At 67.4% G+C, this 56903-nt stretch carries 54 protein-coding genes and 1 tRNA gene (2 of these 55 running past the window's edge); 34 read left to right on the top strand and 21 right to left on the bottom strand.

What is annotated here, in order from left to right; all coding sequences use genetic code 11:
- Window positions 1–552: the 5' portion of a class I SAM-dependent methyltransferase gene (locus FOE78_RS11685; RefSeq protein WP_143986440.1), read on the bottom strand. It extends 132 nt beyond the left edge of the window; the window shows 552 of its 684 coding nt (coding positions 1–552); it begins with the start codon at window positions 550–552; the stop codon falls past the left edge of the window.
- A gap of 245 nt (window positions 553–797) precedes the next feature.
- Here FOE78_RS11685 and FOE78_RS11690 point away from each other — a divergent pair, with 245 nt between their 5' ends.
- From FOE78_RS11690 to FOE78_RS11705, 4 genes are all read left to right on the top strand, one after another.
- Entirely contained in the window at window positions 798–1418 is a 621-nt protein-coding gene (locus FOE78_RS11690) for an LURP-one-related/scramblase family protein (RefSeq protein ID WP_228265799.1), read from the top strand.
- Between the two features lie 10 nt (window positions 1419–1428).
- A complete protein-coding gene (locus FOE78_RS11695) occupies window positions 1429–2229 on the top strand; it encodes a hypothetical protein (RefSeq protein WP_143986441.1) in 801 nt (266 codons plus the stop codon).
- Window positions 2230–2308: 79 nt separating this feature from the next.
- Window positions 2309–2548, top strand: a complete 240-nt coding sequence (locus FOE78_RS11700; RefSeq protein ID WP_143986442.1) for a FitA-like ribbon-helix-helix domain-containing protein — start codon at window positions 2309–2311, stop codon at window positions 2546–2548.
- Complete coding sequence (locus tag FOE78_RS11705; protein ID WP_143986443.1) at window positions 2545–2949, top strand: type II toxin-antitoxin system VapC family toxin; 405 nt, start codon at window positions 2545–2547, stop codon at window positions 2947–2949. Before FOE78_RS11700 ends, FOE78_RS11705 begins: the two co-directional genes overlap by 4 nt.
- A gap of 23 nt (window positions 2950–2972) precedes the next feature.
- On the opposite strand, the gene FOE78_RS11710 is transcribed toward FOE78_RS11705, so the two are convergent.
- Genes FOE78_RS11710 through FOE78_RS11720 form a run of 3 tightly spaced genes read right to left on the bottom strand, consistent with a single transcriptional unit; the run spans window position 2973 to window position 6693 of the window.
- Complete coding sequence (locus tag FOE78_RS11710; RefSeq protein WP_143986444.1) at window positions 2973–3923, bottom strand: formylglycine-generating enzyme family protein; 951 nt, start codon at window positions 3921–3923, stop codon at window positions 2973–2975.
- 2 nt (window positions 3924–3925) lie between these two features.
- Window positions 3926–5197 (bottom strand): class I SAM-dependent methyltransferase, encoded by a 1272-nt coding sequence (locus FOE78_RS11715; RefSeq protein WP_143986445.1) that lies wholly within the window; start codon window positions 5195–5197, stop codon window positions 3926–3928.
- Window positions 5194–6693 (bottom strand): arylsulfatase, encoded by a 1500-nt coding sequence (locus tag FOE78_RS11720; protein WP_143986446.1) that lies wholly within the window; start codon window positions 6691–6693, stop codon window positions 5194–5196. Before FOE78_RS11720 ends, FOE78_RS11715 begins: the two co-directional genes overlap by 4 nt.
- A gap of 219 nt (window positions 6694–6912) precedes the next feature.
- Between FOE78_RS11720 and FOE78_RS11725 the strand changes: the two genes are divergently transcribed.
- The 4 genes from FOE78_RS11725 to FOE78_RS11740 all read left to right on the top strand — a co-directional run bounded on the left by FOE78_RS11725 (window position 6913) and on the right by FOE78_RS11740 (window position 11707).
- A complete protein-coding gene (locus FOE78_RS11725) occupies window positions 6913–8529 on the top strand; it encodes an ABC transporter transmembrane domain-containing protein (protein WP_228265800.1) in 1617 nt (538 codons plus the stop codon).
- A complete protein-coding gene (locus tag FOE78_RS11730; RefSeq protein WP_143986447.1) occupies window positions 8526–10346 on the top strand; it encodes an ABC transporter ATP-binding protein in 1821 nt (606 codons plus the stop codon). Before FOE78_RS11725 ends, FOE78_RS11730 begins: the two co-directional genes overlap by 4 nt.
- A 152-nt stretch (window positions 10347–10498) precedes the next feature.
- Window positions 10499–11044: a hypothetical protein gene (locus FOE78_RS11735; RefSeq protein WP_143986448.1), complete on the top strand. Its 546-nt coding sequence runs from the start codon at window positions 10499–10501 to the stop codon at window positions 11042–11044.
- A 6-nt stretch (window positions 11045–11050) separates the two neighbouring features.
- A complete protein-coding gene (locus FOE78_RS11740; protein WP_143986449.1) occupies window positions 11051–11707 on the top strand; it encodes an RES family NAD+ phosphorylase in 657 nt (218 codons plus the stop codon).
- 161 nt (window positions 11708–11868) lie between these two features.
- Here the strand turns inward: FOE78_RS11740 and FOE78_RS11745 are convergent.
- A tRNA-Met gene (locus tag FOE78_RS11745) sits at window positions 11869–11942 on the bottom strand.
- A gap of 144 nt (window positions 11943–12086) precedes the next feature.
- On the opposite strand from FOE78_RS11745, the gene FOE78_RS11750 reads away from it, so the two are divergent.
- The 3 genes from FOE78_RS11750 to serA all read left to right on the top strand — a co-directional run bounded on the left by FOE78_RS11750 (window position 12087) and on the right by serA (window position 15382).
- A complete protein-coding gene (locus tag FOE78_RS11750) occupies window positions 12087–12878 on the top strand; it encodes a ThuA domain-containing protein (protein WP_228265801.1) in 792 nt (263 codons plus the stop codon).
- A gap of 4 nt (window positions 12879–12882) precedes the next feature.
- On the top strand, window positions 12883–14010 hold the full coding sequence (locus tag FOE78_RS11755) for a Gfo/Idh/MocA family protein (RefSeq protein ID WP_143986451.1): 1128 nt from the start codon (window positions 12883–12885) through the stop codon (window positions 14008–14010).
- A gap of 160 nt (window positions 14011–14170) precedes the next feature.
- Window positions 14171–15382 carry a phosphoglycerate dehydrogenase gene (serA, locus tag FOE78_RS11760; RefSeq protein WP_143986452.1) on the top strand — a complete coding sequence of 404 codons (1212 nt, stop codon included), beginning with the start codon at window positions 14171–14173 and terminating at the stop codon, window positions 15380–15382.
- 23 nt (window positions 15383–15405) lie between these two features.
- Here serA and FOE78_RS11765 read toward each other — a convergent pair whose 3' ends face one another.
- A complete protein-coding gene (locus FOE78_RS11765) occupies window positions 15406–16557 on the bottom strand; it encodes an FAD-dependent oxidoreductase (protein WP_143986453.1) in 1152 nt (383 codons plus the stop codon).
- Between the two features lie 54 nt (window positions 16558–16611).
- Between FOE78_RS11765 and FOE78_RS23610 the strand changes: the two genes are divergently transcribed.
- The 9 genes from FOE78_RS23610 to FOE78_RS11810 all read left to right on the top strand — a co-directional run bounded on the left by FOE78_RS23610 (window position 16612) and on the right by FOE78_RS11810 (window position 25743).
- Window positions 16612–17049, top strand: coding sequence for a MarR family winged helix-turn-helix transcriptional regulator (locus tag FOE78_RS23610; protein WP_168207488.1), 438 nt, complete (start codon window positions 16612–16614; stop codon window positions 17047–17049).
- Between the two features lie 75 nt (window positions 17050–17124).
- Window positions 17125–21096, top strand: a complete 3972-nt coding sequence (hrpA, locus tag FOE78_RS11775) for an ATP-dependent RNA helicase HrpA (RefSeq protein WP_143986454.1) — start codon at window positions 17125–17127, stop codon at window positions 21094–21096.
- A 50-nt stretch (window positions 21097–21146) separates the two neighbouring features.
- Window positions 21147–22121, top strand: a complete 975-nt coding sequence (locus FOE78_RS11780; RefSeq protein ID WP_143986455.1) for a PAC2 family protein — start codon at window positions 21147–21149, stop codon at window positions 22119–22121.
- A gap of 241 nt (window positions 22122–22362) precedes the next feature.
- Window positions 22363–22572, top strand: coding sequence for an antitoxin MazE-like protein (locus FOE78_RS11785; protein ID WP_143986456.1), 210 nt, complete (start codon window positions 22363–22365; stop codon window positions 22570–22572).
- Window positions 22569–22895 (top strand): type II toxin-antitoxin system PemK/MazF family toxin, encoded by a 327-nt coding sequence (locus FOE78_RS11790; RefSeq protein ID WP_143986457.1) that lies wholly within the window; start codon window positions 22569–22571, stop codon window positions 22893–22895. The genes FOE78_RS11785 and FOE78_RS11790 overlap by 4 nt, the downstream gene beginning before the upstream one ends.
- Window positions 22896–23250: 355 nt before the next feature.
- Window positions 23251–24123, top strand: a complete 873-nt coding sequence (locus FOE78_RS11795) for an acyl-CoA thioesterase (RefSeq protein ID WP_143986458.1) — start codon at window positions 23251–23253, stop codon at window positions 24121–24123.
- Between the two features lie 41 nt (window positions 24124–24164).
- Window positions 24165–24434 (top strand): ANTAR domain-containing protein, encoded by a 270-nt coding sequence (locus FOE78_RS23860; protein ID WP_210414539.1) that lies wholly within the window; start codon window positions 24165–24167, stop codon window positions 24432–24434.
- A gap of 22 nt (window positions 24435–24456) precedes the next feature.
- Window positions 24457–25194 carry a GAF and ANTAR domain-containing protein gene (locus tag FOE78_RS11805; RefSeq protein ID WP_143986459.1) on the top strand — a complete coding sequence of 246 codons (738 nt, stop codon included), beginning with the start codon at window positions 24457–24459 and terminating at the stop codon, window positions 25192–25194.
- Between the two features lie 210 nt (window positions 25195–25404).
- Window positions 25405–25743, top strand: a complete 339-nt coding sequence (locus FOE78_RS11810; RefSeq protein WP_168207489.1) for a sensor histidine kinase — start codon at window positions 25405–25407, stop codon at window positions 25741–25743.
- A 21-nt stretch (window positions 25744–25764) separates the two neighbouring features.
- On the opposite strand, the gene FOE78_RS11815 is transcribed toward FOE78_RS11810, so the two are convergent.
- The 4 genes from FOE78_RS11815 to FOE78_RS11830 form a co-directional block, all read right to left on the bottom strand.
- Window positions 25765–27477, bottom strand: coding sequence for a sensor histidine kinase (locus tag FOE78_RS11815; protein ID WP_143986461.1), 1713 nt, complete (start codon window positions 27475–27477; stop codon window positions 25765–25767).
- A complete protein-coding gene (locus tag FOE78_RS11820; RefSeq protein WP_143986462.1) occupies window positions 27474–28475 on the bottom strand; it encodes a nitroreductase family protein in 1002 nt (333 codons plus the stop codon). The genes FOE78_RS11815 and FOE78_RS11820 overlap by 4 nt, the downstream gene beginning before the upstream one ends.
- A complete protein-coding gene (locus tag FOE78_RS11825; protein ID WP_143986463.1) occupies window positions 28472–29062 on the bottom strand; it encodes a universal stress protein in 591 nt (196 codons plus the stop codon). Before FOE78_RS11825 ends, FOE78_RS11820 begins: the two co-directional genes overlap by 4 nt.
- Before the next feature lie 132 nt (window positions 29063–29194).
- On the bottom strand, window positions 29195–29434 hold the full coding sequence (locus FOE78_RS11830) for a nickel-binding protein (protein WP_228265802.1): 240 nt from the start codon (window positions 29432–29434) through the stop codon (window positions 29195–29197).
- Window positions 29435–29568: 134 nt separating this feature from the next.
- On the opposite strand from FOE78_RS11830, the gene FOE78_RS11835 reads away from it, so the two are divergent.
- A complete protein-coding gene (locus FOE78_RS11835) occupies window positions 29569–30489 on the top strand; it encodes an AraC family transcriptional regulator (RefSeq protein WP_266094971.1) in 921 nt (306 codons plus the stop codon).
- A 211-nt stretch (window positions 30490–30700) separates the two neighbouring features.
- On the opposite strand, the gene FOE78_RS11840 is transcribed toward FOE78_RS11835, so the two are convergent.
- The gene (locus FOE78_RS11840) at window positions 30701–31627 is read right to left on the bottom strand and encodes a sigma-70 family RNA polymerase sigma factor (protein WP_407662655.1); all 927 of its coding nucleotides are present in this window, start codon (window positions 31625–31627) and stop codon (window positions 30701–30703) included.
- Window positions 31628–31778: 151 nt separating this feature from the next.
- The gene (locus FOE78_RS11845; protein ID WP_168207490.1) at window positions 31779–32492 is read right to left on the bottom strand and encodes a TetR/AcrR family transcriptional regulator; all 714 of its coding nucleotides are present in this window, start codon (window positions 32490–32492) and stop codon (window positions 31779–31781) included.
- A 125-nt stretch (window positions 32493–32617) separates the two neighbouring features.
- Here FOE78_RS11845 and FOE78_RS11850 point away from each other — a divergent pair, with 125 nt between their 5' ends.
- A complete protein-coding gene (locus tag FOE78_RS11850) occupies window positions 32618–34351 on the top strand; it encodes an FAD-dependent monooxygenase (protein WP_143986468.1) in 1734 nt (577 codons plus the stop codon).
- Window positions 34352–34355: 4 nt separating this feature from the next.
- Here the strand turns inward: FOE78_RS11850 and FOE78_RS11855 are convergent, their stop codons facing one another.
- Window positions 34356–34934, bottom strand: a complete 579-nt coding sequence (locus tag FOE78_RS11855; RefSeq protein ID WP_143986469.1) for a TetR/AcrR family transcriptional regulator — start codon at window positions 34932–34934, stop codon at window positions 34356–34358.
- A 98-nt stretch (window positions 34935–35032) separates the two neighbouring features.
- Between FOE78_RS11855 and FOE78_RS11860 the strand changes: the two genes are divergently transcribed.
- Entirely contained in the window at window positions 35033–35914 is an 882-nt protein-coding gene (locus tag FOE78_RS11860) for an SDR family oxidoreductase (RefSeq protein ID WP_143986470.1), read from the top strand.
- A gap of 58 nt (window positions 35915–35972) precedes the next feature.
- On the opposite strand, the gene FOE78_RS11865 is transcribed toward FOE78_RS11860, so the two are convergent.
- The 3 genes from FOE78_RS11865 to FOE78_RS11875 all read right to left on the bottom strand — a co-directional run bounded on the left by FOE78_RS11865 (window position 35973) and on the right by FOE78_RS11875 (window position 39653).
- Window positions 35973–38141, bottom strand: a complete 2169-nt coding sequence (locus tag FOE78_RS11865) for a S9 family peptidase (RefSeq protein ID WP_143986471.1) — start codon at window positions 38139–38141, stop codon at window positions 35973–35975.
- A 73-nt stretch (window positions 38142–38214) separates the two neighbouring features.
- Window positions 38215–39036: a thioesterase family protein gene (locus FOE78_RS11870; protein ID WP_210414543.1), complete on the bottom strand. Its 822-nt coding sequence runs from the start codon at window positions 39034–39036 to the stop codon at window positions 38215–38217.
- Window positions 39037–39104: 68 nt separating this feature from the next.
- Window positions 39105–39653, bottom strand: coding sequence for a hypothetical protein (locus tag FOE78_RS11875; RefSeq protein ID WP_143986472.1), 549 nt, complete (start codon window positions 39651–39653; stop codon window positions 39105–39107).
- 49 nt (window positions 39654–39702) lie between these two features.
- Here FOE78_RS11875 and FOE78_RS11880 point away from each other — a divergent pair, with 49 nt between their 5' ends.
- The 3 genes from FOE78_RS11880 to FOE78_RS11890 all read left to right on the top strand — a co-directional run bounded on the left by FOE78_RS11880 (window position 39703) and on the right by FOE78_RS11890 (window position 43174).
- Window positions 39703–41172, top strand: a complete 1470-nt coding sequence (locus FOE78_RS11880; RefSeq protein WP_143986473.1) for a glutamate--cysteine ligase — start codon at window positions 39703–39705, stop codon at window positions 41170–41172.
- A complete protein-coding gene (locus tag FOE78_RS11885; RefSeq protein ID WP_143986474.1) occupies window positions 41169–41570 on the top strand; it encodes a universal stress protein in 402 nt (133 codons plus the stop codon). Before FOE78_RS11880 ends, FOE78_RS11885 begins: the two co-directional genes overlap by 4 nt.
- Window positions 41571–41728: 158 nt before the next feature.
- Complete coding sequence (locus FOE78_RS11890; RefSeq protein WP_143986475.1) at window positions 41729–43174, top strand: RNA polymerase sigma factor; 1446 nt, start codon at window positions 41729–41731, stop codon at window positions 43172–43174.
- A gap of 257 nt (window positions 43175–43431) precedes the next feature.
- Here FOE78_RS11890 and FOE78_RS11895 read toward each other — a convergent pair whose 3' ends face one another.
- Window positions 43432–43629, bottom strand: a complete 198-nt coding sequence (locus FOE78_RS11895; RefSeq protein WP_143986476.1) for a DUF7455 domain-containing protein — start codon at window positions 43627–43629, stop codon at window positions 43432–43434.
- A 321-nt stretch (window positions 43630–43950) separates the two neighbouring features.
- On the opposite strand from FOE78_RS11895, the gene FOE78_RS11900 reads away from it, so the two are divergent.
- The 3 genes from FOE78_RS11900 (at window position 43951) to FOE78_RS11910 (ending at window position 48089) form a co-directional block, all read left to right on the top strand.
- Window positions 43951–46050, top strand: coding sequence for a DNA gyrase/topoisomerase IV subunit B (locus tag FOE78_RS11900; protein WP_228265803.1), 2100 nt, complete (start codon window positions 43951–43953; stop codon window positions 46048–46050).
- A 97-nt stretch (window positions 46051–46147) separates the two neighbouring features.
- Window positions 46148–46954, top strand: a complete 807-nt coding sequence (locus FOE78_RS11905; protein WP_143986478.1) for a phytanoyl-CoA dioxygenase family protein — start codon at window positions 46148–46150, stop codon at window positions 46952–46954.
- A 46-nt stretch (window positions 46955–47000) separates the two neighbouring features.
- Entirely contained in the window at window positions 47001–48089 is a 1089-nt protein-coding gene (locus FOE78_RS11910) for an NAD(P)-binding domain-containing protein (RefSeq protein WP_143986479.1), read from the top strand.
- A gap of 96 nt (window positions 48090–48185) precedes the next feature.
- Here FOE78_RS11910 and pcaDC read toward each other — a convergent pair whose 3' ends face one another.
- The 4 genes from pcaDC to pcaH are packed head-to-tail and all read right to left on the bottom strand — an operon-like array spanning window position 48186 to window position 51940.
- Window positions 48186–49379 carry a bifunctional 3-oxoadipate enol-lactonase/4-carboxymuconolactone decarboxylase PcaDC gene (gene pcaDC / locus FOE78_RS11915; protein WP_143986480.1) on the bottom strand — a complete coding sequence of 398 codons (1194 nt, stop codon included), beginning with the start codon at window positions 49377–49379 and terminating at the stop codon, window positions 48186–48188.
- Window positions 49379–50605 (bottom strand): lyase family protein, encoded by a 1227-nt coding sequence (locus FOE78_RS11920; RefSeq protein WP_210414545.1) that lies wholly within the window; start codon window positions 50603–50605, stop codon window positions 49379–49381. The genes pcaDC and FOE78_RS11920 overlap by 1 nt, the downstream gene beginning before the upstream one ends.
- Window positions 50592–51167: a protocatechuate 3,4-dioxygenase subunit alpha gene (gene pcaG, locus FOE78_RS11925; RefSeq protein ID WP_228265804.1), complete on the bottom strand. Its 576-nt coding sequence runs from the start codon at window positions 51165–51167 to the stop codon at window positions 50592–50594. Before pcaG ends, FOE78_RS11920 begins: the two co-directional genes overlap by 14 nt.
- The gene (gene pcaH, locus FOE78_RS11930; RefSeq protein ID WP_228265805.1) at window positions 51164–51940 is read right to left on the bottom strand and encodes a protocatechuate 3,4-dioxygenase subunit beta; all 777 of its coding nucleotides are present in this window, start codon (window positions 51938–51940) and stop codon (window positions 51164–51166) included. Before pcaH ends, pcaG begins: the two co-directional genes overlap by 4 nt.
- 84 nt (window positions 51941–52024) lie before the next feature.
- Here pcaH and FOE78_RS11935 point away from each other — a divergent pair, with 84 nt between their 5' ends.
- The 5 genes from FOE78_RS11935 to FOE78_RS11955 form a co-directional block, all read left to right on the top strand.
- Window positions 52025–53221 carry a 4-hydroxybenzoate 3-monooxygenase gene (locus tag FOE78_RS11935; RefSeq protein WP_210414547.1) on the top strand — a complete coding sequence of 399 codons (1197 nt, stop codon included), beginning with the start codon at window positions 52025–52027 and terminating at the stop codon, window positions 53219–53221.
- Window positions 53222–53244: 23 nt separating this feature from the next.
- A complete protein-coding gene (locus FOE78_RS11940; protein WP_143986482.1) occupies window positions 53245–54024 on the top strand; it encodes an inositol monophosphatase family protein in 780 nt (259 codons plus the stop codon).
- A gap of 229 nt (window positions 54025–54253) precedes the next feature.
- Window positions 54254–55288, top strand: a complete 1035-nt coding sequence (locus FOE78_RS11945) for an ABC transporter permease (RefSeq protein WP_210414550.1) — start codon at window positions 54254–54256, stop codon at window positions 55286–55288.
- A gap of 1 nt (window position 55289) precedes the next feature.
- On the top strand, window positions 55290–56198 hold the full coding sequence (locus tag FOE78_RS11950) for an ABC transporter permease (RefSeq protein WP_143986484.1): 909 nt from the start codon (window positions 55290–55292) through the stop codon (window positions 56196–56198).
- A 15-nt stretch (window positions 56199–56213) separates the two neighbouring features.
- Window positions 56214–56903, top strand: partial view of an ABC transporter ATP-binding protein gene (locus tag FOE78_RS11955; protein WP_143986485.1) — the 5' portion only. Its footprint extends 363 nt past the window's final position; the window shows 690 of its 1053 coding nt (coding positions 1–690); its start codon is at window positions 56214–56216; its stop codon lies off the right edge, out of view.

Here is a 56903-nt window from a genome sequence, read left to right on the forward strand (position 1 = left end):
GTGGCCTCGTACGCCGGACTCGTTGGTGCTCCACCAGCCTTCGGCGGCGTAGCCGCGATCGGGCGGCCAACTGGACAGGTTGGTGGGATCGCCCGGGTCGCCGGGGAAGCACGGGTGCAGCAGGGTGATCAGGAACCAACCGCCCGGCTTGATCACCGTCGCCGCAGTGCACAGCGCGGCATCAAGATCATCGATGTCCATCAGGGCCATGTTGCAGACGACGCCGTCGAACGGTTCGCCCTCCCACCAGGTGGTGTCGGTCGCGTCGCCGCGGAGGTAGTTGATCTTGGTCGGTCGTTCCTGATCGAGCCGGATCGCCTGCCGGACAAAGGATTCTGACAGTTCGACACCGGTGACCTCGGCCCCCTGATCGGCCATGATCCGGCTCAGCTGGCCCCAGCCGCAAGCAAGATCAAGTACCCGCCGGCCCGCCAGCTCCGGCGGCAGATACGCCGCCGCCGTGGAACGCCAGTCCTTGGTGTACTGCAGGTACCAGTCGGCATGGGACTCGTAGCGCGAATGCGTGGTTGGCTTCGACGTCGTCGGCTGCATGATCACCAGACTGGTGAACCGTCCCGCTCGATTCAACCCGTTTGGAGCCGAGGAACCCCTCACGCGCACCCACGGCGCAGCCGCGCAAGTACGAACCTACGCGGGAGCGCCGCAGATGCGCGGGAATCGACGGTGCGGGAGGACCTATCCGTTGGCGCGACTCTTCCGACGCTCCAGTCACCCTGTTCGGGCGAAGAGGGCGCGAGTCGGCGGCCGTAGCGTGGCAGCCGACGAGAGGAGAAATCGTGGGACTTTTAGGGAGACGTGCGGCCGCGCCGGGGCCGCGGCGACGTCCGCTGGCGGCTGCGGCCGCGACCGGTGCCGTAGTCGGGGTGGCCGGTGCGCGCGGCGCCGCCGCGCGGCAGGCGGTGGCCGGCGGATCGCGCTACCAGATGCGGCAGCGGATGTTCTCGATCGGCGACGACTTCGTGATCACCAACGATCAGGGGCAACCGGCGTTCAAGGTCGACGGCAAGATGCTGCGGGTCCGGTCGACACTGTTCTTCGAGGACGTGCGGGGTCGGCAGCTCTACAAGATCCAGGAGCGGATGCTGCGCGTCCGCGACACCATGAACATCGAACGGGCCGACGGCGGTGTCGCCGCGAAGGTGCACAACGCCTTGATCACGCCGCTGCGTGATCGCTGGCAGATCGACATTCCCGGCGGCCAGGACCTGTCCACCCAGGGCAACATTGTCAACCACGAATACCGGGTCCAGCAGGGTGGCGCCGTGGTGGCGACCGTGTCCAAGCGCTGGTTCCGGATCCGCGATTCGTACGGGGTCGAGGTCGCGCCGGGGCAGGATGACGCGTTGCTGCTGGCGATCACCGTGGTGATCGACATGATGGCCCACCAGGGACGATGAGGGGGAGACGATGAAGTTCGAAGATGTCGGACCGTTGCAGGTCCTAGTGGTCGGCTTCGACTCCGACGCCGAATTCTCCGGTGCGATCGTCGAGGAGTTGGAGCGGCTGATCACGAGCGGCACCATCCGGGTGATCGACCTCCGCTTCCTGACCCGCGTTGACGACGACACGATCACCGAAGTTGATCTTGATTCGTTGGACGACGAGGAACGGGCCGGGTTCGGTCAGGTGATCGACTCGCTGCGTGAGATCGGCGGCCGGGAAGGCGCCCAGGTAGGCGATTCGGCGAGCTTCGGCCCGGCCGACATCGACCGGTTCGTGTCCGAGATCGAGGTCGGCCAGTCGGTCGGCATCCTGCTATTCGAGCACACCTGGGCAACCCAGTTGAAGTCGGCCATTCGCGACGTCGGCGGCACCATGATCGCTCAGGGGTTGCTGACACCGGAGGCGGCACTGATGGTGGGCGAGGAGGTCGCGGCCATCGCCGAGGCCGAGGCGACCATCGAGCTGGCCGCGGCGGTTTCCGGCGCCGCGATGCTGGACGCTGCCGCCGCAATTGCCGATGCCGAGGACATCAAGGCTGCGGCTGCGATCGACGCGATCCGGGCGTTGATCGCTTCCGAAGTGATCTCCGACATCGCCGCCACGGACGCGCTGGAGTCGCTGGTCGACGCCGAGTTGATCAGCGCCGAGGCGGTCAGTGCGGCCGCCGAGGAGGTGCTGGCCAAGGCCGAGGAAACAGAACAGGCACTGGACGCCCTGGCCGCAGCCGCCGAGGCGGATGCGCAGACCGAGGACGCGAAAGCCTGACGGGCGCGGCCGGCGGGCGTCGAACAAGCCTGCCGGCCAGCCACTCGCGATGCATGCATTGTGAAGGTAAAATGCCTGCATGGTGAATCTGCAGATTCGAGACGTTCCCGAAGACGTTCGCGATGCGCTGGCGGCGCGTGCTCGTGAGAATGCACAGTCGCTGAACATGTTTCTGCGGGATGTCGTCCTGCGGGAGGCGGCGTTCGCCCGGAACCGAATCCTGATCGACAAGGTGACGACTGACCGACGATCGTCCGGTGTGACCACCGAGGATGTGATGCGCGCGCTCGACGCCGGCCGTCGACGCGACGGCGCATGATCACGCCGGACGCCGCAGCGACGGTGCTGCTTCTGCATGGTGACCCGGACGCCGATCCGAGAGCTGCGAGCGCCGTCGAGATCATGAGGGACGATCCGGCGTGGATTGTGCCTGAGCACTGGCGAATCGAAGTCTTGTCGGCGACCCGTGGTCTATTTCTTGGCGGCCAGATTGGCCTGGCAGACGCGGAGGCGACGGTGCAATGGCTACGGGACGTAACTGTAGAGACGGCTCCGACCGTTCCACACCTCCAACGGGTGTGGGAGTTGCATGCAAACCTTTCGGCGTACGACGCTGGTTATGTCGCTGTCGCTGAGCTGCATGGCGTGACCCTGGTGACGGCTGACGTACGGATTCAGCGAGCCGGCGTGGCGCGCTGCCCGATCCGACTGGTCGGCTGATCGGTTCCTCGGCCGCCCACGCATCACGCCGAGTCGCTTGGGAGACTCCACGCACAGCGGAAGCCGATGTGGGTCATCCCGGTGTCGATCATCTGCGGACGCCGGGCGGCGGGTCGGTAACGCAGGCAGTAGCTGTCGGCGCACAGATGCGAGCCGCCCTTGATCACCTTGCGCGGAATCTTGAACTGCGGCTGGGCTGGGTCGTAGCTGCCGGCGATGTCGCCGCCGCGCGGATTCTGCGGCGCACAGCACGGATGGTCGACCTCGTCCGGGTGGCGTTCGGTCCACCAGTCGGCGGTCCACTCCCACACGTTGCCGGCCATGTCGTAGAGCCCGAATCCGTTGGCAGGAAAGGATCCGACCGGTGCCGTACGTTCGAAGCCGGACTCGCCGGTGGACCGCCACGGGAAGTCCGGACCGTCCCAGGTGTTGGCCATGATCTGGCCTGCGGGCCGTGGTTCGTCGCCCCAGGTGAACGCGGTGCCGTCCAGGCCGCCGCGGGCGGCGAACTCCCACTCCGCCTCGGTCGGCAGCCGGGCACCGACCCAATCGGCGTACGCAGTCGCATCCGCAAGCGCGATATGCACCACCGGATGATCGGCCCGGTCCTCGATCGACGACCGGCGACCCTCGGGTTTCGACCAGCGCGCTCCCGGCGTCCAGGCCCACCACTGACTGAGATGCCGCAGGTCGACCGGTCCGGAGGTCGGGGTGAACACCATCGACCCGGGCACCAGATTCTCCCGCGGCGCGCCCGGGTAGTCGGCCGGATCCAGGGGCCGTTCGGCCACCGTACGGTAGCCGGTCGCCTGGACGAACGCCGCGAACTGCCGGTTCGTCACCTGCCGGCGGTCGATGCCGAAGGCACCCACCTTGACCAGATGCACCGGCGCCTCCTCCGGATAATGATCATCCGAGCCCATCCGGAACTCACCGCCGGCCAGCTCCACCACGTCATGATCATTTGCGGTCATGATCAACTTCTGTCGCCCTTCTGCTCGGACGCACCACAGGTGTCCAGCACGATCAGATCATGCCGGAACAACCGTTCGACGAAACCGAGGGCCTGCGGGCCGAGATCGGCCACGGTTCGGCTGCCGTCGATCCGGCGGAACATGATCAACTCCTGCGCGTTGACGAACGAGACCAGATCCGTCTCGGTATGCGCCCGGTTCAGCAGCGCTCCCGCCGCACCGGGGGGCAGCCGCTCGGTGACAGCAATCGCCGTCGGCACCCTGATCGGCCGCCACGAGCCGGCCGCGGGATCGGCGAAGTCGGGCTGCTGCGGCCCGGAATCCGTTGTGGCCCCGGAATCTGTTGCAGCGTAGGCGATCGCGGTGTGCCGGGTGATGGTGCCGCGGAACAGCTCCAGGGCTGCGTACTGCTCGGCGACCGGCAGCTTCGCGATCCGCGCGGAGTGCGGTGTCTCACTGATCGACCCGCAGTCGGGCAGGTAGGGAGCTTGGCGCTGCCAGCGTCCGAACCGCAATCCCGCATCGGTGATCAACTCCAGCAGTTGGGGCACGGTGTAGGAGCGATCGCGCGGGTTCAGCAGCGCATCGGCCAGCGCGTCGTCGTCGGCGAAGTCCCGCGACTGGTGCAGCAGTCGGCTGATCGGATGCCCGCTGCCGATCTCGCGCAGGGTTGCGACCAGCTCGTCAAGATCGACTTGGTCGGTGCCGATGCCGAGCCGCAGGCAATAGTCCTGGATCAGATAGACGCCGGCCCGGCCGTAGGTCGCGTACACCATCAGGGTGAGCGCACCGCCGGGCGCCAGTATGGATTGCAAGCTGCGCAGGCCGATCAGCGGATCGGCCAGGTGATGCAGCACGCCGGTACAGACGATGTGATCGAACTGCCGATCGAGCCCGGCGACCTCCTCGATCGGCAGCCGGTGCAACTCCAGGTTGGCCAAGCGATGCCGTTCGATCAGTTGGCGGTGCTGCTCGATGCCGGTGCTGCTGACGTCGATGCCGACCACGTCGGCGTCGGGATGGGTGATCGCGTGCCGGGCCGCCTGGGAGGTGCCGCAGCCGGCGACCAGGATCCGAAGCCTTGAATCCCCGGACCGGTCGGCGTACGGCCGCCCGGGCCACACGAGGTGGTGGGCGGCCCTGCGTTGTTGCGGCTTCGGTGTCGCTACGGCATCGAGATCGTCCGGCGGGGGATAGGGGCGACGATCATAGAACTGTTCGATCACGTCCTGACCGCGGTCGTCCTCGTTGGTTGGCCGTAGCGCGCTTGTCATGCGCTTCCGACGCCCGCCTTCAGCTTCGCCATCACCTTGTCCACGCTGAACGACGCCGGCTCCTGACGCGGTGGGAACTCCGTCAGGGACTGCAGCATCTCGGCGACGTAGGCCTGCGCCGGTACCAGCAGGAAGACGTGATCGAGCATCCAATCGAAGTAGGCGTTCGAGGTCTCGTCTGCCCGTTCATACGGATCGGTGCGCAGATTGAAGATCTTCGGCACCCGGAGTTCGACGTACGGCTCGATCCAGATGTCCAACGTTCCTCGAGAACGTTGCTCGAGGAAGACGAACTTCCAGTTGTCGAAGCGCAACGCGGTCAGATCGCCATCGTCGGACACGTAGAAGAAGTAGTTGCGCGGACTTTGCTCGGCGCGACCGGTGATGTAGTCGAGCTGGTTGAACCCGTCCAGGTGAACCTTGTACTCGGTTCCGTTCAGCTCATGGCCGGACCTCAACTGCTCGGCGATGTCGGGATTGCCGGCCGCGGCGAGCAGCGTGACGAACCAGTCGTTGTGGCTGACGATCCCGTTCAGCACCGTGCCGGCCTCGATGTGTCCCGGCCAACGGACCACGCACGGCACCCGGTAGGCGCCCTCCCAGTTGGAGTTCTTCTCGTTGCGGAACGGGGTCATCCCGGCGTCGGGCCAGGAGTTCATGTGCGGCCCGTTGTCGGTGGAGTACATCACGATCGTGTTGTCCGCGATGCCCAGCCGGTCGAGTTCGTCCAGCACCTGCCCGACGATCTCGTCGTGGTAGAGCATCGTGTCGTGGTAGGGCGACTGCCAGCGCCCGGCCCGGCCCAGATCCTGCTCCCGGGTGTGGGTGCGGAAGTGCATGTGGGTGGTGTTGAACCAGGTGAAGAACGGCTTGTCCGCCTCGACCTGGCGCTGGATGAAGTCGATCGCCGCGTCGCGGAACTCCTCGTCGCAGGTCTCCATCCGTTTCTTGGTCAACGGTCCGGTGTTCTCGATCCGCTGGCTGCCGTCCGCACTGGCCCAGGACTTGATCACACCGCGTGGTCCGAACCGATCCTTGAAGTTCGGGAAGTCCTGCTCGGTCGGATAGTCCGGCAACTCCGGTTCCTCTTCGGCATTGAGGTGGTAGAGATTGCCGAAGAATTCGTCGAAGCCGTGGGCCGTCGGCAAGTGCTCGTCCCGGTCGCCGAAATGGTTCTTGCCGAACTGGCCGGTCGCGTACCCCTGTGCCTTCAGAGCGGTGGCGATGGTCGGATCCTCGGCCTGGTAACCGATCGGCGCGCCCGGCATGCCGACCTTGGTCAGCCCGGTCCGGTACGGGTTCTGGCCGCTGATGAACGCGGCCCGGCCGGCGGTGCAGCTCTGCTCGCCGTAGTAGTCGGTGAACCGTACGCCCTCGTCGGCAATCCGGTCGATGTTCGGGGTGCGGTATCCCATCAGCCCGTCGCTGTAGCAGCTCAGGTTGCTGATGCCGATGTCGTCGCCCCAGATGATCAAGATGTTCGGTTGGTCGGCCACGCTGTCTCCATCTCTCGGTGGTTCACTCTGGCGGTTCGCTCGTTGGTGCTCACCCGCCGCGGCGGTCCTTCGCGTCCACCATTGGCCCCCGACACGTCGTACGCCTCACCCAAAGGGGGTGATGGACCGAGAATCAGCAGGGCTCCGTCGGCGTCGCCGGTCTCAGCGACGCAGTCCGGTGAGTGAGTGACGACTCACTCACCGGTAACATCCGGCTCCGTGCCGGATGCTGCCCAGACTCTCGTACCGGAGAGTGTCGTCGACTACGCGGCGTTGCCCGGTCCGGGCGGACGAAAGTCCAAGATGCCGGTGCTGGACGCGAAGGCGTGGACGCTCAAGGTGGCGCTCTCGCAGCGTCCGTGGAGCTTTGTCGCTTCGCTTGCCATGGCGGCGTCCTTCGTCTGCAACGGCCTGACCCCGGTGGTGGTCGGCAACGCCGTGGACGAGGCCATCGCCAACTCCTCGCTCGGCCGGCTGGGCTACTGGATCGTCGTGCTGGCCGGGCTGTTCCTGGTCGCCGTCGGGGTGAACTGGGTGGCCCGCTTCATGCTGATCCGCAGCCAGCAACTGGTCAGCCACGACCTGCGCACCATGGTCACCGACCGGATCCAGGACCCGCGCGGATTCGCCGGCCGGGAACGTACCGCCGGTGGGCTGCTGTCGATCGCCTCCTCCGACACCACGCGGGTGGGAGAGATCGTGATGATGACGGTGATGCCGGTCGCCGAGGCGGCTTCCATCACGTACGGCGCGATCATGATGTTCACCATCAACCCCTGGCTCAGCCTGGCGACCGTCGTCGGCGGACCGTTGCTGGTGATCGTGGCGCTGCGGGTGGGCAGGCCGCTGCAACGCCGGTCGGTCGCCCGGCAGCAGGCCATCGCCCAGGCCGCTGCCACCGCCGCGGATGTGGTGCAAGGACTGCGGATCCTCAAGGGGCTCGGCGCGATCGTCACCGTACGCGGCCGGTACGACGCCGTCTCCCAGACCGCGTACACCAAGACGGTCGAGGCCAACGCGGCCGAGGCCCGGCTGAACGGGGTCACCGAGGCCACCGGCGCCATCTTCGTCTCCGGCCTCGGCATCGGCGCGGGCGTGCTCGCCCTGAACGGCGCGGTGACGATCGGACAGCTGATCACCGTCGTCGGCCTGACCCAGTTCCTGATCACCCCGATGACGATGTTCGGCCGGAACCTGGCCTCCCGCTGGGCCTCGGCGGAGGCGTCCGGGCAGCGGATCCGTGAGGTCCTCGGCGCCGGCTTCGAACGCAGCACCGAGGTGGACGCCACCCGCACCAGCCAGTTCATCGGCGCGCTGCCCACCGGACTCACCGTGGTCCGCGGCGTCGATCACGAGCTGATCTCCCGGCTCGAGTCGCTGCCGCGCAGCCGGGTGATCGTCGCGCCGCACGCCGCCGATCTATTCGACGGAAGCGTTGCCGACAACGTGTTTCCCGATCGTGGCGTTGCTGAGCAGGCACTCCGGGTCGCCTGCTGTGACGACATCCCGGAGGGCCCCGACAAGCGGGTCGGCGAGGGCGGTCGGATGCTGTCCGGCGGGCAGCGCCAGCGGGTCGCGCTGGCCCGCGCGGTCGCGTTCGATCCCGAGGTCCTGGTGCTTCAGGATCCGACCACCGCGGTGGACTCGGTGACCGAGCAGAACATCGCCGACCGGCTGGCCGGCCACCGGGCCGACAAGATCACCCTGGTCTTCAGTGAGGCGCCCGCCTGGACCGCGGTGGCGGCCAACCATCTCCATGTGGCCGATCTGCTGGCGGTTGCGGACAGGTTTCTGGACCAGACCGGCGAAGAGCGTCCCGCCGTGGAGGTCCGATGAGTGCGGCGGTCACGGGCACACCCGCCTCCGGCGCGGCCCAGACCGCAGTCCGTTTCCCGCTGGCCAGCCTGAAGCAGGTCCGGCGCGAAGTCGTACGACAGCTGGGCCGGGTACACAACGCGAAACGGTGGTTCGTGCTGGCCGTGGTGCTGCTCAGCCTGGGCTCGTACGCGACCGTGCTGGCACCGCAGTTGCTGGGGCAGATCGTCGACCTGGTCTCCGGCGAGGGCAGTGGCCGGCCGATGTGGCTGATCGGTGCCGAGCTGGTCTTCGTGGCCGTCGCCGGCGCTGTGATGAGCGCGGCCGGCTATTACCTGGTGGCCCGGCTGTCCGAACGGGTGATCGCCACCCTCCGCCAGGACATGGTCGGAACCGCGCTGGGGCTGCCCACCCATCAGGTCGAGGACGCCGGAACCGGCGACCTGGTCAGCCGGTCCACCGACGACGTCGCTGAGCTGTCCGCGGCCGTCACCGAGACGCTGCCGACCCTGTCCACGTCGCTGTTCTCGATCGTCGTCACCGTGATCGCGCTGTTCACGTTGAACTGGCACTTCCTGATCATCCCGGTCGTGGTCGCCCCGGTGTACTACCTGGCCGCGCGGATCTACCTGGCCAGGGCGCCGAAGCGGTACGCCGCGGAGCGGGCCGCGATGGCCGAACGGGCCCGTCGAGTGCTCGAAGCCATCCGCGGTCGCGCGACGGTGCGGGCGTTCTCGATGGAGGACCGGATGCACGTCGAGATCGGGGACGCGTCCTGGAGCGTCGTCCGCAAGGGCATCCGGGCTCGTACCACGATGCTGGTGCTCAACACCTGGATGCTCGCCATCGAATTCCTGATGCTCAGCCTCGCGTTGGCGGTCGGCTACTACCTGGTGTCGGCCGACGCCCTGACGGTCGGCGCGGTGACCGGGGCGGTGCTGATGATCATCCGGCTGCGCGGGCCGATGAACACGTTCATGCGGGTGCTCGACGTCGTCCAGTCCGGGTACGCGTCGCTGGCCCGGATCGTGGGGGTGGTGTCCGACCCGCCGATCCCGGTGCCCGACAGCGGCGTCGACGCGCCGCGTGGCCGGGTGGAGCTGCGCAACGTCAGCTTCAGCTACGGCGGCGGTTGGGCCGTACGCAACGTCAACCTCACCATCGATCCGGGGCAGACCGTCGCCATCGTCGGCGCCTCCGGTGCCGGCAAGACCACAGTGGCGGCGTTGCTGGCGGGTCTGCGGGTGCCGGACGAGGGCGAGGTGCTCGTCGACGGCTTCCCGGTCTCCCAACTCTCCGATCGCGAACGCATCGCCCGGCTCGCCACCGTCAGCCAGGAGGTGCATGTCTTCTCCGGTACGTTGCGGCAGGACCTGACCCTGGCCAAACCCGACGCCACCGACGACGAACTTCACTCGGCGCTCGACCGGGTGCACGCGCACTCCTGGTTCGATCGGCTCCCGTCGGGTCTGGACACCGTCGTCGGCGCCCGCGGTCTGCAGCTGGAGCCGGTCGCCGCGCAGCAGCTGGCACTGGCCCGGATCCTGCTCCTGGACCCGGCCATCGTGGTGATGGACGAGGCCACCGCCGAGGCGGGCTCGGCCGGTGCGGGTGCGTTGGAGGACGCCGCCGACGAGGTCACCCACGGCCGATCCGCGCTGGTGGTCGCGCACCGCCTCGACCAGGCATCCCAGGCCGACAACATCCTGGTGATGGACGGCGGTGAAGTGGTCGAACGCGGCACCCACGACCAGCTGCTCGCCGCCGGCGGCATCTACCAACGCCTGTGGTCGGCCTGGAGCGCCGGCCGCCGTGAACTCGACGCCGACCCGGTCTGACGCGGGAGGGAGCGCTAACGAGCGCGGTCCATGAGTTGCGATGGGCGCTTGGCGACAAGCGTCTCCCAAGCCCTCAGCCGCAGGCTTGACTGGCTTTACTTGACTGGCTTTACTTGGTGAGGGACCTGTCGGTGGGGAGGGTGATCCGAAGCATGGTTGAGGTTCGGGAGCGTGGTGAACGCAGGATTTCCCGCGACGAGTACCGGGATCGCATCCTGCGCGCGGTGGATGACCGCGTCGCCTCGTTGATCTTGATGTCCGAGCGGACCGCGACTCCTGCGCCGTCAGCGGAGGAGGTCATCCGAGAGATCTTGGATCTTCCGGCGCTTGCGGCGGCACCGAGCGAGCTCGGCGAGGAGGTCGGCCCCTTCTATGACACTTCAGGGGTCACAAAACTGTTGCATGTCACCAAGCAGGCGGTCGGCGACCGTATCCGCAACGGCACGATCCTGGCGCTGACCACGTCGGATCGGAAGACAGTGTTTCCGGTGTTTCAGTTCGACGGCGGCAAAGTCAGCCCGCGGCTGGGCCCGGCTATCAGGGCGTTGAGCGGCCTGCCGCGCTGGTCGGTCGCGTTGTGGTTCGTGACGTCCAGCGACGATCTTGGCGAGAGGACTCCGCTGGAGTGGTCGAACGCTGGCTTTTCGGTCGACGAGCTGACGCTTGCGGCACAACGTGCCGCCCGGGACTGGAGATAGGCCGACGTGGCCCGCGCAGACCTGGCTCAGCAATTGCCTCCAGCCCGGACGGCACTCAACGGATTGCCCACCGGCACGGTTTCTCGGAAGCGAGGTTGGTTGCGGGAGCATCAGTTCCGCAGCGGTGCAGACGGTGGATGCTGGTACTTCGCCACCGTGCCCCCGGACCCGACGCTGCCGTCGGGTCGTTTCGATCTGCCGACGCCGCACGGGACCTGCTATTTCGCGGACACGCAGCGCGCCGCCGCCATGGAGCGGGTTGGCGTTTGGACGACGAAGCACAAGCCGGTGCCGCAGGACTTCGTCGACGGACGGGCGATCAGCACCGTCGATCCGGGTGCCCTCCCCGAGCGGGCGGTCAACCTGGGGTCGCCACGCGCCACCGGGTTCGGTGTTACGGGCGAATTGTTCACGATGTCGGACTATCAGGTTCCTCAGGCCTGGGCGCTCGCCGTGTACGGTCTCGGCCACGCAGGAATCCTGTATCCACCGCGATTCACTCCTGGCGGCCGTGCGCTCGCCGTCTTCGGTCGCGCGGGAGTTCCAGCGACGCCGATTGCAGTAGTTCGACAGCTGCCCCTCGCCGATGTCCTGCACCGCAATCACATCCGGATTGCTCGGATTCCGCACTCGACGAGCCTGACGATGGTCAACCCTCCATAAGCGTGGACGGCAATACGAAAGCGCTGCCCGACGCCGGTCGCCCGCCACCTGCGGGCGGTTTTCTGAGCTTGCGCGCGTACTTTGTGCGTACCTGGCCGGTTCGGGCGGGACAACAGAATGGCCCTGACCGGGCGTAACGCCTGGCCAGGGCCACCTTTTCGTAGCGGGGGCAGGATTTGAACCTGCGACCTCTGGGTTATGAGCCCAGCGAGCTACCGAGCTGCTCCACCCCGCGTCGACTCCGAGAAAGTTACACGACGTCCTTCGATCGTTCAAATCGGGGCCGATCGAGCACCGGACGGACGGATCTTCGTCCGAATGGCGAAATCCCGGCGAGCCTGGGCCCGGCGATCGTCGGACGGTGGTCGGATGGGTCGTTGTGAACCAACCGATCCGCGTCACCGTATGGGGCGAGAACTTCCATGAAACATCCGAACGAGACCGGGACGCGATGGCCAAGCGCTACCCGGACGGCATGCACGGCGCCATCGCTGCCGGCCTGGAGAAGGAGCTCGGCGATGCCGTCGAGGTCCGGACTGCGACCCGCGATCAGCCGGAGCACGGCCTCACAGACGAGGTGCTGAACACCACCGACGTCCTCACCTGGTGGGGACATGCCCGGCACGACGAGATCGACGACGCCATCGTCGACAAGGTGCACCAGCGGGTGCTCGGCGGGATGGGCATCCTGATCCTGCACTCGGCGCACTTCTCCAAGATCTTCAAGAAGCTGATGGGCACCAGCTGCTCGCTGTCCTGGCGCAGCGACGACGACGCCGAGTTGGTCTGGACCGTCTCACCCGACCACCCGATCGCCGAGGGCGTACCGAGTCCGATCGTGATCGACCAGCAGGAGATGTACGGCGAATACTTCGACATCCCGCAGCCCGACGAGTTGATCTTCATCTCGTCCTTCAGCGGCGGCGAGGTGTTCCGCTCCGGCTGCACCTGGAAGCGCGGCAAGGGCAAGGTCTTCTACTTCTCGCCCGGTGATCAGGACTTCCCGGTCTACCACCATCCCGACATCCAACGGGTGCTCGCCAACGGTGTCCGTTGGGCCGCGCCTGTGCAGAGCTCGTCGCTCGCCGCACCGGCGGTGCGAAACATGGTTGCGCGCCAGTTCACCGGTGCCAAGATCAACCCCGAGGCGGACAAGAGCGGGGAGGTCTGAGTCGATGAGCAGGAATCTTCGAGCCGGTGTGATCGGGCTCGGCTGGGCCGGGCAGCAACACCTGGACGGCTACCAGCGGGCGGCCGGAGTTGATCTTGTCGGGCTGGCCGGGATGGAGCCCGAGCCGCTGCAGCGGCTGGCCGACGAGTACGGCATCGAGCACCGCTACGCCGACTGGGCCGACCTGGTCAAGGACGCCGACCTCGACGTGGTCAGCGTCTGTACGCCGCCGTCGCTGCACGCGCCGATCACCGTCGCCGCGCTTGAGGCCGGCATCAACGTGCTGAGCGAGAAGCCGATGGCGCTGGACGCGGCCTCGGCCCGGACCATGGTGGACGCGGCCAAGGCGAACGGCAAGATCCTCGACATCTCCTTCAACCATCGCCGCAAGGCCGAGGTCACCGCCGCCAAGGATCTGATCGACAAGGGCCTGCTCGGCGACATCTACTACGCCAAGGCCGGCTGGATGCGGCACAACGGCATCCCCGGCGGCGTCGGCAACTGGTTCAGCCGCAAGGCCACCTCCGGCGGCGGTCCGCTGATGGACATCGGCGTACACATGCTGGACATGGCGCTGCACCTGATGGGCGAGCCGTCGGTGCAGACCGTGACCGCCTCCACGTACGCCGCCTTCGGTCCGCGTGGTCGCGGTCGCGGCCAGTACGGGGCCGGTGCGCACGGTGCCGCCGAGCCGGTCGACTTCGAGGTCGAGGACCTGGCCACCGCGTTCGTCCGGATGGACAACGGCGCCACCCTGCTGCTGGAGAGCAGCTGGGCCCAAGGCGTCGGCCACGACGACATGTACGTGACCTTGTTCGGCACCGAAGGCGGCGCCGAACTGACCTGGAATCCGCCGGCCCCCCAGCTCCGGGCCTGGACCACGATCGACGGCGTCGACGCCTCGCTCAATCCGCAGTTGGGGTTGAGCGGCGGTCACGCCGAGGCGGTCGCCGACTTCGTGGCTGCCGTCCGGGACCACAACCTGGACGGGCATCAGGGCGAGGAGGCGCTGACTCGGTCGCTGATCGTGGACGCCACTTACCACTCGGCGGCCGAGTCGACCGAGATCCGGCTCAGCCCGGCACCACCGCAGCCGGCCGGCCAGGACGCGGTCGTCCGTACCGCCGGTTGAGTCGGCTGACTGATCCGGGGACTGCTGGCTGAGATCCGCATCGGGTGCGCTGCACCGGCTCCGTAGGATGGGGCCGGTGCAGCGCAGCTGAACCGACCGGTCACCGATCGGCCGAGGTACGGATCAGGCAGATGGATCAGGCAGGAGCACAAACACCGCGATGAAAGCCTTGTTGCTGGAGAACATCCATCCCGACGCCGAGCAGTTGTTGCTCGATCGCGGCTTCGAGGTCGAGACCCGCAAGGGCGCGCTGGACGGCGAGGACCTGATCGAGGCGGTCGCCGACGTCAACCTGCTCGGCATCCGCTCCAAGACCCAGGTCACTGCCGAGGTGCTGGCGCAGGCGCCCAACCTGCTGGCCGTCGGCGCCTTCTGCATCGGCACCAACCAGATCGATCTCGGTGCGGCGGCCGAGCGCGGCATCGCCGTCTTCAACGCGCCGTTCTCCAACACCCGCAGCGTGGTCGAGCTGGCGATCGCCGAGATCATCGCGATGGCCCGGCATCTGACCGACAAGAACGCCGCGCTGCACAACGGCGTCTGGGACAAGTCGGCCAAGGGTGCACACGAGGTCCGCGGCCGCACTCTCGGCATCGTCGGTTACGGCAACATCGGCAGCCAGCTGTCCGTGGTGGCCGAGGCGCTGGGCATGCAGGTCTACTTCTACGACATCGCCGACAAGTTGGCGCTGGGCAACGCCCGCCGCTGCGGCAGCCTGGACGAGTTGCTGCAGACCGCGGAGACGGTCAGTCTGCACGTCGACGGCCGCGCCGGGAATGCGGGCATGTTCGGTGCCGAGCAGTTCGCCGCGATGCGTCCGCGCAGCCTGTTCCTGAACCTCTGCCGCGGCTTCGTTGTTGATCATGAAGCGTTGCGGGAGAACCTGCTCAGCGGCCACATCGCGGGCGCCGCGGTGGACGTCTTCCCGGAGGAGCCGAAGGTCGCCGGTGACCCGTTCGTGTCTTCCCTGCAAGGGATTCCGAACGTGATCTTGACTCCGCACGTCGGCGGTTCCACCGAGGAGGCGCAGACCGACATCGGTCAGTACGTGGCCGGCAAGCTCCGCGATTACGTCGCCGACGCGAACACCACGATGAGCGTCAACCTGCCCCAGGTGCAGGTGCACGAGCGGACCGCCCGGGCCCGGATCGTACACATCCACCAGAACGTCCCCGGCGTGCTTGCCACGGCCAACGGCGTGCTCGCCGATTACGGTGCCAACATCGAGGGACAGACCCTGAGCACCCGCGGCAACCTCGGCGTGGTCGTCACCGACGTCGGCTCCGACCTCTCCGATGAGCTGACCGATAAACTCCGCCAACTCCCGGAAACCGTCTCGCTGCGAGTGATCACCGCCGACTCGGCGTCCTGACCGCTCGCTGATGGCGGCGCCGATCAGGAGAATCGGCGTTCGGACTGTTCGACGGCGTCGAATCCGTCCTTGATCATCTGTCGTTCGTAACGGCTCACCGCGGTGATCAGGTCCCGCTCTCCGGTCGCCACCGCGGCCAGCTGCTCGGCCAGTGCGGCCGCATCGGCCAGCGCCACCGCGGCGCCGATTCCGGCCGGGATCATCGGATGCGCGGCATCGCCGATGACGGTGACCGGGCAACTCGGCCAGGGCGCGTCCGGACGCCGGGACGTCCGGACGGTGGTGGTCTGCACCGATCCGGTCTCGGATGCGCGGACGATCCGTCTCAGACTCGGCTGCCACCGTCCGACCTGATCGGCGGTGAAGTCCTGCAGGGCGGTTGACGTCCACGGATCCGGGATCGCCTCGGCAGGCAGCGAGAAGACCCACATCAGATAGTCGTGATCGGCACTGAGCTGCAGGCCTGGCCAGAGCCGCGCCGCGGTCGTTCGGGGCGGGTTCGCGAACCGGTGCGCCGCCAACGGCATCGCCCTCCCGTCCGGCCCGATCACGGTGCTGAAGCCGTCCAGCGCGGCCCATGGGATGTCCGGCAGCGTCTGGTTCGTCAACGGCGTCCGGCCGAAGATGTTGACCTGGCCGATGTCGATCACCTCCAGGTCCGGCAGCAACTGCTGCCGCAGCCGGGAGCCTGAACCGTCGGCTCCGACCAGAAGATCCGCGGTCAACGCGCTGCCGTTGTCGAGATCGACACGGACCGTGCCGTCGTCGGCGATCCGGAAGCCTTCGAAGCCAACCCCGTACTCGATCTTGTCCTCCAGCCCCGCCAGCAGAATCTCCCGCAGCGTTTGGCGGTCGACCGTGAGATGACGGCCCTCGGACTCGAGATCGGCGGGCTGTGGGACCACCAGCTCATTGATCACCTCGAGGTCGGTGTTCAGCACCCGGACGCCACCGCCGAGCGTGCCGGAGGTCAGGACGGCCAACTCGTGCAACCGGGCCGGCAGGCAGGCCCCCAGCGCCAGCTCGCCTTGCGGATCGAGGTGGATGCGGTAGCCGGTCCGCAGGTGGTCGACCGGTGGTCGTCTTTCGACGAGTGTCACGTCGTGTCCGTGACGTTGCACGCCCTGGGCCAGCAATGGTCCGGCCAGCCCGGCTCCGATGATGACAATACGCATGTGTGCAAACTATCTGTGCGCAGACAATCTGTCATCAGGGAGTACCCTGGTCGGGTGACCTCTGAACAGCAGACGGCCATCGAGCTGCGGCTCGGTGGCCTGTTCTATCTCGCGCACCGGGCGGCCAGGGCGACGACGAACCAGAGCCTGAAGGAGCTGGCGATCGACCTTCGCCATCTTGCGGTGCTCTCCGAGCTCGCGGACAGCGGGCCACTGAGTCAGCGCGAGTTGGTGGATCGGACCCAGATGGACAAGTCGTCGTTGGTGTACGTCCTGGACGAGCTGGAGCGGCAGGGCCTGGCCGAGCGGCGGCGCAACGAGCGGGATCGGCGCAGCCACGCGGTTCAGCTGACGGCCAAGGGCCGCCGGTCGCTGGTCCGGGCCAACGCGGCAGCGGAGCGCGCGATGAGCGAGCTACTCGTCGGTCTGAGCGATCGTGACAAGGGCCAACTCGACCGCCTGCTGACCAAGTTGATCTCCAGCCAGAAGTGATCTGCCGCCGGGCGCGTCGGTTCCTCGGATATCTGCTGGGACCGATTGTGCCGGGCCAACTAGACTCCTGCCGTTATGCCCGAAACCGCCGTCTCGACCGGATCCGCTCAAGCGTCGGATCCGACCAACCCGGCGGTTCCTGCGTTCGAGTTCGATCCGGCCCTGCCGATCTCGGCACGGGTCGACGGGATCGAGGCGGCGATCCGTGATCACCAGGTCGTGGTGGTGGCCGGCGAGACCGGCTCGGGCAAGACCACCCAGCTGCCGAAGATCTGTCTGAAGCTCGGCCGCCGCTCGATCGGCCACACCCAGCCGCGGCGGATCGCGGCTCGGACCGTCGCCGAACGGATCGCCGAGGAGATCGGGGTCGAGCTCGGCGATCTGATCGGCTATCAGGTCCGCTTCACCCGCAAGGCGTCCCGCAACACCCGGGTCAAGGTGATGACCGACGGCGTACTGCTGGCCGAGATCGGTCATGATCGTGATCTTCGTCGCTACGACACGATCATCATCGACGAGGCGCATGAACGCAGCCTGAACATCGACTTCCTGCTCGGTTATCTGAAGCAGTTGCTGCCACGCCGTCCCGAGTTGAAGGTGATCATCACCTCGGCCACCATCGACACCGTACGGTTCGCCGAGCATTTCGCCGATGATCATGGAAACCCGGCCCCGATCGTCGAGGTCTCCGGTCGCACCTTTCCGGTCGAGATGCGCTATCGACCGCTGGTCGGCAACGCCGGCGAGGGAGCCGGTGATCAACAGAGCGAGGATCTTGATCAGGTCGACGGGATCTGCCGCGCGGTCAAGGAACTGACCACCGAGGGTGACGGCGACATCCTGGTCTTCCTTTCCGGGGAACGCGAGATCCGCGATGCCGCGGATGCCCTTCGACAAGCTCAGGGATCTGATCTTCGACGTGAGCTGCGGTTCACCGAAGTGATCCCGCTGTACGCACGGCTGTCGGCGGCCGAACAACACAAGGTGTTCACCGCGCATACCGGGCGCCGGATCGTACTGGCCACCAACGTCGCCGAGACGTCGCTGACCGTGCCGGGCATCCGGTACGTGATCGACACCGGCACCGCGCGAATCTCCCGCTACTCGGCCCGGACCAAGGTGCAACGGCTGCCGATCGAACCGATCTCGCAGGCCTCGGCCAACCAGCGAGCCGGACGATGCGGGCGACTCGGTCCGGGCATCTGCATCCGGCTGTACTCCGAGGATGACTTCGCCGGCCGGCCCGAATTCACCGAGCCGGAGATCCTGCGGACCAACCTGGCCGCGGTGATCCTGCAGATGGCCGCCGCCGATCTCGGTGACATCGCCTCGTTCCCGTTCGTCGAACCGCCCGATTCCGCGCAGATCACCGACGGCCTGCGGCTGCTGGAGGAACTCGGCGCGATCGGTGCCCGTACACACCGGACGAATCGCCCGGATCGATCGAGATCGGATCAACCGAAGACGCAGCAACCGAACTCACCCCGGCTGACCAAGGTCGGCCGCCGACTGGCCGGCATCCCGATCGATCCGCGAATGGCCCGGATGCTGCTGGCCGGCGAGGAACAGGGCTGCCTGCGGGAGATGTTGATCATCGTCTCCGGCCTGTCGGTGCAGGATCCGCGGGAGCGTCCGGCCGAACATCAGCAGGCCGCCGATCAGCTTCACCGCCGCTTCTGGGCCCCGATGAACGACACCGATGACGAGGGTCCTGAGCCTGTCGAAGGGGCGGCCGAGCCGGACGGCAGCGACTTCCTGGCCGTCCTGCGGCTGTGGCAGTACCTGCGCCAGCAGCAGAAATCCCTGTCAGGCAACGCATTCCGGAGGCTGTGCCGAGACGAGTATCTGCACTTCCTGCGGATCCGCGAGTGGCAGGATCTGCACGCCCAATTGCGTCAGATCAGCCGCGAACTCGGCCTCAACCTGAACACCGAGCCGGCCGACCACGGCAAGATCCACACCGCGATCCTGTCCGGGCTGCTGTCGCATGTCGGCCTGGCCGAGGTGTTGGAGGATCGCAAGCGCGGCCGCGGAGCCGACGGCAAGCGACGGCGGATGTTGCGCGAATACCTCGGTGCCCGGGGGACGAAATTCGCGATCAACCCGGGCTCCAGCGTCGCCAAGATCAATCCGCCGTTGGCGATGGCGGCCGAGATCGTCGAGACCTCCCGATTGTGGGCGCGTACGGTGGCGGCGATCGACGTCGCCCAGGTCGAGGAAGTCGGCCGGCATCTGCTCAAGCACACCTACTCCGAACCGCATTGGTCGGCACGCAGCGGATCGGTGATGGCCTACGAGCAGGTCACGCTGTACGGCATCCCGATCATCGGCCGCCGCCGCGTCGGCTATGCCAAGATCAATCCCGCCGAAGCCCGGGAGATCTTCATCCGATCCGCACTGGTCGAGGGCGATTGGCGGACCCGGCATCGTTTCTTCGCCGAGAATCAAAAGGTCCGGGCCGAGGCCGAGGAGTTGGAGGAGCGGACCCGGCGTCGTGATCTGCTGGTCGATGATCACGTGATCTTCGACTTCTACGATGCCAGGATCCCGGCCGATGTCAGCTCGGGCGCCCATTTCGACCGGTGGTGGAAGCAGGTCCGCGAGGCCGATCCGGACCGACTCTCGCTGACCCTGGATGATCTTGTCGTCGACGGGCAGGCCGCCGGCGCCGACGACTTCCCCGAGGTCTGGTCCAGCGGCGAGCTCGATTTCAAGATCGACTACACCTTCGAACCGGGGTCCTCCCGAGACGGCGTCGGGATCGAGATCCCGGTCGGACTGCTGAACCGGACGGATCCGGCGAAGTTCAGTTGGCAGGTCCCGGGCCTGCGCAGCGAACTGGCCGGCGAGCTGATCCGTTCGCTGCCGAAGGCGATCCGGCGCAACTTCGTACCGGCGCCGCAGTTCGCCCAGCAGGCGTTGGCCTGGATCGGTGATCATCCGCAGGTCCACGACCGGTCCTTCCCGGACGCCCTCGGCGAGGCGCTGCGGGCGCTGACCGGGGTCGTCATTCCGGCGGACGCGTGGCTGTCCAGCCCGCCGCCGAGCCACCTGCTGCCGACCTACCTGATCAAGGACAAGGGCACCGTGATCGGCGAGGGCAAGGACCTCGACGAACTCAAACAGCGACTCGCCCCGGCAGTCAGCAAGACCCTGAACCGGGCGGCGGAGAAGGTCACCAGCACCGGCGCCGCGGACTGGGTGTTCGGCACGATCGACGACGAGATCCGCACCGGCAGCCTGATCAGCTACCCCGGCCTGGTCGACGAGGGCAGCACCGTCGGCCTGAAGGTGTACGAGAGTGCCGGCCGGCGCGATCATTTCCACGCCCTCGGCGTGCGCCGACTGGTCATGATCAACATCCCGGACCCGACCCGCTGGGTGATCGGACACCTGGGCAACAAGCAGAAGTTGGCGCTCGGCGGCAGCCCCTATCCCGGCGTACCGCAACTGCTGGCGGACGCCCGGCTGGCCGCGGTCGGCGAGCTGATCCGCCAGCATGCGGGCGGTGGTACTCATGATCAACAGGCGTTCCGTCGGCTGTGTGATCAGGTGCGGGCCGACCACGCCGACCGGATGCGTGAGCTGGTCAACGAGACCGCGGCCGCGCTCGAGGCGTGGGAGCAGGTGTCGGCCCAGCTCGACGCGGTGAAGGCGATCGATGATCTTGCCGCCGCCGATCTGCGTGAGCAGCTGGCCAATTTGATCTTCCCCGGGTTCCTGGCGGTCACCGACGCCGAACGCGTGCCCGATCTCACCCGCTATCTGCGGGCCGCACTCAACCGGGTCACCGTGCTGCGCGCCAACCCGGCCAAGGATGCTGCCGGGCTGGCCACCATCACCCGGGTCGAGGACGCGTACGCCGAACTCTGCGGCAAGCTGCCCGACGGGCCACTGCCGGCCGACGTGGAGGAGATCGGCTGGATGCTGGAAGAGTTGCGCGTGGGCCTCTTCGCACAGCAGCTGCGGACCAAGTTTCCCGTGTCGGAGAAGCGTGTGATGAACGCACTGGCCGGAGCCGGGCGTACGCACGGGCTCGGTTCCTAGAAAGCTGGCCGCCGACTGCCCGAAGGCGCCGGACCACTAGATTGGGGCCCATGTTGGATCCGCGTTCGCTGTACGAGTTGAGCTCAGAAGTCGCCGAACAGATGACGGGAAGCCGCCCGGTGATGCTCGTACAGCTGGACGGATTCATCGACGCCGGTCAGGCCGGCCGGCTGTTCTCGGCGCATCTGCTGGAGCACCTCGATCACCAACTGCTGGCCGAGTTCGATCATGATCAACTGCACGACTACCGGTCCCGGCGGCCGATGATGGACTACGACGGTGATCACTGGTCGTCGTTTCGCACCCGGAAGCTGCGGCTGCACCGGCTGACCGACGCGCAGGGCGAGGTGTTCCTGCTCTTCACCGGGCCGGAGCCGGACGTGCAGTGGGAACGTACGGTGCAGGCCGTGCTCGGGCTGATCGACGAATTCGGCGTACGGCTGACGGTGGCGCTGACCGGCATCCCCGGCGCCGTCCCGCACACCCGGCCGGTCGCGCTGAACGCGCACGCCACCGACCCGGACCTGATCCGCGACGAGCAATCCTGGTTCGGTGAGGCCGAGGTGCAGGCGAGCTTCTCGGCGATGCTGGAGTATCGGCTGGGGGAGCAGCAGCGGACCGCACTCGGGTTCGAGGCGTTCGTCCCGCACTACCTGGCGCAGGCGGCGTTCCCACAAGCTGCGTTGGTGTTGGGCCAGCGGATCGCCCAGGCGACCGGCCTGGTGTTCCCGCTGGCCGGGCTGGAAGAGGCGGCGGCCAGCAACATGGCCGAGATCGTCGAGGAGGTCGCCGGCTCCGGCGAAGCGCAGGAGATGGTCGGCCAACTGGAGCAGCAGTACGACACCCTGCGCGCTGACCGGGGCGGCATCGGCTTCCCGCGGCCCGCCTCGGAGGACCTCGCCTCGGTGCCGACCGCGGACGAGATCGGCGCCGCCTTCGAGCGCTTCCTTGCTGAACGCGACGACACCGCCGACGCCGAACGCGACGACGACCGGCCGGAGCCGGGGGACGAGGACCGCGACTGACTCGGCGTGGCAGCCCGCCGGCAGCGGGCACCGAGCGGGACGATTACCGGTAACATGAAGTATTCGAACCACGTGAATCCGCCCGTATAAGGCAGCACCCTTGCGGGCATCGCAGCCGGCGGGTCTATCGGGCGCTGGCGATTCCGCTGGTCACGAGGGTTTCGGTCGGCCCGCTGGGGGAAGCCGGGCTCGCTCGTTGACGGGTATTCTCTCGCGGGATCGTTACATGTAACCTGGTTGTATGTCAGTCAGGGACCGGGTCAGCAGCTATCGGCGCCGGATGCGTGAGCGGGGCTACCGCCCGGTGCAGATCTGGGTTCCCGATGTGCGTACCGAACGATTCGCCGCGGAGGCGCACCGCCAGGCCGCGCTGGTGGCTGCCGCGGATCGAACTGGCGACGATCAAGACTTCATCGAGGCCGTATCAGCGCCGTGGGATGACGAGGAGTGAACCGCGGGGAGCTCTGGACGGTCGCCGGCGGGGTCTACGCGTCCAAGCCGCGGCCGGCGCTGATCGTGCAAGACGAGGTCTTCGACGCCACGGCCTCGGTGACGGTGGCTCCGCTGACCAGCACACTGACTGATGCGCCGCTGCTGCGGATCCGTATCGGCCCCTCGGCGCTGTCCGGACTGGAGCGCGACAGCGAGGTCATGATCGACAAACTGACTACGGTGCGGCGGACGAGTGTTGCCAACCGTCTGGGGCGGCTGACAGCTGAACAGCTCACCGAAGTCGAACGCGCCATGATGGCCTTCCTGGGACTCGCCAGGTAGCCGATCGACTGCCAACGGCTGCGCGCCCCGTAACCGATCATCTGCGGGTGGCTCAGAAGCCGGCGAAGTAGTTCGTATTGCCCGGCATCTGGTGCTCAACCACGGGGACCGGGCCGAGCATCTCTGCCGGCACCCACTCCTGGATGACCTGGCTGGCATCGGAAACTCGACGGAGTCTTGCATCTGATGAAGACCGGCGATCGTTACGCCTCGTCAGGGGCCGCTTTGATGACCGCCAGTCGGGCAGCGCGGGGACACTGGCGACCGAGTCGCAGGCGTGGGCAACCGTTGCGACGATGCGTGAATGCCTTGTCAGCGGCAATAAGTCAGGCTTCGGCACCAGTAGGATCGCGGCGTGCCGCAGTCACTGGACGAACTACTCGACCTGCTGGAGCTCGAGCGCATCGAGGACGGGTTGTTTCGTGCCCGCCAGCCCAGGACCGATCTGCAACGAGCCTTCGGCGGGCAGGTGCTGGCGCAGGCCCTGACCGCTGCCGGACTGACCGTGCCCGAGGGCCGGTTCCCGCACTCGTTGCACGGCTACTTCCTGCTCGAGGGCCGGATCGACACGCCGATCGTGTACGACGTGGACGCGATCCGCGACGGCGGCTCGTTCTCCACCCGCCGAGTCAGCGCACGGCAGAACGGCAAGATCATCTTCTACATGTCGACCTCGTTCCACGTCGACGAGGACGGTTTCGACCACGCCGATCCGGTGCCCGACGGCGTAGGAGATCCGGAGTCCTCCCCGTCGATGGCCGAGGTGTTGAGCAAGCTCACCGGGGCGCCCGCCGATCGCTGGACCCGGGAGTGGGGAGCGCTCGACGTCCGCTACGTCGGCAACTCCGGTCCCGGCGGCGGCCTGGAGGCCGATCCGCGGCATCCGGCCAGGGCCCGGCTGTGGATCAAGACCGACGGCGAGGTGCCCGATGATCGATTCCTGCACAGCTGTCTGCTCGCCTACGCCAGTGACCTGACGCTGCTCGGCGCCAGTCTGGTCCCGCACGGCGAGGTGCTCGGATCGCCGCGCGTGCAGGCCGCCTCGATCGATCACGCCATGTGGTTCCACCGGCGATTCCGGGCCGACGACTGGCTGCTGTACGACCAGGTGTCGCCGTCCGCGTCGTCCGGCCTCGGCCTGTCCACCGCACGCCTGTTCCAGCGCGGGATCCTCATCGCCGATGTGGCTCAGGAAGGCTTGATCCGCCGGGCGCGCGCTCGCCCCTGACCGAGCAATTCGACGGGATCTGTGCGCTGGCGCTGCGGACGTTGCCGATCCAGGGCGCGGCGGTGATTCGGGTCGGCGAGGCGGGGTATCGCACGGTGATCGGTGCCGCAGGTGCAGCGGATCCGTTGACGTCCTACGTCAGTGCGGAGATCCACCAGGCGTCGGGGATGTTGATGGTGCAGCTGGGTATCTCGATCGAGGCGGCCCTGGCCCGGCTGCGCGCGTACGCCTTCGCCGAGGGACGCTCGTTGGCAGACGTGGCCCACGCCGTCGTCGAGAGAACCCTCGATCTGAGAGATGATGATCGGTGAAACCTATGCCAGGCAGGGAAATATGAGTATTGCTGAGTCCCGCGAGGTACGGCTCGGGCGGCTGTTCGTGCGGCTGGCCGACACTCTGGTCAGCGGCTTCGACGTGGTCGAGCTGCTCGACGAGTTGGTGGCCAGCTGCACCACCCTGCTGGAGGCGCGCGCGGCCGGATTGATGCTGGCCGATCCAACGGGCAGATTGCGGGTGATGGCCGCCTCGTCGGAGGAGACCCGGCTGTTGGAGCTGTTCGAGCTGCAGAATGAGCAGGGCCCGTGCCCGGACTGCTATCGCTCGGGTGCTCCGGTCAACGTGGTCTCGGTCGACGATCAGGTCGTTCGGTGGCCGAGGTTCGCGCCACGGTTGCGAGCGCTCGGCCTCGGCGCCGTGCACGCGCTGCCGATGCGGCTGCGGGACCAGACCATCGGCGCTTTGAATCTGTTTCGGCTACCGGGTGGCGAGTTGCCTGCCGACGATCTGATGATTGCTCAGGCGTTGGCCGACGTTGCCACCATCACCCTGCTGCAGCACCGGGCGACCGAGGCCAACGAACGGCTGGCCACCCAGCTGCAGACGGCGTTGAACAGCCGGATCGCGATCGAGCAGGCGAAGGGTGTGATCGCCCAGCACTCCGGACTGGACATGGACCGGGCGTTCCAGCTGCTGCGGACGTTTGCTCGAGACCGGCAGCTTCCGCTGACCCGGATCGCCTCCGACGTCGCCGCCGGCCGGGTCGATCTGACCCAGGTCGGTCCGGCACGGTAATTCCGTACCCGGCAAGGTTTGCGGGACGGCTCGCGGCCCTGCCGACCCGGGCAGGCTGTGGCCGATCCTCATCTTCGCCCCAGACCCCGGCGACTGATCGAGTCGTACGAGGGGTGGCAGCCATGGCGGCGCCGATGAAGCGGGTCGATTTCTCGACCTCAGCAGAGCAGGACCTGCCGGATCCGGTGCGGGCGACGGTTCGGGACGTGGGTGTCGGAGCGCGACATCCGCGGCGACGTCGGTGCGTTGCCGGCGACGGTCTGCCGGCAGTTGCGGGCGGTGATCACCGAAGCGGTGGACAACGTGATCACCCATGCCCGGGCGACCAGGCTCTCGGTACGTGTCGAGGTCACCGACGCGCAGGTCGAGGCCCGGGTCGCCGACGACGGCATCGGTCCGCCGGACCCGCCGATCTACGGGCTCGGGCTGGGCAGCATGGCCGCTCGCGCCCGGGACCTCGGCGGCAGCTTCGGCTTCGACGCTGCTGCGAAGGGCGGCACAATCGTGACCTGGCGGGTGCCGTTGATGTCGCCGGATCAGAACGCCTGACCCGACAGGTCTCGTACCGACTCAGGTCAGGTTCGCCCGCCAGACCGCCACCGTGCCACCGGCCGGACCAGCCCTCAGCTCGAAGGTCCCGTGATGCTGCTCGGCCCGTTCGCGCAGATTGTCCAGGCCGCTGCGGCGGCCACCGGCCGGCATCCCGATCCCGTTGTCGGTGACCGTAATGGTGATGCGCTTGGCGAGCAACTCCACATCGACCGACGCGTCGGTGGCGTGCGCGTGCTTGCCCACGTTGGTCAGCAGCTCCCGTACGCAGGCAACAGCGTCCTCGGTGAGCTCGTCGCTCAGACCGAGATCGAGCAGGCCGGCGAACGAAACACCGGGGGAGAAGCCGAGGATCGGAGTGACCGAACCGGCCACGTCCAGGATCGACTGCCGCAACCCCTGACGAGCGGGGCCGATGCTGCCGCGGAGCGCGAAGATCGACGTCCGGATCCGCCGGATCGCCCGATCCAGGTCCTCCACCCGTTCGCGCACCTTGCCGGCCAACGGATCCGTGCTCTGCATCTGCGAGGCGACGCCGTCCAGGCTCAAGCCGATCGCGAACAGTTGCTGAATCACATGATCATGAAGATCCCGGGCGATCCGCTCGCGATCCTCCAGGATGATCATCTTCTGTTCCGCTGCTCGGGCCTGGGCCAACTCCAACGCCACGCTGGCCTGTTGTGCGAACCCGGCCGCCATCGACGTCTCGATGTCGGTGAACGCGCGCCGGCCCCGGCGACGGGCCAGCGTCAGCACACCGCGCGGTTCGGCGGTGCCACGCAACGGCAACGCGATGATCGGGCCGGTCTCCAGCACGCCGCTCTGCTGGGACACCGGCGGATACTCCAGATCGGCCGCGTCGGCGGCCATGAACGGCTGCCCGGTGCGGACCACCAGGCCGGTCAGGGTCGGGGCCAGTTCGAAGCGGCGGGCCAGCAACTCCTGCGCCCGTTCGCCGAAGGCCGCCTCGATCACGAACGTCAGCCGATCCTCCGACAGCAGGCCGACCGTGACCAGGTCGGCGTCGGCGATCTCGATCGCCCGCCGGGCGATGCTGTGCAGCGGGTCCTCGCCGGTCGAGCTGAGCAACTGTGCATGCACCTCGGCCGATGCCTCCGACCACCGCTGCCGCAGCTGCGCCTCCTGGTAGAGCCGGGCGTTGCTGATCGCGGTGCCGGCGGCACTGGCGAGCGCGATCACCAACTGCTCGTCCTCCTCGGTGAACGCGCCCTTCCTGCTGTTGGTCAGGTAGAGGTTGCCGAACACCTCGTCGCGGACGTGAATCGGTACGCCGAGGAAGGAGTCCATGGCCGGGTGGTTGGCCGGGAATCCGCTGGAGCGTTCGTCGTCGGTGATGTGATTCAGCCGGATCGGACGCGGATCGGTGATCAACGCGCCGAGCAGCCCCTTGCCCTGCGGCAACGGCCCGATCCGGTCGGCGTCCTCGTCCGAGACACCGACGTGAATGAACTGATCCAGACCGCCGTCGCTGCCGATCACGCCCAGCGCGGCGTACTCGGCCCCGACGAGCGCGGCCGCGGCCTCGGCGATGCGGCGCAGCATCAACTGCAGGGAAAGATCTCCGGCCACCGACTCGGTGGCCCGCAGAAGCGCCCGTAGCCGCCCCTGAGCATGCCGCACACCCTGCGCTCGTTCGACGAGCTCGTCGATCAGCTCGTCCAACTCCAGCTTGGCGATGTCAGGAAACCGTACGGCGCCGCCGTCGCCGGTCATGCCGGACAGCCTACGCCGATGCTGCGCCGGACGTCGGCGGATGCCTCGAGCTCCACGATCACGTCCACCAGCTGTCGCCGTCGGGTCGGTGGGCTCGGCGGCGCCTGACCGACCTGCAACAGCACCTGCGGGTAGCCGTCGAGCGCCAGCACGCGACGCAGCCGCATCCTGGTGGAGGTCACGTGCGTGACCTGACTGCTCAGACTGGCGACGTACCCCTCGGCGGTCAGTTCCAGCAGTACCCGTTCCAGCGCCTCGCCGGTACGCAGCCAATCTGCGGGCGTGTCCTGCGGGCTGACCAACAGCATCAGTGACGGCGCCGCCATCGCCGGATCGCAGGGATCATGCTCGGACGGCCGGATCAGGCCGGCGGTGGCCGCCCAGGCCCGGTGCTCGGCTCGGTAGGCCGGATCCGTCCGCATGATCGAACCGGCGTCCTGATGCAGGGCGAGGGTGATCCGGCGCCGGGCGGCGGTGTCGAGCGTCGCGACCGCCGATCCTTCGCGGGCAGCGGCGGCACTGAGCCGGTGCACGACCCGACGGGGCAGCGCGCCGGACAGGAACGGCTGCCGATTGGTGTGCCGGTCGCCCAGCACCGCGGCCAGCCGGCTCAGCTCGGCGGTCTCGCTCGGATCCTGGTCGGCAACATCCTGGTCGGCCGGGTCCCGATCACCACGTTCCCGATCGGGCCGCGCCGCTGGATGAATCGCTGCCAGGGCAGCATCGCGGCCGCCCCCGGGCAGCCGCAGTACGCGGTGCGAGAATCCCTCGGCCGCCAGCGCGGCGCGGGCGTTGAACAACGCGCAGCCGCAGCTCATGATCAACTGCCGGCCGGACGGGTCGTGGACCGCCAACTGCCGGCTGTCGTCGGCCAGGAGTTGCATTCGGTTCCCGGACAGCAGCATCCGCCACGGCTGGGTGTTGTACAGCGATGGTGCCAACGTGGCCTGCAACGCCGCCCGGCGCAGCACGTCCTGGCACTGGACCGTGTTGATCATGAGGAACGCTGGTACGCGGCCGGTCGGGCGGTGATCCGGTCCAGTGCCGTCGGTTCGAGGAACGTCCGGTGGCCGTTCGGCGCCGGAACCGGCGCGGGGGAGACGGGGCCGGAGTAGCTCAGCACCGGCACCTTGCTGTGGCGAAGGCAGTACTGGCTGACCGATCCCTCGAGCAGTCGGTTGAGGCCGGTGTGACCTTGGCTGCCGATCACCAGCAGGACCGCGCGCTCGGCCTCCCGGACCAGTGCCTCGCCCGGTCGGCCGGTGAGCCGGATCAGCTGCCAGTCGTGTTCGGGCGCGACGCTGTCGAACATCCGCTCGATCCGCCGGAACCTCCCCTCACCGGTAGATCCGGCACCGATCGATCCGGCATCGATCGATCCGGCACCGATCGATCCGGCACCGATCGATCCGGCACCGGTCGACTCGGGCCGTCGAGCGGCGTACCCGTGCGGCCTTCCCGCCGGCGTGACATGAACCGCGACCACCCGGTAGTCGGTCATCCGGGCGTAGTCCGCGGCCCATTCGAGCGCGGCCCGAGCCGACGGCGAGTCGTCCAGCCCGACCACAACGAGGTTCTCCCGCATGGTCGACAGACTGGTCGTCGCCGGCGGTGGCCGCCACCGTCGTTCGACCCTGACGGCCGGGACTTTGGTCCCGGCTCCCGACGACACGACGGCGGGCGGCCAGCCGGCCTACGATGCGTCAGTTGATCATGATCAGCTGCCTTCGAACACCGGATAGGTGTGGTCAGGCAGCAGGCCGTGGGCTTCCTTGTGTACGGCGGCCGCGGCCTCTGCCGTCGGCGCCTCGACCAGGCAGAACACCTTGCCCTCTTCGACATCGACCCAGTAGCGCCGGTAGTCGACCCCGTACTGGTCCTGGATGGCCAGGTCCTTCTCGTGCGCCTCCGCCACGGCCTCGAGGGTGACGCCGGGCAGGTTCTCGTGGACGTCCATGAAGAGCATCGTTTGCTCCTCGGCTCGGAGATGAGACTGTCAGACTGAGTCTTGTGCGCGCGGCGACGCCCGACCATGACCGCGCCCCCGGGGGACCTGATCGGAACACCACGCTTGGCGGGATGCTCAACCGGATGCACCTCCAGGGGGCGGTGTTCCTGCGCGGCGTCTACACCGAGGCGTGGGCCTATCGAGCGCCGAGTGCTGAAGCCACCGCCGCATTGCTCAGTCCCGGTTCGGCCCGGGTTGCGCTCTTCCACGTGATCGCGGCCGGCCGTTGCTGGGCCGCACTGCCGGCCGGCGAGCGGCATTGGGCCAAGGAGGGCGATGTGATCGTCGTCCCGTACGGCGACGTGCATGCGATGGGCGGCGCGGCCGTCAGCGACGTGGTGGCGATGGAGGATCTGCTGGAACCTCCGCCCTGGCAGCGGATCCCGGTGATCACGCTCGGTGCCGGTGGTGCCCGTACCGACGTCGTCTGCGGCTACCTGAGCAGCGATCATCCGTTGTTCGACCCGAGGCTGCGGGCGCTGCCGCCGCTGTTCGTGGTCGGACTGCGGCCGGGCCCGGCCCGGGATTGGGTACGGGCCAGCATCGACTACGCGCTGACCCAGACCGCGCCCGCGCCCCAAGGCGGCCTGCCCGGGCCGACCCAACTGCCCGAGCTGGTGGTCCGTGAGGTGCTGCGGCTGCATCTGGCCAGCGCCCCGACGATCGATGCCGGCTGGTTCGCCGCACTCGGCGATCCGATCCTGGCGCCTGCGCTGTCGGCGATCCACGGTGCGCCCGCGACGCACTGGAACGTCGCCGAACTGGCACGACTGGCGCATGTCTCGATCTCGTCCCTGGACGGTCGATTCCGGGACGTACTCGGGCTACCGCCGATCCGCTACCTGGCCGGCTGGCGGATGCATGTCGCCGCCGATCTGCTCGGTTCCACCACGTTGAGTGTCGCGGCGGTGTCCCGGCGGGTCGGCTACGACTCGGAGGAAGCCTTCAGCCGAGCGTTCAAGCGGCACACCGGACGTTCGCCGAGCGAGGCGCGGAGCCGGTGACTCCGGACCGTGCCGGGTGCCTGCTCGTCGAGTCGAGGCGCGGAACCTGGCGGGACGACGCAGAGGCAACGCAAAGGGGCCGGTCGCGACGGCGACCGGCCCCTTGTTGATCTTGCTGTGATCTCGAAATTGTTGATCTTGAGTTGTTGATCTTGGCTCTGATCTTGATCAGCGGCGGAGGTGACGCCGCCTCAAGATCAACTGGTGATGATCACGCTGCCAGCGTCGATGCGTTGCGCAGCTTGGCGATCGCGTGCCGTTCGATCTGCCGAACCCGTTCGGCGGTGATGCCCCAGACGGCACCGATGTCGGCGAGCTTGGCCTGCCGGCCGTCCATCAGACCGTACCGGCGGCGTACGACGTCGGCCGAACGCTCATCGAGTTGATCAAGAAGAGCTTCCAGCCGCTGATGCTCCTCGGCGTCCAGGAACACCTCGTCCGGTCCCGGCATCGGTTCGCGAGCGATCAGGTCGCCCAGGGCGGTGTCGCCGCCTTCCTCCACCGGGGCGTCCAGGCTGACGTGATCACGGCCGTACCGCATCAGGTCCAGCACGCGTTCGACGTCGACCCCCATCTCGTCGGCGATCTCGTCCAGTTCCGGGTCGCGACCCAACCTGCGTTCCAGGGTGCGACGCACCGCGCCGACCTGGTTGACCTGCTCGGCGACGTGCACCGGCAGCCGGACGATCCGACCCTGCTGGGCGATGCCCCGGCTGATCGACTGCCGGACCCACCAGGTGCCGTAGGTGGAGAACTTGAATCCCTTGGTGTAGTCGAACTTCTCCACCGCCCGGATCAGACCGGTGTTGCCTTCCTGGACCAGGTCCAGCAGCGGCATCTGTGCGCGGCCGTACTTGCGGGCCACGGACACCACCAAACGGAGGTTCGCCATCACGAATCGGCGTTGGGCCTGCTCACCGAGCGCGACCAACTGCTCCAACTCCTCGTCGGTGCATTCGTTCGGATGCTCACCACGTTCGGCTTGGCTCACCTCGCCGGACAGCAGCTTGCTTGCATAGAGCCCAATCTCAATTCGCTTGGCCAGCTCGACCTCTTCGGCGGCGGTCAGCAGCGGCGTTTTGGCAATTCCGTCAAGATAGAGACCGACGGCATCCTTACCTTCGATGCCCTCGTTCATGCGGGTTGAGGTTCTTGTTGCCACGGTGGGCCCCTTTCGTTGCCTTCGACCAGTGCAACGCCCCGGGTATGATGTGGGATTCCTCAGTCACCCTGAAGAGTCCCTGAGATGTGTCCCCGGTCTTTCATGGCGTACCCGCCGCCGGGGAAGCTCAATCGACGGCAGCGGTCCTGGCGGCCCGGGCCGCGAGTCCGTCGATGATCAGGTCGAGGCCCAACTCGTACCCGTGCGGACCCTGGCGCGCCATCGCCGGCGCCAGCGCGATCAGATGCGGCAGCCTGCCTGCCGGCACGAGTTGCAGGTAGTCGCGAATCTTGTCGATCCGCTCGGCTGCCTCGTGGGCAGCGCGCTCGGACGTCTGCCGGGCCTGCTCGTAGGCGCCCGCCGCGACGTACAGCGAGAGGATGTCCGCGCCGACGACCGCGTCGTCGGCACTGAGGCCGCCGGCCAGCAGCAGCGCCAACATCTGGTCCATCTTGTCCAGCGTGTGCGGTGTGGTGGGGATCAGCGTCTCCAGGGCGATCCGAGCGATGCCGGGCCGGGACGCCATCAGCCGGGTGACCTGCAGGCCGACCTGCTTCAACTGCTGCTGCCAGCACTCCGGATCGGGTTCGGGCACCTCCAGCTCGCGCATCACCTCGTCCAGCATCAGTTCGTGCAGCTCGGCCTTGTCCCGGACGTAGGCGTAGAGCGACGCCGCACCGGTGTCCAGCCGCTGGGCCACCTTGCGCATGGTGACCGCGTCCAACCCGTCGGTGCTGAGCAGTTCGAGAGCGGCCTCGATGATCGACTCCAGGCTGAGCTGACGACGGGGGGACCTCCCTGATCGAAGCCAGGGTTGGCGGGGCAGCGGCTCAGGGGTCACGCGAACACTGTACTTGTCACGAACACTGTTCGTGAGTAGAACAATGTTCGTACTGAACGAACGGCGTTCGGTGCGGTGGATCTGATCGCCTCGACCCACCCGATCTCTCTGGCAGGAGCACGCAGATGAACCAGTTGTCCACCATTGAACCGGTCGCCGACCCCGCCGAGCGGGCCGCCGGGGATGTCCCGTTCGAGCACGTTCCGGTGCTGATCGTCGGCGCCGGACTGTCCGGCCTGTCCACCGCCACCTTCCTGGGCGTGCACGGCGCTCCCGCGTTGGTGATCGAACGCCACCCGAGCACGTCGACCGCACCCAAGGCTCGCGGCCAGATGCCGACCGTGATGGAGGCGCTGAAGATCGCCGACATCGACGACGCCGTACGAGAGGCCGGCTTCGACTTGCACGAGCCGATGGAGATCGTGATCGGTCGCACCGTCGCCGGCGAGCCGCTGCAGACCCTGCTGCAGAGCTTCGACTTCGACCTGTCCGCGATCACGGCGGCCGGCATGGGAATGGCCGGCCAGGAGCGGACGGAGGCGATCCTGGCCCGCCGGGCCACCGAGCTCGGCGCGGAGATCAGGTTCAACACCGAGCTCGTGTCGGTGGATCTTCGCGACGACGGCGTGCTCGCGGTGCTGCGGGATGTCGTCACCGGCTCGCAGCGACGGGTGTTCGCCGACTACGTGGTGGCCTCGGACGGATGGCGGACCGGGCTGCGGGACGTGGCCGGCATCGGTGTGCACGGCCACGGATCGGTCTCGCAGTGGATGAGCCTGGTCTTCCGGGCCGACCTCGGCGACGTGTTCGACCGTGAGTTCGGCCTGGTGTACCTGCAGAATCCCGAACTGCACGGCGGTGCCGGGGTGTTCGGCACCACCGATGACGCCGGTCGCTACATCTTCTCCTTCGGCTTCGACGCTGCCACCGAGGGTCCGGACGACTTCGACCACGACTTCTGCGTCGAGCAGATCCGGATCGGGATGGGGATGCCGGAACTCGACGTCCGCCTGGACGATGTCGCCGAAACCGAGTTCGCGCATCGGCTGGCCGATCGGTATTCAGCCGGCCGGATCCTGCTGGTCGGCGATGCCGCGCACGTGATGCCGCCGACCGGCGGCCAGGGCGGCAACACCGCGGTGCTGGACGGCTTCAGCCTGGGCTGGAAACTGGCCGCCGTGGTCAACGGGCAGGCCGGCCCGGGACTGCTGGACAGTCACGATCTCGAGCGCAGACCGTACGGCGAGATGATCGCCGACTGGCAGTATCAGAACCTGTTGCACCGGATGACACCCGGCGGAGCTGAAAAGCATGGGGCCGGGGAGCATGGAGCCGACCGGCGCAGCGATGATGATCATGGAGATGTTGATCATGATCGCGGCGAGCAGGACGGTGCCGGTGACAACAACGAGATCGGGATGATGTTCGGCTATCGCGTCGTCGGCGGCGCCGTCTGTCTGGAGCCGGACGATGATCATCAGCAGTTCGAGAACGGATTCCTGCCGACCGGTCGGCCCGGATCCCGCGTTCCGCAACTGTGGTTGACGAACGACGGCGTCCGGACCTCGATCATCGATCGACTGGGACGATCCTTCGTGATCATCACGGCATCGGTGGACTGGCGGGAAGCAGCCGCCCATGCCACCGCGGAGCTCGGTCTGCCGATCGAGGTCGTTGTGGTCGACGACCGGCAGCTTGATGATCATGAAACGAGCTGGACCGACCGGTACGGGATCGGCGAAAACGGCGCGACCTTGATCAGACCGGACTTGTTCGTCGGCTGGCGCACCGCGGCCCCCGCGTCGCCGGCGTCGACCGAGGAGTTGATCAAGGCCCTGAGTACCGTGCTCAGCCGCTGAGGATTCAGTCGAGGGTCTTGACTGCGGCGCGGAGGTCGTTCAGGGCGGCCAGCGCGTACGGCGTCAGGGACTCGGCGCTCTCCTGATCATCTTCCAGCCAGCGGGCGTACCCCTGTTTGAAGGCCAGTACGCCCAGCTCGGCCGCCAACTGCGCGGCCGGGCCGGGCACGCCGCGGCCGAGCAGCGCCTGACTGATCGCCGCCGCCAGGCCGACGGTCTTGAGTGCCTCGCGCTCCTGAAGTTCGGTGCTGGCGGCGATGGCCGCGGTCAGTCGCGGACCGAACTCACGATTGGCAGGACCCATCGTGGCGCATGCACGTTCCAACCCGGCAGCGAGCGCGTCCAGCGGGCCGGCCTCGTCCGGGGCCTCGGTGATCCCCTCGGTCAACAGCCGGCTGAGCGTCTCCTGGCCGGCCGACAACAACTCTCGCTTGTCCGGGAAGTACCGGAAGAACGTGCTCTTGGTGACGCCGGCTCGCTCGGCGATCTGGGCGACCGTGGTGGCGTCGTACCCCTGATCGGTGAACAGGTCGACCGCGGCCATCACCAGCCGTTCCCGCGCTCCGGGTTCCCATCGAGCCATGACCTCATCCTAGTGATGGGACTCTTGTCCCGTCATGCTGGTACGGTGATGGGACAAAGGTCCCATCAGTGGGCCCCCTCCATCGTCAGGAGAACGTCATGCAGGTCTTCATCACCGGCGGCAGCGGACTGGTCGGCAGGGCCGTTGTGGACGAACTGCTCCGCAACGGTCACCGTGTTCGCGCGCTGGCGCGCACGGACGCCTCGGCCTCGGCCCTCGGCGCAGCCGGAGCCGACGTCGTCCGCGGCGACCTTGCCGCCATCGAAACCCTGCGCGCCGCGGCTAGCGAGTCCGACGGCGTGATCCATCTCGCCTTCGCCAACGACTTCAGCAGCGCGGACGCGGTCGAGCAGGCCGTGGCCGAGGAGAGTGCCGCGCTGGCTGCTCTGGGAGAAGAGCTCGTCGGCAGCGACCGGCCGTTCGTCACCGTCTCCGGGACCCCGTACGTGGCCGGCAGGGCCTCCACCGAGGCGGATCCGGTGCCGACCGAGGGTCCGGTAGGCGGTCGCGGCCGGTCGGTCACTGCCGTGCTGGATCTCGCCTCGCGCGGGGTGCGCAGTTCTGCGGTTCGGCTGCCGCGCACCGTGCACAACCACGGCACCGGCGGATTCGCCGGGCTGCTCACCGATCTCGCGCGGCGCAACCGGGTGTCCGGCTATCCGAGCGACGGCAGCCAACGCTGGCCGGCCGTGCATGCACTGGACGCGGCCGTGCTGTTCCGTCTGGCCCTGGAGCAGGCGCCGGGCGGGACCGCCTGGCACGCGGTCGCCGACGAGGGTGATCGGGTGCTCGACATCGCCACCGTGATCGGGCGACGCCTGGACGTGCCGGTCGAATCGGTCGCGGCCGACATGTACGGACCGCTCGGCGCGATCTTCCTCGCCGACCAGCCGTCGTCGAGCGCCCACACCCGTCGGGCCCTTGGCTGGGAGCCGAAGCAGCCCAGCCTGCTCGAGGATCTGGAGAACATCCACCCCTGACCGAGTTGTCAGCGTTAGAAGGCGCTGTAGCGCGTTCTGACGCTGACAAGTCGGAGGGTTACGGCCGGACCTGGTCGATCAGCCAGGCGGATTCGAAGGCGATCTCGTGCCAGCGCTTGTAGCGGCCACTGGCGCCGCCGTGACCGGCCGACATCTCCGTCTTCAGCAGAATCGGGCGCTCCGGTCCGTTCGTCGCGACCCGGCGCAGCTCGGCGATCCACTTCGCCGGTTCGGTGAACAGCACCCGGGTGTCGTGCAAGCTGGTGGTGGCCAGGATCGCCGGATATTCCTTGTGGGCAAGGTTTTCGTACGGGCTGTACGACTTCATGTAGGCGTAGATGTCCGGGTCGTGCAGCGGGTCGCCCCACTCCTCCCACTCGGTCACCGTCAGCGGAAGTTCCGGCATCAGTATCGAGGTCAGCGGGTCCACGAACGGCACCGCGGCGTGGATCGCCCGAAAGGCGTCCGGGGCCAGGTTGGCCACCGCACCCATCAACAGGCCGCCGGCGCTGCCGCCCCGGGCCGCCAGCCGATCGGCGGAGGTGTAGCCGGCATCGACGAGGTGCCGGGCCGCGGTCACGAAGTCGGTGAAGGTGTTGATCTTGGTCGTGGTCTTGCCCTGCTCGTACCAGTGCCGGCCCATCTCGCCGCCGCCCCGGATGTGGGCGATCGCGTACACGAAACCCCTGTCCAGGAAGGAAAGCACGGGGATGGAGAAGGACGGATCCATCGGGATCTCGTACGAGCCGTAGCCGTAGATCACCGCCGGCGCGGAGCCGTCCAGCGGGGTGGTCTTGGCGTACACGATCGACAGCGGGATCTTGGTGCCGTCCGCGGCCGTTGCCCACTCCCGGCGCTGCTCGTAGTCCTCCTTGCGGTAGGCCCCGCTGGTCGGATGATCAAGCACCGGAGTGATCTTGCGCAAGATCAACTTCCGTTCGCCGACCCGGTAGTCGTAGATCGAGTTCGGCGTGATCATCGAGGTGAAGGACAGCCGCAGATCGGGGGAGTCGTAGTCGCCGGCGCCCATCGGCGACACCGTGTAGAGCGGCTCGTCGAAGTCGATGTCCCAGCCGTCACCAAGATCACCATCGGCGTCCCGCGCGATCAGGTGGATGCCGGCCAATCCGTTACGGCGTAGGCCGATCACGATCTGATCTTGGTAGGCGTCGACCTCCTGCAGCCGTACCCCGGGCTGATGTGGCAGCACCGTCTGCCACTGCTCGTGGGTCTGGGCGTCGAGCGGCGCCTGGGCCAGTGCGAAGTCCTCGGCGCCGTCGTTGTGCAAGATCAACAACCGGTCGCCGGCCGGCTCCACCTCATACTCCACACCCTGCCGGCGGGGTGCAACGATCCGCGGCTCCGACTCCGGTGCTGACGTCGGCAGCAACCGGACCTCACTGGTCAGCTTGCTGCCGGCGTCGATGATCACCCAGTTCTCGTCCCGACTGCTGCCGACGCCGACCCAGAACCGTTCGTCCGGCTCGGCGAACACCTCCGGGTCGCTCGCCGGATCGGAACCGAGTCGATGCCGCAGCACCTGGAACGGGCGCCACGCCTCGTCGGCGCGGGTGTAGAACAGATGATCATCACCGGCCCAGGCCGCGCCGTAGGCGACGTTGTCGATCACGTCGTCCAGCCGCTTGCCGCTGGTCAGGTCCAGGAAGCGGAGCTGGAAACGTTCGTTGCCGGTCAGGTCCACCGAGTAGGCGAGCAGGTCGCCGGTCGGCGAGACGCTGAACGCGCCCAACGAGAAGAACTCGCTGTCGCCGGCCTCGGCGTTGGCGTCCAGCAGCACCTGTTCGCCGGTGATCTCGCCCTCGACGTCCGGCAACTCGTTGCGGTCGCCGGCCGCGGCGCGGCAGAAGATCGGATACTCCGAGCCCTCGACCGTGCGCTGGTAGTACCAGTACGCCGTCGACCGGCCGCCCCAGCGATGGGTCGCGTACGACGGCACGCTCAGGTCGGTCTCCTGAGTACGGGACTTGATGTCGGTGAAGATCTCCTCCCGCAGCCCCTCCAGTTCGGCGGTGACGGCCTCGGTGTAGGCGTTCTCGGCCTCCAGATAGCCGACCACCGCCGGATCGTCCTTGTCCCGCAGCCACTCGTACGGATCGTCGAAGTCGTCTCCGTGATGGGAGCGGGTGAACGGCCGGCGCTCGGCCACCGGCGGTTCGGGGACTACCGGTCGTGGTCGGGACGTTGCCGGGGAATGATCATCGGTCACCGCGCCAGGCTAACGGGGCGGCGCCGTTCCCGCGCGGCCATATCCGAGTCCGACTTGTCAGCGTTAGGAGGCGCTATGACGCTTCCTGATGCTGACACGTCGGGATCGGACGCAGGGTGAGGATCTGCTCGGACCGGCCGACCGGCCCGTGGGTGTCGTGCAGGACTGCGGAGGTGACGCCGATCCCGTTCGGGCCCCAGGTCGAGGTCGCGTCGATGCCGATCCAGCCGTTGCCGTCGTCGAGCCGCGGCGTACGGAAGTAATGCACCGTCAGATCGGTGTTGGGGAACATCCACTCGCGCGGGTTGCGGCGGGCGGCGATCCCGTTCGCCGAGTCGATCAGACCGGTCATCCGGACCAGATCGGAGCTCGGCTCGCCGGCCACGACGTCGATCGGCGTACGCAGCCAGGCGCGGCAATGACCCGGCACCGAGGCCGGATCGACCCGGAAGTCCAGGCTGTCGATGAACCCACCCGACCACAGACCGGAGATGTCGTAGCCCGGCCAGGCGTCCGGTCCGGGCATCGGCTCGGGGGTGCCGCCGACGACCGCGGCGGTGTCCGCGGTGGCCAGCCGCCAGCCGGTGGCCCGGATCGCGGTCCGGCCGCCGATGATCATCCGCGCCCCGATCATCTCGATCGTCCGGCCGGGCCGGACCACTTCGACCTCGACCGTGCTGTCCTGCGCGGCGATCACCCCGAGGATGTCGTAGCTGATCCGGCACAGCTGCAGGTCCTCGCGCGGAAACGCGGTCTCCAGTGCACGAGCCAGCAGTCCCGACGCCGGTCCCATGTGCTGCTCGGACTCCCGCCAGGCGCCCTGCGCGTGCCGGGTCGGCCGGAGCGTCTGTTCGTCGATGCGTTCGTAGTAGCCGGTGGGGTCGGGGGAGTTCACGGCGGAGAGCCTAGAGCGTCGGGCTCGCGGTGCGACCTCGGCCGATCGTCCACGTCAAGCTTCCCGGATCAGAAGGCCGGCGGCTCATCACTGTTGATGGCTGCGACACCGGTCGGGCGGGCGTAGTAGGCCCACGGAAACCACATCGTGCCGATCTTCTGCCAGCCTTCGGCTTCCAGCCGGTTCCGCGGGGCGAGCACGCTGACCCGACGGTGCTCCCACTGTTCGTCCGAGCAGACCAGATCGTGATAGAGCGTCCCGAAGGCCACCGAATGCCAGCCGAACCTGCCGGCCTCGTTGAGCCGGGAGATCTCGTCGAACGCGTTCACCGGTGTCATCCGCCAGACCTGCCCGTCCGGCGTGGGTGCCGCCCGGCCGAAACGCTGCTGGGCAGCCTGCCGCGACACGTCCAGGACGCTGCCGATCTGTTCCCAGCTCAGACCAGCCGTACGGGCGGAGTCGACGGCACTGCGCAGCGTCGAATCGGCTTCGCTGCTGATGCTGGCAGCGACGGCGATGAGCCTGCCGTACGCGGCCGCGTCGGTGTTCAGCTCACCGCTGAGATCGGGATCGATGTCGGCGATATTCCTCGAGTTGTCAGCGTCACGAGGCGCCATAGCGCGTTCTTGCGCTGACAAGTCGGGGGTGTGCGGCAAGGATGTGCGGATGGGAGACGAAGTCGCCGCGCAGGTGTTCACCCGGGCCGACCGGACCCGCTATCGGGAGAAGACCGAGGCGGATCTGGGAGTGCTGGCTCGGATGTTGTCGGAGCAGGGCTTCGATACCGAACGACCGATGAGCGGCCTGGAGATCGAGCTGAACCTGATCGACGACCGGTTCGAGCCGGCGATGCGCAACGCCGAGGCGCTGTCGGTGATCGCCGATCCGCTGTTCCAGACCGAGCTCGGCCGGTTCAACCTGGAGATCAACCTGCCGCCGCGCCGGCTGGCCGGCGACGGGCTCGATTCGTTCGCCAGGTCGGTACGCGCCGCGTTGGACGGTGCCGATCAGAAGATCAGTGGGGCCCGGCTGGTGATGATCGGGATCCTGCCCACGCTGCGGCCCGAACACGCCGACAGCGAGCACCTGTCGGCCAACCCGCGCTACGCCCTGCTGAACGAGCAGGTGCTGCGGGCCCGGGGCGAGGACATCAAGATCAGCATCGACGGTGTCGAACAGCTCCGGCTGGTCACCGATTCGGTGATGCCGGAGGCGGCCTGCACCTCGACCCAGGTGCACCTGCAGGTCGAGCCGGAATCCTTTGCGGCCTACTGGAACGCCGCTCAGGCGATTGCCGGCGTACAGCTGGCGGTGGGTGCGAACTCTCCGTTCCTGTTCGGGCGGCGGCTGGTCGACGAGTCCCGGGTGCCGCTGTTCGAGCAGGCGACCGACACCCGCACGGACGACCTGAAGGCCCAGGGTGTACGCCCGCGGGTCTGGTTCGGCGAACGCTGGATCGACTCCGTCTACGACCTGTTCGAGGAGAACAACCGCTACTTCGCGCCCCTGCTGCCGGTGGTCGGCGACGAGGACCCGGCCGCGGTGCTGGACGCCGGCGGCGTACCCGAACTTGCCGAGTTGCAACTGCACAACGGCACCATCTACCGCTGGAACCGACCGGTCTACGACGCCACCGGCGATCGGCCGCACTTGCGGGTGGAGAACCGGGTGCTGCCGGCCGGCCCGACGGTGATCGACACCATGGCCAATGTTGCTTTCTTTGCAGGCCTGGTCCGCTCGCTCGCCGAGGCGGACCAGCCGGTGTGGGCGGACCTGGACTACGAGGTCGCGGCCGCGAACTTCCAGGCCGGCGTCCGCGACGGCATCCGTGCCCGGCTGTTCTGGCCGGGCAGCGGCGAACTGCCGGCCACCGAGCTGGTGCTGCGCAAGCTGCTGCCGCTGGCCGCCGACGGGCTGCGTCGCTGGGAGGTCACCGCAGACACCGCCGATCGGCTGCTCGACGTGATCGAGCGGAGGTGCCTCGGTGCGGTCAACGGGGCGACCTGGCAGACTGCGGCGGTAGCAGCACGCGAACGGGCAGGTGCGGATCGCGACTCGGCCTTGCACGGCATGCTCGGCGACTATCGCGAGCTGATGGCAACGGGCGAGCCGGTGCACACATGGAGGATGAGATGACGGGCACTGATCAGAGCGCTGATTCGACGGGCACCGAGTCGACCGTGGTGGTCGGCTATTCCGCCAAACCGGAGGGCCGGGCCGCGCTGGCCCGCGGCATCGCGATGGCACGCCTCAGCGGCGCCAAGATCGTCATCGTGCACACCGCGCCGGACGACGACGCGCCGGACGTACGCGCCCAACTGGACGCATCCGGACTGGCGTACGACATCCATCAGGCGCCCGACGTGCTGGACCCCGCCGAAGAGTTGATCAAGGTTTCTGAAGCTTCTGCCGATGCCATGATCGTCATCGGGCTGCGCCGTCGCTCACCGGTGGGAAAGTTGTTGCTGGGCAGCAATGCGCAGCGGATCCTGCTCGACGCGTCCTGCCCCGTACTGGCCGTCAAAGCGGAGTAGGTTGGCTTGAGCGGTAGCCGCCCGGCGGCCGCCGCGACATCCGGGAGACCCCTGGATGACAACCGATTTGGGTCGGCGTGCCAGAATACTTTCCGGAGCAGGGGGTTGACTTTTTCCGGTCTGACCCTGCCCAAAAACAATCACCCGGCCCGACCCCGATGCATTCCGTACCGGTAAGCGAGAGGTTCTTTGTGACACCCACCTCCAATGCCCGACCGGCCGACGGACGCGTTTCCGCTGCGACCTCCGCAGCCAGCAAGATCGACGCGCCCGTCAAGAAGGCCCCCGCCAAGAAGACGTCGAAGTCCACGACGAGGAAGTCACCCCTGCAGGCCGTCGAGGATCCCACCGTCGCCGAGAACGGCGAGGCGGCGACCGACGGCGCCAGGCAGGCGGCCAAGAAGACCGCAGCGAAGAAGGCGCCCGGCAGCAAGGCGTCGGCGAAGACCAGCCGCGCCAAGGGTGGCCGCAAGTCCAAGACCGAGACCGACATCTCCGTCGAGGTCGACGGCTCCGACGTCGTACTGACGGTCAGCGGCAAGAAGCGCAGCCTCGACGACGTCGACGAGTCCAAGTTCGACCAGGCCGAGGAAGGCAAGCTGGAGAAGGAACTGGTCGAGGAGAACCAGGGCTTCAGCCTGTCCGACGCCGACGACGCGGATGAGCCGGAGCAGCAGGTGCTCGCCGCCGGCGCCACCGCCGACCCGGTCAAGGACTACCTGAAGCAGATCGGCAAGGTTGCGCTGCTGAATGCCGAGCAGGAGGTCGAGCTGGCCAAGCGGATCGAGGCCGGCCTGTTCGCCGACGAGCAGCTGGGCGACAGCAAGGCCAAGATCAAGGAGGTCGAGCGGGTCGACTACGAGTGGATCGCCGAGGACGGCCGGCGGGCCAAGAATCACCTGCTGGAGGCCAACCTCCGGCTGGTCGTGAGCCTGGCCAAGCGGTTCACCGGCCGCGGGATGATGTTCCTGGACCTCATCCAAGAGGGCAACATGGGCCTGATCCGTGCGGTCGAGAAGTTCGACTACACCAAGGGCTACAAGTTCTCCACCTACGCCACCTGGTGGATCCGGCAGGCGATCACCCGGGCGATGGCCGACCAGGCCCGGACCATCCGGATCCCGGTGCACATGGTCGAGGTGATCAACAAGCTGGCCCGGGTGCAGCGGCAGATGCTGCAGGATCTCGGCCGCGAGCCCACTCCGGAGGAGCTCGCCAAGGAGCTCGACATGACCCCGGAGAAGGTCGTCGAGGTGCAGAAGTACGGCCGTGAGCCGATCTCCCTGCACACCCCGCTGGGCGAGGACGGCGACTCCGAGTTCGGTGACCTGATCGAGGACTCCGAGGCCGTCGTACCGGCCGATGCGGTCGGCTTCACCCTGCTGCAGGAACAGCTGCACGACGTGCTGGACACCCTCAGCGAGCGCGAGGCCGGCGTGGTGTCGATGCGCTTCGGCCTGACCGACGGCCAGCCGAAGACGCTGGACGAGATCGGCAAGGTGTATGGCGTCACCCGGGAGCGGATCCGGCAGATCGAGTCCAAGACGATGTCGAAGCTGCGCCACCCCTCGAGGTCCCAGGTCCTGCGGGATTACCTGGACTGACCACCTCGTACAACGGCCCCTTCTCCCAGGTGGGAGGAGGGGCCGTTGTCGTGCCCCGCAGAGGTCGAGGACATGACTGTTGGAGAACGCTGCAGAAGTCGAGATTCCGTACGAAGTCGAGGACCGCTCAGGTACGCGGCCTCGATCTGTGGGCCGAGAACGAAACGACCGCCGCGCCCGTGGTCGGGGCGCGGCGGTCGTGATGTCGTGGTGGGCCGTACTGGGAACTGTCGGTTCGCTTCCGGCTAGCTCACCGGTCAGCCGATGTTGGCGGTCTCGTCCTGGATCTTCAGGGCGACCTGCTTGAGCTTGTCGGCGTGCTCCTTGCCGTGATGGGCGCAGAAAAGAAGCTGCGAACCGCCCGGCATGGTCACGCGTACGTAGGCCTGCGCGCCGCAACGATCGCAGCGATCAGCCGCAGTCAGGGCTGCATCGTCGATGACTGAAGTGCTCACGATAGGCCTCTCTTCCTCAGATCCAGTTGCACGAACGTACTCGGATCTCACTTGCGCTGCTCAACGCTCTCGAACTTACCTACCAGTCAACAGTGAGGCCGCGGGACTTTGTTCCGTTTCCAGGTCTCGACTTCGTGTCACTTCTGTTACACCGATCACGCTCTGGTGGATCCTTCTCGAACGCTGCTTCAGCGCCCTTCTACAGCAAACGTTACCCGGCGAGGGGGACATCCAACGCAGCCACGCCCACCTCGGCTGACGAGGTCGTCGTGCCTGCGTCGAAGTGACGGTGCCGGCAGGTAATCTCGCGGGGTGCCCACGGTGAATCAGTCCGCATCGGTCAGAAAGTCAGCAGCCCCGGCCGACCAGGGCCGGGAGTACGAGGCTCGTCATCTGCTCGTCCTGGAGGGCCTGGAAGCCGTCCGCAAGCGCCCCGGCATGTACATCGGATCGACCGACACCCGCGGTCTGATGCACTGCGTCTGGGAGCTGATCGACAACACCGTGGACGAGGCGCTGGGCGGCTTCGGCGATCACGTCGAGGTGTTCCTGAACGCCGACGGCAGCATCTCGGTTCATGATCACGCTCGCGGCATCCCGGTGGACAAGGAGCCGCGAACCGGCCTCAGCGGGGTCGAGGTGGTGATGACCCGACTGCATGCCGGCGGCAAGTTCGGTGGGGGCTCGTACAACGCGGCCGGTGGTCTGCACGGGGTCGGCCTGTCGGTGGTGAACGCGCTGTCGTCGCGGGTCGACGTCGAGGTCGATCGCAACTCCGCCACCTGGGGAATGTCCTTCCAGCGTGGCGTTCCGGGCACGTTCGCCGGGCCGGGGGAGAAGGCGAAGTTCACCGCAGGTGGCGAGCTGCAGAAGCTGAAGCGGATCAAGAAGGGGGTCACCGGCACCCGGATCACCTGCTGGCCGGACCGGCAGATCTTCCACAAGGACGCCGAGCTCTCGCTGGAGGTGTTGAAGGGCCGGCTGCGGCAGACCAGTTTCCTGGTGCCCGGGCTGGCGCTGACCATCACCGACGCCCGCGGCCGCGGCGAGCCGGAGGTGGAGACCTTCAAACACGACGGCGGGATCACCGAATTCTGCGAGTACCTGGCCGAGGACGAGGCCGTCACCGACGTGATCCGGTTGCAGGGCGGCGAGCAGTTCACCGAGACCGTGCCGATGCTCGACGACGACGGGCACATGACACCGACCGATGTGGATCGTGACCTCGACGTCGACGTCGCGGTGCGCTGGGGCAAGGGGTACGAGTCCAAGGTGCGGTCGTTCGTGAACGTGATCGCCACCCCGAAGGGGGGCACCCATCTGCAGGGGTTCGAGCGATCGCTGACCAAGACCTTCGGCAAGGTGCTGGAGGGTACCCGGCTGCTGAAGAGCGGGGAGGAGGTGATCAAGGACGACATCCTCGAGGGGATGACGGCGGTGATCACCGTCCGGCTCGCCGAGCCGCAGTTCGAGGGGCAGACCAAGGAGGTGCTCGGCACCCCGGCGGTCACCCGGTTGGTCAGCAAGGTCGTCGATTGCGAGCTCAGTGCGTTCCTCACCTCGACCAAACGCGATGCGAAAGCCCAGGCTCGTACGGTGCTGGAGAAGGTCGTCTCGGCGTCGCGGGCTCGGGTTGCCGCGCGGCAGCACAAGGAGGCCCAGCGCCGGAAGAACGCGTTGGAGTCATCCAGCCTGCCGCCCAAGTTGAAGGACTGCCGCAGCAACGACGTCGATCGCTGCGAACTGTTCATCGTCGAGGGCGACTCGGCGCTGGGCACCGCGCAGGCGGCCCGGAACTCCGAATTCCAGGCCCTGCTGCCGATCCGCGGAAAGATCTTGAACGTGCAGAAGGCGTCCGTCGGCGACATGCTGAAGAACGCCGAGTGCGCCTCCATCATCCAGGTCGTCGGCGCCGGATCCGGTCGCAGTTTCGATCTTGATGCGGCTCGCTACGGCAAGATCATCTTCATGGCCGACGCGGACTCCGACGGCGCCCACATCCGTACCCTGCTGGCGACCTTGTTCTTCCGCTACATGCGGCCGCTGGTGGAGGCAGGGCGGGTCTACTCCGCGGTGCCGCCGTTGCATCGCTTCGAGCTGACCAACCCGAAGAAGGGGATGGAGAGGTACGTCTACACGTACAACGATCAGGAGTATCAGCGCAAGGCCGCCGAGCTGACCAAGAAGGGCATCAAGTACAAGGAACCCCAACGCTACAAGGGACTTGGCGAGATGGACGCCCACCAGCTCTCCGAGACCACGATGGATCCGCGCTATCGGATGCTGCGCCGGCTGACCGTCGACGACGTCGCCGCGGCCGAGCTGACCTTCGAGTTGCTGATGGGCAACGACGTCGCGCCGCGGCGTGAGTTCCTGGTCGACAGTGCCTACCAGCTGGACGCCGCCACCATCGACGCCTGATCGCCAGATCCCTTCGCCGGTAGATAGCAGGATCTTCCATGAACGCAGCCGGTCGGACCATCCCGTGGCGGGGACGATCTGTGCCAGGGTGGTGATCATGACGACGTTGTTGACCGAGCTCGCCGACGCTCCGACGCGGTACGAGCAACTCGGGGTCGTGCAGGTACGTGGCCTACTCACCACCGACGAGATCACGCGTATCCGTGACGTTTTCACCGATCAGGTCGAGCGGGACAGCTCGCTGGGGCACGATGATCACGTACCCGAGGACGACGTGCTGCGCCGCTATCCGCGCTTTGTTCACCCGCATCGGCACCCCGATACCGAGGCTGGACGGATCGCGCGGTCGCTGATGCTCGATCGGCGGATCTTCGATGTGGTGGAGTCGCTGATCGGCCCCGCCTTCGCGGCGCAGTCCATGTTCTACTTCAAGCCGCCGACTGCGCGTGGGCAGGCGATGCATCAGGACAATCTGTTCCTGCAGGCGCATCCGGAGACCTGCATCGCGGCGTGGATCGGGATCGACCGGTGCGCGGCCGACAACGGCGGGCTGGCGGTGGTGCCGGGGTCGCATCGGATCCAGGTGCTCTGCCCGGAGCCGGCCGACGAGTCCGAGTCGTTCACCAACATCCAAGTGCCGCTGCCCGAAGGCGTCGAGATCACCCAGACCGAACTGGAGCCGGGAGATGTGCTGTTCTTCCACGGCAGCCTGGTGCACGGGTCTCGCCCCAACACCAGTGATCGTTTCCGGCGCTCGCTGATCTTCCACTACGTCCCTCAGGCGTCGCGCGAGGTGGCAAAGTTCTACAACCCGCTGATCGCACGCACCGGTGAGGAAGTGAGCATCGCGGAATCGGCCGACGGTGGCGCCTGCGGAGACGGCTGGCAGCCCGGTCCGCACTGACCCGGCCGCCCGGGAAGGATCTGCAGCGTCGTGGTGTTCAGTCCACGTGCAGATCCTGAACAGTCTGGTGATCGGCGCCGGTCAGGCCGGACTGTCCGCCTCCTACCACCTGCAGCGGCGTGGCATAGAACATCTCTTGCTGGACAGCGATTCCGGCCCCGGCGGCGCCTGGCAGCATCGCTGGGACGCGTTGACGATGCGGGACGTGCACGGCATCGCCGAATTGCCCGGCAGCGAGCCGCCGGCCCGCGACGGACGTCGCGCCAACGAAGTGGTGCCGGCCTACTTCGCCCGGTACGAGGCCGAGCATCGGCTGCCCGTGCTCCGGCCGGTGCGGGTGAAGTCGGTCCGTGATGATCATGGTCTGCTGCGGGTCGATGCCGAGGATCGCAGCTGGTGGACTCGTACGCTGATCAACGCCACCGGGACCTGGTCACATCCGTTCGTGCCGCACTGTCCGGGGATGGAGACCTTCCTCGGCGATCAACTGCATACCGTCGACTATCCCGGTCCCGACCGGTTCCGCGGCAAGCGGGTCCTGGTCGTCGGCGGGGGCGCCTCGGCGGTTCAGTTCCTGGGTGCGCTGGCGCCGATCACCGACACGCTGTGGGTGACCCGGCGGGAGCCGTCCTGGCGGACCGACGAATTCACCCCGGAGATCGGCCGGTCCGCGGTCGCGTTGGTCGAGGACCGAGTGAGTCGCGGACTGCCGCCCGCCAGCGTTGTGAGCGTCACCGGGCTGATCCTTCGCGACCAGGAACGGGAGGCCGAGTGGCTCGGTGCCTACGCCGATCGGCGGCCGATGTTCGCACGGATCGAGCCGGACGGCGTCCGCTGGGCCGACGGCTCGTTCGAACCGGTCGACGTGATCCTGTGGGCCACCGGCTTCCGACCGGCGATCGGCCACCTGGCCCCGCTGCGGCTGCGCAGCCCGCAGGGCGGCATCCAGCTCAGTGATCATGGCAAGGGCACCACCGCCGTTGCCGACCCTCGAGTTCAGCTGGTCGGCTACGGACCATCGGCGAGCACCATCGGTGCCAACCGGGCCGGCCGGATCGCTGCCCGCGGAGTCGCACGCCGGCTCGCCGACGCGCCCCGGCTGCTCGATGATCAACTGCTGGCGACAGCCCACTGATGATCATGGTCGACTGTTGATCATGGTCGACGGATGATCAACTCCCGAACGGGTAACGGGCTATGTCGGCACGGACGGTGATCCGGCGGGTCTCGGTCAAGGCGTCGATGTCTGTTCTTCCTGGTCGCGCTCCTGCGCGCCGGCAATCAGGTCGAACTCCGCCAGCGCTCGGCCCGCGATCTTGTACGCGGTGTTGGCCGCCGGCACGCCGCAATAGATCGCCGACTGCAGCAGCACCTCGGAGATCTCGTCGGCGCTCAGGCCGTTGCGTCGGGCTGCTTTGACATGCATCGCCAACTCGTCGTGGTGCCCGAGTGCCACCAGAGCGGTGATGGTGATCATGGAACGGGCGCGGCGATCGAGTCCGGGGCGATTCCAGATGCCGTCCCAGGCGTAGTCGGTGATCAACTTCTGGAAGTCGGCGGTGAACGTGGTCACGCCGTGCTCGGCGCGATCGACGTGATCATCGCCGAGCACTGCGCGTCTCGTCGCCAGCCCGCGCTCGAACCGATCGGCCGGCGGTCCGCCGGCCAGGATCCGGGCCACCAGATCGGGAGCCTCCACCGGCGCCAGATGACCGACGTCGTCCAACCGGATGTGCACACCCTGGCGTACGCCGGTGGCCAGTTGTTCGACGACGGCGGGCGGCGCGGCGACATCGTGATCACCGGAGACGGCGATCAGCGGCAGCTCGATCTCGGCCAGCCGGTCGCGTACGTCGAAAACTGCCAGAACCTCACACAGCTTGGCGTAACTCTCGTCGTCGGCATCCGACAGCGCACGGCCGAGGGCCGTTGCACGACCGGGCCGGGACGAAGCGAAACCGGGCGCGAACCACCGCTGCAGGCTGCGGTCCAGCCAACTCGCCGAGCCCGAACGGCGTACCTCGTCGGCTCGCTGTTGCCAGTCCTCGGGTTCGCCGATCTTCGCGCCGGTACACAACAGCACCGGCATCGGCCGGAGCCGATCCGGATGATCAAGCAACAGCTGAAGACCGATCGCACCACCGATGGAGACCCCGGCGTACCGGAATCGGCGCTCACCGATCGGTGACGACCGCACCGCGTCGAGTACGCTGTCGGCGAGCTCGGCCATCGTGAAGGAGCCGGCAGCCGGGTCGCTGAGACCGTGGCCGGGCAGATCGAAGGCGAAGATGCTGAATTCGCCCCAGACCAGATCGATCACCGGCCGCCACAGGCTGTCCGCGGTGGTGCCGAGCGACGGACCCAGCACCAACGGCGGCAGGTCCGGATTGCCGTACATCCGGCCGCTGATCCTCGGCGTGCTCATCAGCCCTTGTTCCCGTCGCTCGCTCGCGCCAGTACGGCGTCGATGATCAAGGAGCAGGTCCCCAGATAGTCGTCCGGGCGCGACGGCGGTTCAGCAGATTGCCGGATGGTGATCATGGAGCTCGCCTCCGCCAGCAGGTCGTCGGAGCAGTTGCGGCGCATCCGGGTGGCGTCGATCCTCAGCCCCGCAACGAGTTCCGACGTCTGACCGGATGCGGTGAGGGTGTGCCGAGACAACTCCGCCAGAGCCGTCCACTCCAGGTGCCAGCCGCCGGGGGAGCGTTCCTCGGTGGCCTCGGCGGCCGCCAGCCGGAGCCGTTCGACGGAGCTCGGGGCGGCCAGTGCGGCACGCCGGATCATGATCGACAGGATCGGATTGGCCTTGCCCGGCATGGTCGACGATCCGCCGCCGGCGGCCTCGGCCAGTTCGCCGATCTCCGGCCGCGATCCGGTGATCACGTCGTTGGCGATCCTGCCCCAGGCCGTACAGCAATCGGCCAAGGCGTCGCCGATCCGGGTCACCGGTGCGCGCGAGGTGTGCCAGGGCGGCGCCGGTCTCAGACCCGATCGGCGGGCGGCGGATTCCGCCAACCGCCGGGCGACGGTGGCGGGCTCGCGCAGGCGGGCCTGCCGGGCCAGTTCGGTGCCGGCCGCCATCGTCCCGGCGGCACCGCCGAACTGTGCCGGTCGGCCGAGGCCGGCGATCGCGTCGGCGGCGTCCAACACACCGGTCAGCCAGTTCGCCGCCTTCAGCCCGAACGTGATCGGCACCGCCGGCTGGCCGAGGGTGCGGCCCGGCATCACGTCGTCGCGATGCTCATCCGCCAACCGGCACAGCACTTCGGTCTGCCGACCCAGTTGGAGATCAAGCTCGGCGAGCACATCGCCGACCATGATCATCATCGCGCTGTCGACGACGTCCTGACTGGTCAGGCCACGATGCAACCATTCGGCGGTGGCCTCGGGCAGTCGGTCGCGCAAGTGACGCAGCAGCGCCGGCACCGGGTTGCCCGCGGCTTCGCTCTCGGTGAAGATCCGCTCGAGGTCGGCGTCGGTGATCACCTCGGGTGTGATCAACTCGGGCTGGGCAGCCTCGGCGATGCCGGCGTCGGCCAACGACTCCAGCCAGCATCGTTCCACCGTGATCATGGCGTCGATCAACGCGCGCGCCGTGAACACCGCGCCGGCTCGATGGTCACCCGGCCAGAACGGATCAGGCGAAGGCAAGCCACACCGTCTCAGCCTCGCCCTGCAAGCACACGTCGAAACGCAGACCATGATCATCGCGGATCGCGATCATGGACTGCCGACGGTCGGGCGGCAGTGCGGTCAGCAGCGGATCGTTCTGCAGAGCCGGATGATCGGGCAGGTAGATCCGGGTGAACAGGCAGTCCAGCAGTCCGCGGGCGAAGAAGGTCAGGGCGATGAAGGGCGCCGCGCCGGCGGCTGTCGGCCCAGGCTCGATGGTGGTGAAGTTGTAGCTGCCGTCTCGGGCGGTGGCAGCGCGGCCGAAGCCGGTGAAGGTCCAGCCGTCGCGTTGCAGCGAACCCGGTCGTTCGATGATGTTGCCGTCCGCATCGGGCTGCCAGATCTCCAGCAGAGCATCCGGGATCGGGGTGCCCGCGCCGTCACGAATCGTTCCGTACAAGCGGATCGCGCCGGCGACGCCGGCCGTGACCAGTTCTGGACCCTGCTCGTACGGCAGCGCGAAACCGAAGAACGGTCCCACCGTCTGGCCCGGCGTCGGCTTCAACGTCGGATTCAAGGTCGGTTCCGGGGCCGGCGTCACGGCTGATCCTCCTCGGGCTCCATTGCGGTCCGGCGCGACCCGGACAGCACGATGTCCCAGCGGTAGCCCGTCATCGTCTCCGGCATCGAGAGAGTGTGGTCGTAGCGGGCGATCAACCGGGCCAGCACGGCCGGGTCGGTGATCGACTGCGATATCGGGTCGTACGGCATCAGCGGGTCAGCGGGAAAGTACATCTGCGTCACCAGACGCTCGGTGAATGCCCTGCCGAACAAGGAGAAATGGATGTGCGCCGGGCGCCAGGCGTTGTCGTGGTTGCGCCACGGGTAGGGGCCGGGCTTGATCGTGATGAAGCGATACTGCCCGTCGTCATCGGTGAGGCAGCGGCCGACTCCGGTGAAGTTGGGGTCGATCGGCGCGTGATGTTGATCATGGTTGTGGAGGTAGCGGCCGGCCGCGTTCGCCTGCCAGATCTCGACCAACTGGCCGCGTACCGGGCGTCCGTCGGCGTCGACGACCCGGCCGGTGACGACCATCCGCTCGCCCAACGGTTCGCCGGAATGCTGGATGGTCAGATCTGCCTCGACCGCGTCGATGTCCCGCTCGCCGAACACCGGCGCGGTGCGTTCGATCAACTCCGGAACGGCGTGCCGCAACGCCTTGGTCGGGTGCCGGAGCAGGCTGCTGCGATACGGCGGATAGTCGAGCAGCGGCTGGGGAACGCCTCGAGCAGGAGCGGCCGCCAACTCGCCGATCTCCCGGCTGATCTGCTGCTGGGAAGGCAGGATCCGTTGCTGCGAAGGGCTCGCACTCACGGAACCGATCATGCCTCACCCGCACGCCCCAGTCACCCGTGCGGCCCGAAGTTGTAGGTTCGGCGCAGAGGACGGAGGTACCCGATGGCCGCGAAGGTGCGCACCCAGGTCGCCATCGTCGGCGCCGGACCGGCCGGCCTGCTGCTCTCCGAACTCCTGCAGCGTCACGGCGTCGAGTCGATCGTGGTCGAATCCAGAACGCGGGAGCACGTCGAGGCGAGGGTACGCGCCGGCATCCTGGAGCATTCATCCGTGGAGTTGCTGACCGAGATCGGACTGGACCAGAACCTGCGCGCCCACGGCCAGCGGCACCACGGCATCTATCTGCAGTGGCCGGGATCACGCATCCACCTCGACTTCCAGCAGCTGATCGGTCGCAGTGTCTGGCTCTACGGCCAGACCGAGTTGACCACGGACCTGGGCCGAGCCCGGGACGCGGCGGGCCAGCAGATCATCTACCAGGTCAGTGACACCTCCGTTGTTGATCATCATTCCGACCACCCTGCGGTCATCCTCACCGACGCCGACGGCACGCCCCGGCGGATCGACGCCGAGGTGGTGGTGGGTTGCGACGGTTCGTTCGGCCCGTGCCGAGATGCCGCGACCGATCCGACCACCCGTCGTTACCAACGGCTACTGCCGTACTCCTGGTTGGGCGTGCTGGCGCAGGTGGCGCCGTCGACCGACGAGTTGATCTACTCCTGGCATCCGCGCGGGTTCGCGCTGCACTCGATGCGGTCGGCGGCCGTCAGCCGGCTCTACCTCCAGGTCCCGAATCAGACGAAGATCGAAGACTGGTCCGACGACCGGATCTGGAGCGAGCTGGCGACCCGGCTCGAGGCGGGCGAGCCGGGCTGGACGCTGCACGACGGTCCGATCCTGGAGAAGTCGGTGCTGCCGATGCACAGCTTCGTGATGGAGCCGCTGCGATCCGGGCGGCTGTTCCTGGCCGGCGATGCCGGGCACATCGTGCCGCCGACCGGAGCCAAGGGACTCAACCTGGCGATCGCCGACGTGGCGAGGCTGGCGCCGGCGCTGGCAACCATGATCATCAACGATGATCACGTTGCCGCCGACGCGTACTCCGACCAGGCTTTGCAACGAGTGTGGAGATGTACGGAGTTCTCCGTCCGGATGACGCAGATGTTGCACATCGACGACGATCGGTTCCGCGGGCGGTTGCAGCAGGCTCAGCTGCGGTGGCTCGCCAGCAGCACCACCGCAGCCCGGGAGTTGGCGCAGAACTACGCCGGCCTGCCGATCGGCTTCACCGACGACTGATCCAAGATCGTTACGCTGGCCGAATGACTGTCGTCGATGCGCGTACCGAAGATCTCGAACTGGCTGCCGGACTGGTGCGGGAGGCGGGCCGCCTGGCGGCACGGATGCTCGCCGAGGGCTTGGAGACCCGGCACAAGACGTCGATCTCCGACGTCGTTTCCGATGCCGATCAGGCCTGCGAGAAGTTGATCACCGAGCGACTGGCGGAGCAGCGTCCCGACGACGGGTTGGTCGGTGAGGAAGGGGCCCGTCGGCCGGGGCATCGGACCTGGTACATCGATCCGGTCGACGGCACCTACAACTTCCTGTCCAAGCTGGCGATCTGGTGCTCGGCGGTCGGGCTCACCGACGACGACGGTCTGGTGCTGGGTGCCGTCTATCACCCGGTGGCCGACGAACTGTGGGTCGGCGGTCGCGGGCACCCGACGACCTGCAACGGGGTGCCGGTGGAGCTGTTGACCGATGTCTCGCTGGCAAAGGTGTCGATCGGCAGCTACCTGCCCCCGCACCGGCTGACTGCCGACCGGATCGACGGCATCCGGCCGCTGCTGAACGCGATCTCCGCGGCCGCGACGGTCCGGGTGATCGGTTCCGGTTCGATCGAGCTGGCCTCGGTGGCGGGCGGCCGGATCGGTGCTTCGCTGCACGCCGGCACGCTGCCGTGGGACTGGGTGCCCGGCGCGGCCCTGGTGGAAGCCGCCGGTGGCGCGACCGAAAAGGTCACGGTGGCGGGTCGGGACTACTTCGTGGCCGGGAACCGGCAAGCGGTGCAGGAGATCCGCGCGGCACTGCTGTCGGCCTGAACTGCTTCGCGTCGGTTGGGATTCCCACCGGTGTTGCCTGATCGTTGCAAGAACGTGACGGATAACGGATCAAACGAAACAGTAGCGTGCAACGCTGATCCCGGTTACGCTCCATACACCTCGGCGAGCTGGCTGGACCCAACGGGGGGTGCGGCCCGAGTGAGCAACTGGGAGACTAATGACGGCAGTCAGTGCCCAAGTCGGCAGCAGTGCGCCACGTGCGACGACCGTGCCCGTCCTGAAACGGATCTGGCACAACTACGTGCTCCGGCGAATACTCCGGGCGATCTTCGTGATCTGGGTGGTCGCGACAGCGGTGTTCTTCATGGTCCGGTTGCTACCCGGCAACCCGGTGCAGGTCTACATCAACCAGCAGATCGCGCAGTACGGCGTCAGCTATCAGGATGCAGCTGCTTCGGCGGCCTCGTACTTCAGCTTCGATCCGCAGACCCCGATCCTGGTTCAGTACCTGAACTACATGCTCGGTCTGCTGCACGGTGACATGGGGATGTCGATCGCCACCCGCGGCGTCTCGGTCACTCACCTGATCGCGGAATATCTGCCCTGGACGTTGTTCAGTGTCGGCATCGGGATCTTGATCGCGATCGTGGTCGGATTGTTCCTGGGCATGGTGATGGCCTACCGTCGCGGCGGCGCCATCGATCACGGCGTGACCGCGATCGGCAGCTTCCTGCACGCGATCCCGAACTACCTGATGGCGATCATCATCGTGGTGATCGGCGGTGCGCTGCTCGGACTCTTCGACGTCGGCAGCATGCGCGGCACGGTCACCCCCGGCATCGATCCCTCGTACGGGCTGGCCTGGGTGCAGGACATCTTCTACCACGCGTCGTTGCCGATCTTGACCTACGTGTTGACCACGGTCGGCACCTGGGCGTTGATCATGAAATCCTCGACCACCCAGATCCTCGGCGAGGACTACGTCACGGTGGCTCGGGCGCGCGGACTGAACGACATGTGGATTCGCACCAACTACGTCGGCCGGAACGCGATCCTGCCGATGGTGGCGCAGATCGCCACTACCGCCGGATTCGTCGTCGGCGGCGCGATCTTCGTCGAACAGACCTTCAAGTACGACGGGATCGGCGTCACCCTCTACAGCGCATTGCAGACCCGGGATTACACCGTGCTGCAAGGAATCCTGCTCGTGCTGACCGCAACGGTGGTGTTCGCGAACCTGATCGCGGACCTGCTCTACAGCGTGCTGGATCCGCGGATCCGCACCGACGAGACGGGGGCATGAGATGAGTGCGGCTTCCGCAGAGACCGCCGGCCTGCCGGTCGAGCCCGTCACGGCCAAGCGTTCCTATCGTGGCGGGGGATTGCTCACCCAACTCACCCGCAGCCCTTCCGGCTTCGCCGGGCTGATCCTGGTGGTCGTGATCGTCGGTGTGTCACTGATCGCGCCGATCTTCGTCGAGGCTCCGTCCGCCGACGTCAACCTGATCTGGACGCCGCCGAGCTCGGCGCATCTGCTGGGCACCAACGGCAGCGGCGAGGACATCCTCAAGCTGGTCCTCCGCGGTGGCACCACGGTGATCTTCGTCGGCTTCGGGGCCGCAGCGCTGACCACGGCGATCGCGATCGTGATGGGTTCGCTGGCCGCCTATTTCCGCGGCCGGTTCGACGCGATTGCACTGCAGATCACCGACATCGTGATGACGATTCCGACGATCGTTCTGCTGGCCGTGCTGGGCGCCTTCTTCCAGCTCAACTCTCCGGTGGCTCTGGCCGCCCTGCTCGGTGCCTTCACCTGGCCGGTGCTGATGCGCTCGATCCGAGCCCAGGTGTTGTCGCTGAAGGAGCGCGAATTCGTCGAGGCTGCGCGACTGCTCGATCTGGGCACAATGCGGGTGGTGTTCGTCGAGATCGTGCCGAACATGGCCAGCTACATCTTGATCAACTTCATCATCGCGATCACCAACGCCATCTACGCCCTGGTCGGCCTCTACCTGTTGGGCCTGGCGCCGATGGCCGGCAGCAACTGGGCGATCATGATCAACGACGCGTGGACCTCCGGCGCGATGTTCAACCCGAACGCGATGAGTTACATCTTCTCGCCGGTGGCGGCGATCATCCTGCTCCAGCTCGGTTTGATCATGCTCAGCCGTTCGCTGGAAGAGATCCTCAACCCGCGGCTGCGGGACCGCTGAGAAGGACGCTGAGTGATGACTGAGAAAACTCCGATCCTGTCGGTGCAGGACTTGGTGGTCCGCTACTCGACGGGTTCCCATACCCATGTGGACGCGGTCCGCGGTGTGACGTTCGATCTCTACCCGGGGCAGTCGCTGGCGCTGGTCGGCGAGTCCGGTTGCGGCAAGACCACTCTGGGCCTTGGGCTGCTGAGACTGCTGCCTCGGATGGGCAGCGTGCCGAGCGGCAGCATGCAGTACGTCGGCAAGAACGGCAAGAAGATCGACGTGCTCAAGCTGAGCCACGGCGCCCTGCGACGGTGGCGGTGGGAGGAAGCCGCGATCGTCTTCCAGGGCGCGATGAACTCGTTCAACCCGGTGATGCGGATCGGCGACCAGATGGCCGACACCATGCGGTCGCACCTGGTCGGCGGTGTCAAACCGAGCAAGTCGGTGATCGCGGAGAAGAGCGCGGAGATGCTCCGCGCGGTCCGGTTGGAGCCCAAGCAGGTGCTGTCCAGCTATCCGCACGAACTGTCCGGCGGAATGCGGCAGCGGGTGCTGATCGCCATCAGCCTGCTGCTGGATCCGCGGTTGTTGATCTTGGACGAGCCGACCACGGCCCTCGACATCCTCACCCAGCGGGCGATCGTGGATGTGCTGGCCGAGCTGCGCGAACGGCTCGGCTTCACGATGATCTTCATCACCCACGACCTGGCGCTGGCC

Source organism: Microlunatus elymi (assembly GCF_007362775.1).
Lineage (GTDB): Bacteria > Actinomycetota > Actinomycetes > Propionibacteriales > Propionibacteriaceae > Microlunatus > Microlunatus elymi.

What these genes read in the sequence shown, in the direction of transcription:
- FOE78_RS11755 (WP_143986451.1), top strand. Translation starts at nt 12,883, where the DNA reads ATGAGCAGGAATCTTCGAGCCGGTGTGATCGGGCTCGGCTGGGCCGGG.
- FOE78_RS11950 (WP_143986484.1), top strand. Translation starts at nt 55,290, where the DNA reads ATGAGTGCGGCTTCCGCAGAGACCGCCGGCCTGCCGGTCGAGCCCGTC.
- FOE78_RS11850 (WP_143986468.1), top strand. Translation starts at nt 32,618, where the DNA reads ATGAACCAGTTGTCCACCATTGAACCGGTCGCCGACCCCGCCGAGCGG.
- FOE78_RS11935 (WP_210414547.1), top strand. Translation starts at nt 52,025, where the DNA reads ATGGCCGCGAAGGTGCGCACCCAGGTCGCCATCGTCGGCGCCGGACCG.
- FOE78_RS11700 (WP_143986442.1), top strand. Translation starts at nt 2,309, where the DNA reads ATGGTGAATCTGCAGATTCGAGACGTTCCCGAAGACGTTCGCGATGCG.
- FOE78_RS11940 (WP_143986482.1), top strand. Translation starts at nt 53,245, where the DNA reads ATGACTGTCGTCGATGCGCGTACCGAAGATCTCGAACTGGCTGCCGGA.
- FOE78_RS11875 (WP_143986472.1), bottom strand. Translation starts at nt 39,653, where the DNA reads ATGGCGCCTCGTGACGCTGACAACTCGAGGAATATCGCCGACATCGAT.
- FOE78_RS11785 (WP_143986456.1), top strand. Translation starts at nt 22,363, where the DNA reads ATGTCAGTCAGGGACCGGGTCAGCAGCTATCGGCGCCGGATGCGTGAG.
- FOE78_RS11855 (WP_143986469.1), bottom strand. Translation starts at nt 34,934, where the DNA reads ATGGCTCGATGGGAACCCGGAGCGCGGGAACGGCTGGTGATGGCCGCG.
- serA (WP_143986452.1), top strand. Translation starts at nt 14,171, where the DNA reads ATGAAAGCCTTGTTGCTGGAGAACATCCATCCCGACGCCGAGCAGTTG.
- FOE78_RS11840 (WP_407662655.1), bottom strand. Translation starts at nt 31,627, where the DNA reads ATGAACGAGGGCATCGAAGGTAAGGATGCCGTCGGTCTCTATCTTGAC.
- FOE78_RS11830 (WP_228265802.1), bottom strand. Translation starts at nt 29,434, where the DNA reads ATGGACGTCCACGAGAACCTGCCCGGCGTCACCCTCGAGGCCGTGGCG.
- FOE78_RS11730 (WP_143986447.1), top strand. Translation starts at nt 8,526, where the DNA reads ATGAGTGCGGCGGTCACGGGCACACCCGCCTCCGGCGCGGCCCAGACC.
- FOE78_RS11835 (WP_266094971.1), top strand. Translation starts at nt 29,569, where the DNA reads ATGCACCTCCAGGGGGCGGTGTTCCTGCGCGGCGTCTACACCGAGGCG.
- FOE78_RS11695 (WP_143986441.1), top strand. Translation starts at nt 1,429, where the DNA reads ATGAAGTTCGAAGATGTCGGACCGTTGCAGGTCCTAGTGGTCGGCTTC.
- FOE78_RS11815 (WP_143986461.1), bottom strand. Translation starts at nt 27,477, where the DNA reads ATGACCGGCGACGGCGGCGCCGTACGGTTTCCTGACATCGCCAAGCTG.
- FOE78_RS11905 (WP_143986478.1), top strand. Translation starts at nt 46,148, where the DNA reads ATGACGACGTTGTTGACCGAGCTCGCCGACGCTCCGACGCGGTACGAG.
- FOE78_RS11735 (WP_143986448.1), top strand. Translation starts at nt 10,499, where the DNA reads ATGGTTGAGGTTCGGGAGCGTGGTGAACGCAGGATTTCCCGCGACGAG.
- FOE78_RS11820 (WP_143986462.1), bottom strand. Translation starts at nt 28,475, where the DNA reads ATGATCAACACGGTCCAGTGCCAGGACGTGCTGCGCCGGGCGGCGTTG.
- FOE78_RS11780 (WP_143986455.1), top strand. Translation starts at nt 21,147, where the DNA reads ATGTTGGATCCGCGTTCGCTGTACGAGTTGAGCTCAGAAGTCGCCGAA.
- hrpA (WP_143986454.1), top strand. Translation starts at nt 17,125, where the DNA reads ATGCCCGAAACCGCCGTCTCGACCGGATCCGCTCAAGCGTCGGATCCG.
- FOE78_RS11885 (WP_143986474.1), top strand. Translation starts at nt 41,169, where the DNA reads ATGACGGGCACTGATCAGAGCGCTGATTCGACGGGCACCGAGTCGACC.
- FOE78_RS11765 (WP_143986453.1), bottom strand. Translation starts at nt 16,557, where the DNA reads ATGCGTATTGTCATCATCGGAGCCGGGCTGGCCGGACCATTGCTGGCC.
- FOE78_RS11715 (WP_143986445.1), bottom strand. Translation starts at nt 5,197, where the DNA reads ATGACAAGCGCGCTACGGCCAACCAACGAGGACGACCGCGGTCAGGAC.
- FOE78_RS11890 (WP_143986475.1), top strand. Translation starts at nt 41,729, where the DNA reads ATGCATTCCGTACCGGTAAGCGAGAGGTTCTTTGTGACACCCACCTCC.
- FOE78_RS11710 (WP_143986444.1), bottom strand. Translation starts at nt 3,923, where the DNA reads ATGACCGCAAATGATCATGACGTGGTGGAGCTGGCCGGCGGTGAGTTC.
- pcaDC (WP_143986480.1), bottom strand. Translation starts at nt 49,379, where the DNA reads ATGAGCACGCCGAGGATCAGCGGCCGGATGTACGGCAATCCGGACCTG.
- FOE78_RS11880 (WP_143986473.1), top strand. Translation starts at nt 39,703, where the DNA reads ATGGGAGACGAAGTCGCCGCGCAGGTGTTCACCCGGGCCGACCGGACC.
- FOE78_RS11805 (WP_143986459.1), top strand. Translation starts at nt 24,457, where the DNA reads ATGAGTATTGCTGAGTCCCGCGAGGTACGGCTCGGGCGGCTGTTCGTG.
- FOE78_RS11705 (WP_143986443.1), top strand. Translation starts at nt 2,545, where the DNA reads ATGATCACGCCGGACGCCGCAGCGACGGTGCTGCTTCTGCATGGTGAC.
- FOE78_RS11825 (WP_143986463.1), bottom strand. Translation starts at nt 29,062, where the DNA reads ATGCGGGAGAACCTCGTTGTGGTCGGGCTGGACGACTCGCCGTCGGCT.
- FOE78_RS11860 (WP_143986470.1), top strand. Translation starts at nt 35,033, where the DNA reads ATGCAGGTCTTCATCACCGGCGGCAGCGGACTGGTCGGCAGGGCCGTT.